Origin of the sequence: Spartinivicinus marinus, assembly GCF_026309355.1 — a bacterium.
Taxonomy (GTDB): domain Bacteria; phylum Pseudomonadota; class Gammaproteobacteria; order Pseudomonadales; family Zooshikellaceae; genus Spartinivicinus; species Spartinivicinus marinus.
In genome coordinates this window covers 2,978,170-3,035,840 of sequence record NZ_JAPJZK010000001.1, presented here as the reverse complement: position 1 = coordinate 3,035,840, position 57,671 = coordinate 2,978,170, and the positions used below count along the sequence as shown (strand labels likewise).

The following is a 57,671-nucleotide window of genomic DNA, read 5'->3' as shown; positions in this document are numbered from 1 at the left end:
GGATTTGCTGCTTTTTTAAATGCTAAACCCAATGAACGAGCCGAACTGTTAGAGGAACTTACAGGTACTGAGATTTATGGGCAAATATCTCAGCGTGTATATGAACACAGCCAACAAGAAAAAAATACTTTATCGTTATTATATGATAAAGCAAACGTTACCAAACTGCTTGATACTGAAACAAAAAACCAACTAACAACAAAACAGGAAACCCTAGCAAAAACTATAGATCAATTAGAAATTGATCTAAAAAAATATAACTCGCTAAAACAATGGTTAGAGCAAATATCTGAGTCTGAAGCTAAAATCCAACAAATTAAAGATAAGATTGACCAACACCAAAAGACTATAATCCAAGCAGCCGTTGATATTAAAAAGCTAGAATCACACCAGCTTGCCTTAGAAATCAAACCAATCTACAAGTCTTGGTTAGATATCAATCAACGATTTAGTAATAATCAGCAGGACTTAGATAGGTGTCTTAGAGAACAAACAACAGTTCAAGACTCAATTAAACAAGCTGAACAACAAGTAAAGTCACTAGCAGACCTTTATCAGCAACACCAAATAGAGCAAAGCAGCCTGGAAAAAATAGCTGATCAGGTGACTCCTCTAGACTATAAAATAGCAGAGCTTACCAGTCAGCAGAAAAAATCTGAAAGTGATTTACAGAGTCTAAAACAGCAGCTAATGACACAACAAGACGCTCTTAAAAAAGCTAGTAACCAACAAGCAGAGACTGAATCAAACTATATTAGCGCAAAAAACTATCTAGACGCACATTCGCAATACAAATACTTAGCAGAAAAACTCCCATTATGGAAAGAACAATTCAAGCAACGTCATAATCTTTACCAACAAGAGAAAGAACACACTAATCAAGTAGCATACACCAAAAAATTAACTGAAGAGAAAAATAGTCAAATCGATGAAGCTAAAATTGCTATTAATGAATCCAGACTATTATTACAGGAACAACAAAGCCAACAGCAAGCATTATCTGACCAAGTTAAGCAAATTTTGGGTGTACACGATAATGAAACTCTGGAAAAAAATTATCATCAAGTAATAGAGCAGCATCCATTACTCAATGAGCTTGAAAAGCTAGCCAGACATTACCGTGAATATATTATCAACCAAGAAAGTCTAACAAATAACAAAAGCAATACTGAACAAAAGCTTTCAGCGCTCAATAGCAAACGGTTAGAAAAAAACCAAATAAAAAAAGTAACACAAGAGCATATAACCACTATTGAGAAAAACCTAAGTTTAGAGCTTAATATTCAAAGCCTATCAGCACATCGGGCAAAGTTACAAAAAGATGACCCTTGTCCTTTATGTGGTTCAGAAGAACATCCAGCAATAGCTGAATATCAGCAAGTAGACCCCTCTAAAACAGAGCAGCAACTCTTAATAAAACGTGAAGAGTTAGCTGAATTAGAGCAATACTTGCAAAGCATCAATGATGAAGTCATTACTATTACTCAACAACAAAAGTATAACCAACAGGAAATTGATGCTTTAGTAAACAAAGTCAAACAGTGTACAAATGAGTGGACTAATATCGTTAATACATTAGACATTCGAATAGCTATCGATAATGATTCAGCTATAACCAAATTTTTACAAACAAGTAAAACACAATATGAGCAACTAACCAGCCAGTGGAAACAGTTTAAAGCAATCGAGAAGCAACTCGCAGATCTACAACAGCAAATACAAAAACTTGAGTCCAAGCAATTACAGCATGAAAGTGATTTAAAGCTGCTAAATCAAGCGGTAGAAAATCTACAGGGGCAACACCAGACTGAAACAAAAGAGCTACTAAACACCCAACAACAGCTGTCCGAATTAGAAGCAGCTCTTAACCAAGAGTTAGCCATTTTTAATGACTCTCTGCCCAATTTAGTTAATCAACATGACTGGCTCAGCAAACAAGGTTTATTAAGTAAAACATACCAACAAACTCAACAACAGCATAATGAACTACTACAGACATTAGCTGATAATAAGTTAGCCATTAATAGTTTAGAAAAAGATACCAAACAAACATTCAGCTTAATAGAAAACCTAACTACGTCATTAAGTGCCGTTAATGATCAATTAATAATACGCCAGTCAGAACGTTATGCACTTTTTGGTGATAAAAAAATTGATACTGAGCGCCGTCAATTAAAAGAGCAATTAAGTGTTCAAGAGCAGCAATTGCAACAAGCTAAGGACCAGCTGAACCACCAGAACCAAAATCACAACCAGCTTAAAGGACAAGCAACTACACTACAACAAAACAAGCAACTATTAACCAAACAACTACAAAAACTCACCCAGCAATGGCAACAAGCTTTAACTGACAGTCCTTTTTCTAGTCAGGAATCATTTGAGCAGGCGATCTTGTCAACAGCAGAATATGAGCAGCTAAAAAAGTTAAAGCAAAAACTTGATAATGAGCAGCAACGTAATCAGGGATTATTGCAAGGAGCAGAACAAACACTAAGTGATTTGCAGGGAAAGCAACTCACAGAACTAACAATTTCTGAAATCAATAACCAACTAACCGAACTTGTTAAACAACAAAAACAAACACAAGAAGACATGGCTGAACTGAAAGCTACCCTAAAAGCAGATGAAGCAGCACAGCAAAAGCAGCAATCATTATTAGCAGAAATTCAGCAACAACAGTCTATTACTGATACCTGGGTAAAGTTAGACAGCCTGATCGGATCAGCCAAAGGCGACAAGTTTCGTCGTTTTGCCCAAGGTGTTACATTAGACCACTTAGTATATCTGGCTAATCAACATATACAAAGACTACATGGCCGCTACCAACTTAAGCGTAAACTTACTGAAGAGCTAGAATTAGTAGTAGTTGACACCTGGCAAGCAGATGTAGAAAGAGATACCAGAACCTTATCAGGCGGAGAGAGCTTTTTAATTAGCCTTGCTTTAGCCTTAGCTCTCTCTGACTTGGTAAGTCATAAAACATCAATTGACTCTTTATTTTTAGATGAAGGATTCGGCACCCTTGATGCAGAAACATTAGATACAGCTCTTGATGCCTTAGATGCACTCAACGCCAGCGGTAAGATGGTAGGAATCATTTCTCATGTTGAAGCACTAAAAGAAAGAATTCCCACTCAAATTCAAGTAAAAAAGACTAATGGTTTGGGTTATAGTCGGTTAGATAAGAAGTTTTCTGTATAAAAACACTATGTAAGCGCAAGCTTTGCCCCTAGCCTCATCAATACCCCAATGATCTAGTTCAAGGAGAAATATTATACTTTTTTATAATTTTATTTTTAAGGTTATCATCGTAAATATCTTCAAATGCATTATTTAAATTACTATAGACCTCATCAGAAGTATTATTACTAACAGCCATGTAATAGTTGTACTTAAAAGTCATTATAGCTGATTCAACATCTTCAAATTTGTAGCCTAGCTTTTTCAGCCTAATTGGCAAAGAAATATTATTTCCAGAAATCAAGTCTACTTTTAGTGCATATAGCTTCTTAATATTTTCTTCCTCTGAAACAGAAATTCTCAGCGCTTTATTTTCTTCAAACCCTTCTGAACTTAAAAACTGATGACTAACATCGCCACGCATAACACCAATAAGATATTTTTTTGCATCATCTATAGTAGCAAGAGTAATGTCTTTACGACTACTTAGCTTATATAAATAAAATTGCTTACCTGAAAATAATGGCCCTATCCACTGAAATAGGGATTCTCTTTCCGGAGTACGTAAAATGGTATAAATGATTACATTAGGTTTGTATAGAGCAATTTGGTATGATCGAGCCCAAGGATATAAGTGAATGCTATATTTATAGTTTGCTTTTCCTAATACTTTTTTAACTATTTCTGTTGAGGCTCCAACAACTTGGCCTTTTTCGCGATAATTATATGGAGGCCAATTTTCTGTCACCACTAATAACTCATTAGCGCTAAGCTGTAACATGCTAGCAGCAACAATCATCAAGCTTAAGCATTTTACTATCATTTGGTTATATAACCTACAAACAAACTAAGCTTAATTATAGCTTCAGCTATTGTGCTTCCAAATATTTACTATGCAAGAGATAAGGGAACACCTTTGCAATAAATGCATGAATTATGTACAATTCATATCCTTTATTTTCAGTTTTATCCTGACTCAAGAAGATGTAGGAGTAGCCAACCGATGCTAAGGACAACAGCTTTTAACACTGTACTTCTGTTTATCACCGTTTTGTTGGCCAACATCGCCAGTGCTGAAATTTATCGATGGGTAGATCAAAATGGCAAAGCTCACTTCAGCGACAAGAAGCCTCAACACAAGCAAGTAAACACTGTTAATGTCAATCAAACCAACACTTACCAAAATGTTGAATTAAAACCTTTAGGGCCTTCTTCCGTTAGTACTAGCAGAAAACGTAATAAAGGGGTTGTAATGTATAGTGCTGAGTGGTGCGGTTACTGCAAAGTTGCACGCAATTATTTCCAGTCAAAAGATATTCCATTTAAAGAGTATGATATTGAAAAAAGCCAAAAAGGCCGTGATGATTTTAATAAACTGGGCGGCGGCGGTGTACCACTTATTTTGGTTGGCAAAAAAAGAATGTCAGGCTTTAGTCAGCAACGATTTGACAACTTATACTACCGAAAAAAGTAATCTACTGCTTCACCATTGTCTTATGCAAGGCTTTTGGCCAGTCTGCCTTAGGATTAAGCTTAATATAAGCTTTGCCCTCCATAACAGGCTCTAGCTTATCCAAGTGGTTAGCTAAATAATCTCCAGTAATCTTTAGCCTTAACGGATAAAACAAATCATTACTCTGTGCAGTCCCTTCAATAACAATATGATCTTTTTTTGCAGTTGGAGAAATGAAGGTTATTGTTGCAGGGATAATGATATCATCTAAATTGAACAACGTAATCCTTGCCTCAGAGTTAAGCTCAGCTAAATTTGCTTGTTCTTTTTCAAGAAAAATCAACATTTCAGCACCTGTTGCATTCATCATTTCTAACAAAACTGTATCAGGTTTAATTCGCTGATTTTTTTTCACCTTTATTTGCAAAATTTTTCCAGAAACAGGCGCTTTTATCATTGTATAAGCTAACTGTTGTTTCAAGACCATTATTTGCTGCTGCAAATGAGAGACTGCTTCTTGGTTAATAGTTTCCATTTCTTTTGCTAACTGACAACCAAGTTGAGCTAATTCGAGTGCTTTATTTTTTTTTGACTCAACTGGGGGACAGTTACTCACTGACTTACTGTTTTGCTTCCCTAACAAAGCTAAACGGTCCTCAACTTTGGTTATTTGGTTTTTAATTGGCGTTTTACTTAACTCCAGAAGTAATTGTCCTTGTTTGACAATGGCTCCCCCCTGAACTCTGACTCGCTTTATTTTGCCAGATATGACGCTGGTTAAATTAATAATAGGTAGTTTCAACTCACTCTTAGCAATAGCAATTCCAGGATATACATGAATATATATAAACCAACTGATAATACCGGCAAAGACAATAAAGAGTATGACAGCAGATGAATATTGCCAAGGTTTTAGATAATAAAACTCTTTCATACTCTTTATGTATCCTTAATGCCCTCTTACTTAAAGAACAGAAGTGGATTTCATCTACTCGTCATTCACCTCTTATACACCTAAACCCTAAAAGTCATTCAACAAGGGTATAAACTCTTGCCCTTTAAATATCCGCTTAGGATTACCACGCTCTAATTGCGTGTGTTGCTGCCAGCGTTTAACACTTTCAGCCGCTATAGCCATTTGCTCTAACTCATTTAGCTTTTCTTGCAATCTAAGTAAAGCAAGTTTCTTATTACTATGCTGGCTCCGTTGGCTTTGCACAATACACTGTATACCTGTGGGTATATGAGTAACCTGCACCGCTGAGTCAGTGGTATTAACATGCTGTCCACCTGCCCCTTGAGAGCGGCAAGTGGTGATTTTGACTTGCTCCCTTGGGATCGAAAAATCTTTTACAGGCCAATAGCGGCCAGAAAAAAACCAGTTTTTACGCTTATGCCCACGTCGAAACTGACTTTCACTCTGCCACAATAAAGAACCCTGCCAACGTTGAGCAAATACTTCTGCCTCAGCCCCTGTTACTGTATAAAGCACCGAATAACAACAGCCTTTATCATTGGCCGCTATTCTTTCAACCTCGTTCAGTTCAATATCAAACTGCTTTGCTTCCTCTTCTAGGTAGCGCGCAGATAGAGTAACAGCACGAGTGCACTCCACTGGTCCACGTCCAGCGCTTAATTGTAACCAAAACATCAACATCCCCCACTCTTCGAGGTTTTGTAGGTGAGAATGGGTTTAAGGCTGGCAATCAGCTCAATCAGTCCTGCGTCTTTTAAGTCTTGAATAACTTGATCTATCGACTTATAAGCCTGTGGGGCCTCTTCATAAAGCAGCGCCTTATTTTTACAAACCACATGACTGCCCAATGACGTTTTCTGTAAGTCTTGTACCCGATATTTATTAGATAACCGCGCTTTAGCTTCAGAACGCTGCCATTTTCTTCCTGCTCCATGGGCTAATGAAAATAATCCAGTAGCACTTTTAATTGGTTTTACTAGATAAGTATGTGCTCCTCTGGAACCCGGTATTGCAACAACACCTTGGTCGCTAGGTGTTGCTCCTTTACGATGTAACCAGCCTATCCCATTCTGTTTAGACACCAGATTATGGGTAACATCCAGCAACGACTCAGCATCTATATTTAGTGTAGCCATTATCTGGCTGGCAATTAGTGCTCGATTAGCGCAAGCCCAGCGAACTGCATCGTCATGTTTGTTTAAATACGCAACTCCTGCATCAGAGTCCGCTACAATACCTGCAGAATTAAACTGCGCAATATGTTGGTTTAGAATTTCATGTCCGTAGCCACGAGACCCACTATGCACTAACAGCTGTACATGTTTTTTTGATAAATGAATAGCCTCAGCCAGGGTTTGATCAAAAATAGTGTCAACTATTTGCAACTCAGCAAAATGATTGCCTCCACCAATACTGCCTAATGCTTGGTCAAAGTCTCTGCTGATAACACCAAACTGTTGTTTGGTTTGCTCAATCTCGTCTAACCAATCTAGATCAAGCGGATCATCCAAAATTGAGAGTTTGTCTATCCAGCGAGATATTTTGACCTTGTTGATCGGTTTATCAGTTTGCCATAGTCCCATGCCACATCCTATGTCGCTACCCACTAGGTAGGGATATAAGGTGTTTTTACTTAAAAACGCAGCACCTATGGGATAGCTTTTTCCAGGGTGTAGATCAGGCATACCTGCTACTTTCAGCATATCTGGCAATTTGGCTGAAAATTTTAATTGCTCAATTGCTTTTCCTTCAATCCAGGTTTTGTCAGAAGCAATTAGCTCAATATTTTTTTCAATTTGTTTAATGGCGTTAAACGTGCCCATTACTTTTGTCCATATTAATAACGATTAATAAGACAGGGCAACCAAGGAAGGAAGAGATAGATAGGAAACTTCTACTAGGTAGGGAATATAATCGAAAATAATACCTAACTACCAAGCCACCTTGTTGCCTTGCCCAGTATTTTGTTGTTGATTAGTTATGTAATACAGCATTTTTACCTCCGTTTATTTTATTTATACTCTTCACAAATAATTTCTAGGTTTTGTCATCTTCACCTAAAAACCATCCATATTAGATATATCATAGTTAAATTGGGTTTCGCCTAAAATTCACTTCGCTAAATAACAGGCGGCTAAAAATTTGAGCGAACTTTAAGCGATCTAATGTTGAAAATCAACTAAGAAAGAACCACCTTAGCCAAAAGCTTTTCATCTATGTTTGTTTATTATTTCTTGGTAACCCGCTTGGTAATCTGGGTATTTAAACTGGTACCCTAGCTCTATCAGTCGCTGATTACTGCATCGTTTGCTACTAGTAGATGCTCGGCTTAGTGGCAAGGTCGGCTTTGTATTTAGCTGAGTAGCTAACCAACTGACGACCTCACTTAATCGCGCTGGATGATTATCTACCCCGTTATAACACGAGGCCAATTGCACCCCCAGGTTATCTTGCTCAATTAAATAAGCCAAAATACCTGCACAATCATCTTGATGAATTCGATTAGTATATGGATCATTTGCGCCAACAACGCCATACCCTGCCCGTACTTGCTTAAACAAATACTCTCTGCCTGGACCATAAATACCAGAAAAGCGCACGGCTGTGGTAGGGATATCACTTTTCTCCAGCAACTGTTCTGCTTCTAACAAGCGCAACCCTATGCCTGTAGGTAATGTTTCACTGGTTTCGGTGACCCACTCATCATGCTGCTGGTGATATACGCGACTACTTGAAACATACAGCAAACGGCGAGTATTTTGTTTCGTTCTCTCGAGCCAGCCAAGTAAATTGCTAAGGCCTTTCACATAGGCTTGACGATACCCTTCATCTGAACGTTCACTAGCTGCCACACAATAAACCACGTAGTCACAGGTTGGCCAGTCTGAAAAGGTTCTTTCAATTGTAATATCTGAAGCAACAGGTTTTATCTCACTTGGTAATAAATCAGGGTTTCTTCTTACACCCCAGACATTAAACCCTTTTGAAAACATCAACTTAGATAGACGCGTACCTATATCTCCACAACCAACAATTAGGCAACTTTTTTGATCTTCCATTGCATGATTCTTCTAAAAAATGTCTACTATAAATAGAAAACTGATTGATTTTTTTAATAGTATGATAATCGGTACTTAAGCCATGCTACGACCGACAAACTAAACATTAACGAACTTCACAAAAGCAGTTGTAGTTTTTGCTTAGGGAAAATAGCATAGTACTGACTATATATACAGTATACAATTACGCAAAATACCATACTGTGTTAAGTTGACATATACGATATGTTAGTAAGTATTAGATAGCTTAAACAAGCAAATAGCGCTAAATAAGCTAAACAAATAGCGCACACCAAAAACTAAAAGTAGCCTGTCATGACTCTGACTGAACTTAAATATATTGTTACGCTTGCTCAGGAGCAGCACTTTGGCCGTGCAGCTGAGCGATGTTTTGTTAGCCAGCCCACCTTAAGCGTAGGCGTTAAAAAGCTGGAAGATGAACTGGGTGTCGCCATTTTTGAACGCACCAAAAATGCCGTGCATGTAACCCCTCTAGGACAAAAGATAGTGGAGCAAGCCCAAAAAGTGCTTGAAGAGGCCACCACCATCAAGCATATCTCTTCTGCCGGCAAGAACCAGCTCAGCAGCCCTCTACGGGTAGGCGCCATATTTACCATTGGTCCTTATTTATTCCCTCATTTAGTGCCTCAGCTGCATAAAGTAGCACCTGAAATGCCACTGTATATTGAAGAAAACTTTACTGCGGTATTAAGACAAAAGCTACGTAAAGGGGAATTAGACGCCATTATCATTTCACTCCCTTTCACCGAGCCTGATGTTGTTACCAAACCATTATACGACGAGCCATTTACAGTCTTAATGCCCGCGAACCACCGCTATACCCGGCTTAAAGTCGTTAATCCGGAGCACTTGGCTGAAACGGACTTATTGCTATTAAGTGAAGGGCATTGTTTCCGCGACCAAGTGCTGGAGCTATGCCCTGCATTAGCTCAAACAGCAGATAAAGCCACTAAAACTCAAACCAGTGTTGAAGCCAGCTCTCTCGAAACAATTCGTCATATGGTTGCTTCAGGAATGGGTATTACTGTGTTACCTGACTCTGCAGTGCATGATGGCCACTATGCCAAAGGGATGCTAGCCACCCGTCCCTTTAAATCTCCACCCCCATATCGAACTGTAGCGTTAGCTTGGCGGGTCAGTTTTCCCAGGCCTAAGGCAATTGATGTATTAGCTGATGCTTTACGGCTGTGTTCTGTAAGCGACTAGCTGCTTTGTAACCAACTAACTGTTTTGCGACTGGTTTATAATGGCAAATGACTTACATCAAGTCCCCATTACACAACTCAAAGGTGTGGGTGCAAGCTTGGCTGAAAAGCTGGCCAAGCTAAACATTTATACAATTCAAGATTTACTATTTCACTTGCCTTTGCGTTATCAGGACCGCACAAAAATTACACCAATAGGAGCACTACAGTTTGGTCACGAAGTCGTTATCCAGGGCACAATTCAAAAAACACAAATAGCTTTTGGCAAACGTAAAAGTTTGATGTGCCAAGTTCAAGATAGCTCTGGCATTTTAACATTGCGCTTTTTCCACTTCACTGCCAGTCAAAAAAATAATTTAACAACAGGCTCAGACATTCGTTGCTTTGGTGAAGTTCGCCATGGCAGTAGTGGCTATGAACTTTATCACCCAGAATATCAACTGCTGAATGGTGATCAGCCGTTACCTGTTGAAGAGTACTTAACCCCTATTTATCCAACCACTGAAGGTTTAGGCCAAAAACGTATTCGAGGTCTTTGCTCTCTGGCTTTAGATATGTTGAGCAACCAACATGGATTAACGGAGTTATTACCCAATAATATTCATCGTAAATTTAAAATTGCCTCACTGGTTGATGCAATTATGTTGCTTCATCAACCACCTCCAGAAACACCTCAGCACCTTATCACTGAAGGAAAGCACCCTGCTCAACAAAGGTTAAAATACGAAGAGCTGCTAGCCCATCAGCTTAGTTTGCTACGGTTACGTCAAAAAGCCCAGAAAATACCAGGCTACCCACTGTCTACAGGGAAAGACCTACAACAAATGTTGAGCAATAACCTTCCCTTTAAGCTAACAGGTGCCCAACAACGAGTGGTTAACGAAATTAATGCCGATTTAGCAAAACCAGCGCCCATGTTACGACTGGTACAAGGTGACGTAGGCTCAGGTAAAACCATGGTTGCAGTAATGGCCGCCTTAAAAGCCGTGGCCAATGGTTATCAAGCTGCGGTTATGGCGCCAACAGAAATTTTAGCGGAACAACACCTGAATAACTTCACTACTTGGCTAACGCCTTTAGGCTTGAAAGTGTCCTGGTTAGCCGGCAAGTTGAAAGGAAAAAAACGCACTGAGCAACTGACGAGTATTGCTTCAGGTGAAGCCCATATAGTGGTGGGTACTCATGCCATTTTTCAAGATGATGTACAATTTAAGCAGCTAGCCTTAGTGATAGTGGATGAACAACATCGGTTTGGTGTCCATCAACGCTTGTCATTAATGAGTAAAGGCGAAAATGGCCAGACTAAGCCACACCAGCTTATTATGACCGCTACCCCTATCCCCCGCACCTTAGCTATGTGTGCCTATGCTGATTTAGACTGCTCTGTTATTGATGAACTGCCTCCAGGGCGAACACCTGTGACTACGGTAGCTATCGAAGACTCTCGTCGTCCTCATGTTATCCAACGGGTACAGTATGCCTGCCAAAACGGCCGTCAGGCTTATTGGGTGTGCACGTTAATTGAAGAGTCTGAAGCACTACAGTGCCAGGCTGCTGAAGCCACTGCCGAGCAATTACGCGCAGAATTACCAGACCTTAGCATTGGCCTTATCCACGGCCGGATGAAAGCCAGCGAAAAAGCCGCCATTATGGCCGAATTTAAAACCAATAACTTAAATTTATTGGTAGCAACCACTGTGATTGAAGTGGGTGTTGATGTACCCAATGCCAGCTTAATGATTATTGAAAACCCCGAGCGGCTTGGTCTGGCTCAGCTCCACCAATTGCGCGGCCGAGTAGGCCGGGGATCAACCGACAGTTATTGTGTATTACTCTATCATCGACCTTTGTCAAAGCACGGCCGAGCCCGCTTGGAAATAATGCGCGAAACCAATGACGGCTTTGCTATTGCCGAAAAAGACTTGGAATTACGAGGCCCAGGGGAAGTATTAGGCACCCGTCAAACGGGACTGATGCAATTTAAAATAGCAAGTCTTGAACAAGATGCCCACCTGCTACCGCTGGTAAAAAATACCGCTGAGCAACTTATTTCCACTCATCCAGAAGCTGTCGAGCCACTAGTTACCCGCTGGTTAGGACAGAATGAACAATACGCTAATGTTTAAATAGCCTGTCATTATCTGTTTGTTACACAGGCCCTTACCCCCCTTAAACACCTTTGATAGTATAAAACAGCAAAATAAGCCGAAGCCATGTAACCAAGAATGACTACAACAAACGATGCATGTACAAGAGATGCATACAAAAGCAGCAAGCCAACCAAACTAACAAAGCTATTATTAAGTTTTGTTTTTGCTTCTCTAGCAAGCTCAATCTGGGCAGAACAAATAGCCCCAGCACCCGATCAAACAATACCAGACCTATTGTGTAGAGATATCGCAAAGTGTCAGAAGATAGCCAAGCCCACAGAGTGGCCTGCCCCCGTTGAAGCGAAAGGGCTGATTTATGGGAACCTATTGTTTACATTTATCTTACCACCACCAGATAAAGCGGTTCGCTCTTTTGATTCCGACTCTGGACTAGCAGCATTACTGGAAGATGGCTCAGCCTTTTCATTCTATGTAACTGAAAAAATGGAAGGCACAACCAGTGCTTTTGAGTATGTATTCGATACCTCCATTAGTGAACTACCAAAGCAACTACCAGTAGACTATGCCGCAGCAGTGGTTATGTATGGCATAAAAGATCAACCTGCCAAGGACACAGAGTTTAGAAAATATAAAAGAGAGAGCTGGACTGTTATAGCTGGTTTTAGTGACACAGAAGGGGTAAAAATTATGGTTGCTCACAAACAATTTACAGACAGACTCTTTATAGTGAAGTTAAACCCAAAGGCAAAGCAATATTTTGGCCAGGTAATGTCTTCTATATCGCTAGGGGAAAGGTAAATAACACTTAACTACAAAAATGCTTTTAATATCGCATATTGTTACAATAACAGCGTGAACCACATCACCCGCCTATAGCTTATAAACAATTAATTCTGCCTATAATTTCTTCAGGAAGATAAATAGTTACCAGCCTATCACCCCAAGCTAGCAAGCTGAATATCATGTAGCTAGTTTTACCGTGATTTTTTAACTGTAAAACGCTTTCTTATATCATGGAGGATATATGAAAATATTGCGTCACCTTTTAACACCATTTCTAGTGTTAGTTTCACCATCCATTAATGCCCAGGCAGTCGATCTTATCCAAGAACAAAATGGAAACTATAATCATATCTTTCAAAACCCAAACCCTAATATCATTCAAGAAAAATTAATTATAATAAGTACGGATTTTCTAGCTTCAGACGTAGAAAATTTAACGCAAATAAAAATTATGCTTTTTGATAATATGTCAATTACTGCTAATCGGAGAAAAATAATTAATGATATATTGCTCAGTGATTTATGGGTAGGCTCTGTTGAAGGTATCGCAAACAGCTCTGTCATTCTTGCTATTTCTGCCACAAGTATTTCAGGGAAAGTTAAAGTTTTTGGAAGAACTTTTTTTATCCGTTACCTTAATGGCCAACAGCTTCTACGTGAAGTAATAGAACCCAGTTTTACTGAAAACTGGTCAAATCAAATCGACGAAACCAAAGAACAACGGGTCTTTGAAATCGTTAATTCAGAGCGCTCAACCAGCAATCTCTATTCCTACAATTATGATACTAAATTAGCAAGATCATCACGGCTTCACTCTGAAGATATGGCACAAAATAATTATTTCAGCCATACCAGCCGCGATGGAAGATCCCCTTTCGATAGAATTAAAGCCCAAGGCTACCAATACAGTCGAGCAGGAGAAAATATAGCAGCAGGCGCTTCAACAGCAGAGCAAGCAATGGAGCTATGGATGAACAGCTCAGGACACAGAGCAGCAATACTAAGCAACCAATTTTGTGATATCGGGGTGGGTTACGGTTATAGCTCATCTAATCGCTACAAACATTTATGGACCCAAAACTTCGGTAGAAAACAGGAAACACAATCTTGTAAAGATAATCCAGATCCAGGGGACGATGGCGATTTAACCAATGGTAAGCCTAAAACCAACCTTTCAGGATCAAGAGGACAATGGTTGCATTATAAATTGACTGTACCCAATAATGCACAAAACTTATCAGTCACAATTAAAGGAGGCAGTGGTGATGCAGATTTATATATGAAATTTGCCAAACGCCCCACTTCATCTGATTATGACTGTAGACCCTATCTATACGGCAACAACGAAAGCTGTACAGTCAATGCCCCCAAGACAGGCATGTACTATATTAGTGTTATGGCTTATAGCTCATATACGGGTTTAACTTTAACCGCTAAGTTTGATCAATAATAAAAGCTTGGATAATTAAAAGGCTGCCTGTTGATAAATCAACAGGCAAAGGTTTACTAGATTCTTACATACATTTAAGCAGCTTTGCTCTCTCTTCTCTTTTTGAACCAAACAATACTCAGACCCAATGCGATACAATAAAATATTCCTAACATTAAAAAAACACCATACCCATTTGAATAAATCATTCGTTGGATATTTGAAGGTATTAAAAAGTGCACAATGGATTGCATTGAAGTAACTGCATAAAAAATGCCTAGTACAGCAAGGTAGTTGGTCATCTTATTGGTTCGTCCCATTAAAAATAAGCCAACAATAAATGGAAGAAATGCCAACAATGCAATAAAAACCGCGCCAAATGAAAAAAAACCACCCATTACTACTATCCATATTAATATTTAAAAATTTGATACTATTAGTTTTTAACAACTTTGGTTCCAGCAAGCAATTCATGAACACAGCGTTTTTCACCACCAAATATAAATAGAATATTCACCAAACCAGCCTCATGAATATCTTTACTTTCCAACTCCACTGTAGGCGTTTTATACGCATCATGATTAGAGGTCCTTAGCCTTGGCTTTCTCGGCTATTTAGCTACAAGACAAGGACAGCCGCTATTCCAATTAAATAAAGTGAGCGGGAAATACGGCAAGAGCATTACTCAGTGGTTTACCCGATTTGGCTTTGGTCCCGCTAAAATCTTCCACAGCTTCCGTCATACCTTCAGGGATTTAGCAGTTGAGTCAGACATTCCTAATGAGCACCTAAAGGCTCTCTTAGGCCACGCACAGGGAGACATGACATATGGTATCTACGGCTCTGGCTTTAGTTTGAGGGTGCTTAATGCGAGCTTACAGAAAATAGAGGTAAGAAACTGCTGTGTGAACTTGTGAGATAAGCATTTATTGATATATACAAAAAGAGCGCTTTGTTTAGCGCCCTTAATGTTTATACAAGACTTGAATTAGAACTTGTATTGAGCTGATAAAGTGTATAAATCAATATCAGTTTCGCCAAACCTTAGCGTATCATTTTTATTTTCATCATACTTCTCACCAACGTCATTGATACGCTCCCACTGAAGACCAAAAGCAATGTTATCAGTTAGGTTATAGTTAGCACCAAGACCAACTGTTAGGCTAGAGCCTTTCTTAGACTCTGATGATTTAACGTTGAATTCAGGAAAAACAGTACTAGTTTCAGAGTAATCTTCCTCTACTTTCCATTTCATAACCCCTACGCTAGCTTTAAGCTCAAAGCTGTTATTTATTGGGTAGAAGCCAACTGCTTTTATACCGTATCCTTTAATTTCATTTTCAACTTTTTCTTTTTCGCTTCCACGAGGACTCTTCCATTCAGCGTCGGGCCTGCCAAGGTCAGAATAGTTTACTTCTAATCCAAAGTACTTATTTACACGATACCCAGCGAAAAGGTTTACTGTCAGGTCTCTATATGTGTACTCAGATTTTCCAAAGCCGTATCCGTCTACATCATCTTCATAATCTGAATAAGAGTTCTTGTAATCTGCAGCCCCTGCTCCAAGACCCAAGTAAAAACCGCTTTTCTCGTCTTCAAAAGGATTTAAATTATTTTCTGCAAAGGCAGGTACAGCAATGGATGAAACTACAGCAATGGCTAAAACAGACTTTCTCATATCTCCCCCTAGGAGTACTTCTTGATACGACTATTGTTGATTAATTATTCAGACAGAATAAAATATAGTCGGTATTGTTATGTGAAGTACGACAGGTAAACAATGAGTATTTTCCGTACTACTCGCCGTGAAGTTAGTATGGTATGGGGTTTCATTAATTTATATTTAAGAAGACGAAAGCAAGGTATTTTCTCGTAAGGTTTAACTTTATACTCGATTCCGAAGTTTTTTTAGGTTGACATAACTGCTAATTTATTTATGCAGCCGCTCTGTATTTTAATGAGTCAGTGGGCTCTTGTTTGCCCAAATCTAAACCCGCTAAATGCTTTTTCGAGCGGCGCTCAGGAAGCACACTGATTATTGCAGCGGTAAAGGCTTTCAGTTGCTGTTTTGGTTCATCAGCCGTGACAACTGCTTCTACAGTTTTTATTAGGGCTTCTGTTTTGATTCGCTCAGTCAAACAGCCAACAGGAAGCCCGGGCTGCTTATTTTCAAGGCGGACGGATTGCTCTGGATGTAGCAGTAACATATGGTCGTACAGCAGGCTCATGATCACGCCTCGCGTTGATCCTTCTTCGCCTTGTTGTTTGGCCAATCGGTTCCAGCCAGCATGTTGCTTCCAGTCCTCAATGAAAACCTCAACTAACCATCTCAATGTATAAACCCTAGCAATATCACCATGCCGCCAGGACATGTCGGATGCCACTAGATATCGATAATTTTTTTCTCCCTCATATTTCAAAGCAACCACAAACCGCTTTTTACCATGGGCTTTCACATAAACCCGAGCCGCCAGCATGGTGATTGACTGTGTTTTTTGGCCTCGGATAATTAACTTGGTATCGACGCCTGTTTGGCGTGCAAAGTAATGTGTAAGTCGTACTTTTTTTCCTTGGGAAAGGATTAGTTGATTGGAGCGTAATTGACTCACCACTTGAGCACCACCCGTCGCAATGGAAGCCTTATCCATGAATTCTGCTGTGCTATACAGTGCATCAGCAATGACCGCATTAATCTTTATATCAGAAAATGACAATGAAAATGCTTCAACCATCTCAAGTGCTAAAGCTTGTTTGGTCGGATAATCTGGGTTGGGCTTAGGTTTTTTGGGTCTTTCTTTTCCAGGAATACCCAGCCTCTTTAGGGCTTTATTTTTCTGACGCCAAGCACTTAACGCTGGATCAGGTGTATAAAAGCGAAAAGCAATCGGTAAGGTAGCTACAGGTGTCACCAGTAGCATAAACACTAGCTCTTGCCCTTGAACATAGCCGCCGGATTTTTTATGTTTTATTTTATGCACACCTTTAATACGTCGTGTTCTCTTGGAGCGGACTTTATCACTATCGTCAAAAATGAGTACTCCTCTCGTAATATGATAGTGATTGAGTACTTGTCGGACACTGGCTTGCAACAACAATGACCAGGCAATTTTACTATGGTAAAACATCCAACGTAATTGGTCCTGCTTGAATGCTCCTAAGCTACACCGCTCAAAAACAGCCCAGCAAAATACACCAGTGACACCAATTCCCATCAGCATAATAGTTAACCAGCGACACTGGATACGACTTAATCCAGAAGATTGAAAAGAAACAGTCAAGGTGTCGTTTAGAGTTTGAACAAACTTTATCACATCGGGAATAGGGGTAATCAACACAAGTCGTCATCAAGTCGCTATTGAAATACAAGCGCGATATACTACACCATCACTGGTCTGCAGGTGTCGTGTTGATCGTTCTTTGCTAGGCGAAGAAATGGAGCAATACCTGTAGTCCAGTCTTCTGAATCTCTCTCATCGTGCTAGTCAAGCATTAAAAACTTCGGAATCGAGTTATAGTAATGTGGACCCCTTAAGCGAGACAGCAAATCTGTATTTTTAGATATTATACTGCTATTTTATTTAGCCGCTCACCATTATATACCTCTACAGGTGTTTGCCCATTAAGTGACAGATGTGGCCTTTCATAATTATAAAACTGAAAGTAACGCTTTAAAATTAAAGTATTTTGTACAGATGACTGGGGAGCATATAGCTGACATATTCCAGGTGAATAACATATTATAGGAAAAAGAAACACTTAAAAAATAGAGCGAAAACACCTAACGTTAAGGGCTCGTATTAAACGCCTTACCAGAAAAACCATTTGCTTTTCAAAGACCAATCAAATGCATGGTATTGTGATTGGTCTTTTTATTAATCGCCATGAGTTTGGCCTTCAAATATAAGTAGGCACAGTTTTGAGTCACTAATTTGGCAACAGTTTTTCGGACATTTTTTTACGCAGCTCCGACAAGTTTTTGCTCGTACTTGAACGGCGCTAAGTAACCATTAGTTGAATGTTTTCTCTGACGATTATAAAACACTTCAATATACTCAAATATATCCTGCTGGGCATCTTCCCGAGACAGGTAATTTTCATGGTGAACTAACTCTGTTTTCAGCGTATGAAAAAAACTTTCTGAAGGGCTATTGTCCCAACAGTTGCCCTTACGACTCATGCTACAAATGAACTTATTTTCTTTCAATAAGCGTTGATAATCATCTGACACATATTGGCTACCACGATCAGTATGAACCAGTAGCCCTTCACCCGGTTTACGGCTTTTTATCGCCATTTGTAAGGCATCAGTCACCAATGAAGCTGTCATCCTGTGACTCATTGACCAGCCAACCACGGCTCTTGAACAAAGATCAATAAACACAGCCAGATACAACCAGCCTTCATGTGTCGGTATATAGGTGATATCACCAACATAGGCTTGATCTGGTTGACTCCAGGAAAACTGACGATTGAGCAGATTCTCAGCTACAGGCTTATTATGTTTAGAGTCAGTTGTTGCTTTAAATTTACGCTTCGTTTTGCAGGATAAACCCTCTTCTTTCATCAGCCGGCCAATACGTCTACGACTGATTTGTTCATCTTGATCAGCAAGATCATCCTTAATACGACGAGTTCCATAGTTTCTATGGCTTGCTTCATGTGATTTCTTGATTTTTGCCTTCAATACCTCATCCTTTTGAGCCCGCTTTGAAACAGGACGAGAGCGCCAGTCATAGTAACCACTAGGGGATACTGACATACACCGACACAGAGCTTTAATGCTAAATTGCCCCCGGTGCTGATGAATAAATTCAAATCTTAGTGATGCTCTTTGGCAAAGAAGGCGGCCGCCTTTTTTAATATAGCTCGCTCTTCTTTCAGTCGTGCATTCTCTTTACGCAGCCTTTTTAACTCATCATATAAATGTTCTTCGTTTTTAGCGGTTTTGTTACCCTGCTTAGAGTGATGATATTTATCAATCCAGGTATATAGGGTATTAACGTTGACTTCTAATTCTCTGGCTGTTTGAACAACTGGCTGATCTGATTCAACTGCTAGCTTGACAGCTGACTCTTTAAACTCAGCTGTATAGTTTTTAGACTTCTTTTCAGACATTTGGACACACCTCTAGTTGGGCCTAATATTACCCATGTTTGTGTGTCCGGAAAACTATAGCCACATTACACTACCACTACTTAAGGAAACATGTAGCAGTGGCAGATTTGGCAAAGGTTGGGGATAAACATAGTTATCCTCTATGGGGTGGTAATACAGTTGTAGAAGGTTCCTCAAGCACTCTTGTAGATGAGCTCCCAGTTGCCCGAGTTGGCGATAAGACAGCTTTCTTTAATTCTTACTTCGAGCTGTTTGACTTCGTTGTTACGGTCCAAAGCCTCCGCTCACCACAAGCATTGACACTCTAGCTAAGTCTTAGCTAAGCTTATTATATCTCTAACAATACAGGAGGCCTTGTTTACTTATGGACGTCATATCAATGCATCAAGCCAAAAGCTCCTTATCCCAGCTTGTAGCACGTGCTGAACAAGGGGAAACCATTCTGATAGGTGCTTATGGCAAAGCTCAGGCTAAAATTGTTCCCACTAATTTTGAAAGCAAGCCTAAAAAGAAAATAGGTATACTCGCTGGCAAGCTTCATATTCCTGAAGACTTCGATGAGCCGTTAGAAGATGATGTGCTAGCAGAATTTGAGGGCAAATAGTGCGCATTTTATTAGATACCCATATTGCCCTTTGGGTCTTTGCTGGCGATAAGCGGATAGAGCCTGTTAGTAATGAAATTTTGTCCAGTGAAACGAAAATCTACATCAGCGCTGCTTCATGGTGGGAGCTAGCTATTAAAATTGGCCAGGGGAAGCTAGAAGCTGATTTAAAAGAGCTAAGGTGGGCAGCTAAAGAGAGTGGGTTTATTGAGTTATCGGTAAAAGGCGAGCACACAGAAGCACTACTACAACTGCCACCTATACATAAAGACCCTTTCGACAGGCTTTTAGTAGCTCAAGCAATCACAGAGCCTATGAAGTTACTAACAGCAGATAATAAGTTAAGTGATTACAGCGAGCTTATTTGGAAAATTTAATCTGTGGTCCTGCATTATTTATCCTACATGAAGTAATAATATTGAACATTATTCTTTTATATGTATATCGCGCATTCTTAAATTTAGCCTTTAAAAAACAGGCTACTAATGTCGTCTTTAAAACGGATTGATACATCCTCGTAACACACAGGTTTCACAGTGAGTAGTACGGAAAGCACTCATTGTTTGTTAGCCCTTCTTCACATAGCAATACCGACTACGTTTTATTCTACTCGAACAATCAATTAAGAATAGTTTTCAACAAACAGTACTCCTAGGGGGAGATATGAAAAGAGCTGTATTAGCCGTTGCTGTTGTTTCTACTTTTGCCATACCTAGCTTTGCAGAAAATAATCTTAATCCTTTTGAGGACGAGAAAAGCGGTTTTTACTTAGGCTTGGGCTTGGGTGCTGCCGATTATGATAAGTCATACGACGAATGGAAAGATGGGAATTTTGGCTACACTAAATACCAAGTACGTGATGGTGCAGCGAATATTTTTGCTGGATATCGTGTCAATAAATACTTTGCATTAGAAGTAAATTATGCTTACTTAGGTAACCCTGACGCTAAAAATACACATCTTGACCATGCATATGAAGTAGAGAACAAGATTAGAGGATATGGAATTAAAGCTGTCGGAATTTACCCAATTAATAATAGCTTTGAATTAAAAGCCAGCGCCGGCGTAATGAAGTGGAAAGTTGAGGAAGACTACTCTACTCCAGGATTAGGTAATGGCCAATATGACGAGTCTTCTTCTGAGAGAGGCTCAAGTTTAACCGTTGGTTTTGGTGCTAATTACAATCTAACTGAAAATGTTGCTTTTGGTCTTCAGTGGGAGCGTATCAATGACGTTGGCGATAAAGAGTTAAGATTTGGAGAAACAGATATTGATGTTTACTCCGCTTCTGTTCAGTACAAGTTCTAATTTAAATCTTGTATAAATATTAAGGGCGTTACAATTAGCGCTCTTTTTGTATATATAAAATCTCCGGAAGCTATGGAAGACTTCTGAGGGACCGAAGCCAAGACGCTGTTTAAACGTAGTGAACCACTTAGTAACGCTCTTGCCGTATTTGCCACTCATTTTATTTAATTGGAAAAGCTGCTGTCCTTGCCTCTTAGCTGAATGATCGAGAAAACCAAGGCTTAGGACCTCACAGTGAAGGGGTATTTTTGTACCTTGAAGCGAATTAAGATGATGTGTAAGGAAAAAACTCTAAGAAAAACAATAAGATAAGAAAAACTGGTGCCGAAGGGGAGATTCGAACTCCCACACCCGAAGGCACTGCCACCTGAAGACAGCGTGTCTACCAAGGGCGGCTTGTTCACGGTTAGTAAATACTATGCGTTATTCCCAGATATGAAACTGTTTACCCCTTTTGTACCAAAACTGAGAGTCGAGATGGTACAAAACCGAGGTGAGATGTGGACTACCTACGCACTCGAAATGGTACATTTTACTTCCGAAAGGTCATACCAATGGAACTAAGATACTTATTTTGCAAGGGAGAATTACAGCTATCGCTAGGGACCAAGATAAAGACTGAAGCCCGTACTAGAGCGGCTACGTTGCGTGGGGCAATCAATGAAGCCATAGATGAGATAAAGTCAGAAAAGAAACTAGAACGAAAATTAGCCATCTTAGAGCAGCTTGATATCTTTCTTAAATCCTTCATAAATAAGAAACACAAAGCCTATGAAAGCTTGGGAACAAGGCACTTTACGCCCAAGCAAGGAGAAGTAAGCCAGGAAAAAACCAAACCGAAAATAACTACCCTGTCAGTGTTGTATATCCAATTTGAAACTGAAAAAGTAGCTACTGAATGGGGACACAAAGCCAAGGAAGATTATTACACAGCATTTAAAGCCTTAATTGACTTGGTTGGTGATGTGGTCCCAGCAAAGGTGAATAACGCCTTAGCCAATAAATACAGCCAAGGGTTGCTTACATATCCCCAGCGGAGAGCTGTAGGCCCTAACGCTAAGCTCAGCCTGAAAGAGTTAACTAAGCGCAACTCCCCTACTATCTCTGCTAGAACCGCTAAGAACCATTTCACACGAATGAATGTCTTTTTTAATTGGCTTGCCCAGCGTAAATATATCAAGGCTAATCCACTATCTGGCCTATCACCTAAAGGCAAGAAGACCTCAACGAAAAAGCAGCCATTTAATCAGGATGATTTAAAGCTTATCTTTAGCCAGCCTCTATTTAAAGAAAAAAAATATAAGTGTGAATGGCAATATTGGTTGCCTATTTTAGCTTTATATACTGGGGCACGCCTGGAAGAACTGGCACAGCTTAGCGCGAGTGATGTTAAGCAGGAAGATACCATTTATTACCTCCATATTCACAGCGAGGAAAATAATCAATTAAAAAATGAAAACTCAGCTAGAAAAATACCCCTTCATTGTGAGGTCATAAGCCTTGGCTTTCTCGACTATTTAGCTACAAGACAAGGACAGCAGCTCTTCCAATTAAATAAAGTGAGTGGGAAATACGGCAAGAATGTCACTAAATGGTTTACCCAATTTAAACAACGTCTTGGCTTTGGTCCTTCTAAAGTCTTCCACAGCTTCAGGCACACATTCAGGGACTTAGCCGTCGAATCAGGGATACCAAGCGAGCATATCAAGGCCCTATTAGGACACACGCAAGGTGATGTGACACATGGCATTTATGGCTCTGGGTTTAGTTTGAGGGTGCTTAATGCGAGCTTACAGAAAATAGAGGTAAGAAATTTTTGTATGAATTTGTGAGAGAAGTATTTATTGATATATACAAAAAGAGCGCTATGTTTAGCGCCCTTAATGTTTATACAAGACTTGAATTAGAACTTGTATTGAGCTGATAAAGTGTAGGTATCGATGTCAGTTTCACCAAAAAATAGTTCTTTGTCACCTACATCATTGATACGCTCCCACTGAAGACCAAAAGCGATATTTTTAGTTAGGTTATAATTAGCTCCTAGACCAACCGTTAAGCTCGTGCCTTTCTCTGACTTGGAGTCAATTTTATTAGAGCTAGCTCCAACTGCTACTTTAGTGTCTTCCTCAGCTTTCCACTTTAAAGCACCCACACTTGCTTGTAATTCAAAGCTGTTATTAATTGGATAATAGCCTATGGCTTTAACCCCATAACCTTTTATTTCTGCTTCAGTTTCTACAACAGCGTTACTACCGCTAGGATAAAAGTCTGCTTCAGGATTTCCTAAACTGTTATAACTAGCTTCTACACCAAAATATTTATTAACACGATATCCGGTAAATGCTTTCCAAGCACCATCGCGTGTTGTGTATTTTAAAGTACCACCAACGTTGCTAGCTCTGTCTTTGGCTGTACTGAAAGAGTCATCGTAATCAGCAGCACCCAGACCTAGTCCTAGGTAAAAACCGCTTTTACTATCTTCAAAAGGATTTAAATTATTTTCTGCAAAGGCAGGTATAGCAAAGGTTGACGCTACAGCAACAACTAATACAGCTTTTTTCATATCTCCCCCTAGGAGTACTTCTTGTTGAAAATTATTCTTAATTGACTGTTCGAGTAGGGTAAAACGTCATCGACATTGTTATACGAAAAGGCATTTACAAAAAAGAGTAATTCCCGTACTTCCATCTTTGAAATTGGTGTGATAAATGGTTTGTAAATGCAAACAAAAAGAAGACAAATGTAAATAATGTAAGCTTAGAAACAAGGTCAAATATTATGTTTATGAGATAAATAATTCAGGCTCCTCATTTCATTTTGAGGGGCCTAAAGTAGAGCTAACAGCTATTGGAAAGGATTCTGCAATGAGTCAATTGACTTTGCTTGTCCTGCTGCTGGTTGAATTGTTACTTCAATATTTTTTGTGTCCCGAAAAATATTATAGGTAACTGAGTAAATACCATTTGGTATTGATGTTGTGTATGCAAGCTCTATTGGCTCATCTGCACAAAAAGTTTCAATTGCTCTACCAGCTTCAAGAAAACCAATCTCACCAGAACTAACTCTTATATTATGGGTTATTTGGACATCGCCTTGACTTGCTCCACTATTGGTAATAAATAAGTTAAAGTCATCAGGAGGCAATAATACTAGTGAATACTCTCCTTTATTTATGCTATCAACTAACTTCTTAGTTTCCTGTTGCCACACAGTGGACCAAGGTTTATTTGTGTCAAAGTCATAAATAATTTCACTTTTACCCCTTTTATCCAAGGCTACTGTTAGGTCGTATGTGAAACCGTCTCTATCAAAATCAGTAAAAAATTGCATATCGGCAATTAACAGACCTGACCAATCATCACATTCAAGCAAAATACTCATAAACTATTTAATCCCACTTCAGTTTATTCCCAGGTTCAGCTTTTATGCTGCCTTTTTGAATTAATCCTCTGCCAGCTTCCCATACCCAGGTCTCACCATTCTCACGCCATTTATACAATATTTTCACACCTGGGTTTGCTTTTGCATACTTATTTAACGAACCTCTACAAGGTTTACAAGGGTCTCTTTGCCCAGAAATTACCATAGTATCACCGGGCTTAAAATTCACTCTAGCTAATGCTTTAGTTTCTGTGTGTGATGATTTCTCTCCATTTCTTTTTGGTAAAGTAATCTGGCTATAGTTTTCCGGACACACAAACACAGGTAATATTAGTCCCAACTAGAGGTGTGTCCAAATGTCTGAAAAGAAGTCTAAAAACTATACAGCTGAGTTTAAAGAATCAGCTGTCAAGCTAGCAGTTGAATCGGATCAGCCAGTTGCTAAAACAGCCAGAGAGTTAGAAGTCAACGTTAATACTCTCCATACCTGGATTGATAAATATCATCGCTCTAAGCAGGGTAACAAAGCCGCTAAAAACGAAGAGCATTTATATGATGAGGTAAAAAGGCTGCGTAAAGAGAATGCTCGACTGAAAGAAGAGCGAGCTATATTAAAAAAGGCAGCCGCCTTCTTTGCCAAAGAGCATCACTAAGATTTGAATTTATTCATCAGCACCGGGAGCAGTTTAGCATCAAAGCTCTGTGTCGGTGTATGTCAGTATCCTCTAGTGGCTACTATGACTGGCGCTCTCGTCCTGTTTCAAAACGAGCTCAAGAGGATGAGGCATTGAAGGCAAAAATCAAAAAATCACATGAAGCAAGTCACCGAAACTACGGCACTCGTAGTATTAAGGACGATCTTACCGATCAAGGCGAACAAATCAGTCGTAGACGTATTGGCCGATTGATGAAAGAAGAGGGTTTATCCTGCAAAACAAAGCGTAAATTTAAAGCGACAACTGACTCTACACATAATAAACCTGTAGCGGATAATCGGCTCAATCGTCAGTTTTCCTGGAGTCAGCCAGACCAAGCTTATGTTGGTGACATCACCTATATACCGACACATGAAGGCTGGTTGTATCTGGCCGTGTTTATTGATCTTTGCTCAAGAGCCGTGGTTGGCTGGTCAATGAGTAATCGGATGACAGCTACATTAGTGATTGATGCCTTACAAATGGCGATAAAAAGCCGTAAACCCGATGAAGGTCTACTGGTTCATACTGATCGTGGTAGCCAATATGTGTCAGATGATTATCAACGCTTATTGAAAGAAAATAAGTTCATTTGTAGCATGAGTCGTAAGGGCAACTGTTGGGATAATAGCCCTTCAGAAAGTTTTTTTCATACGCTGAAAACAGAGTTAGTTCACCATGAAAACTACCTGTCTCGGGAAGAGGCTCAGCAAGATATATTTGAGTATATTGAAGTGTTTTATAACCGTCAGAGAAAACACTCAACTAATGGTTACTTAGCACCGTTCAAGTACGAGCAAAAACTTGTCGGAGCTGCGTAAAAAAATGTCCGGAAAACTGTTGCCAGATTACTTGGGCACAACTCCATTACTGGGACAGCACAATTGCCTTTAACGTGATGCGAGCTTTTCAGGAGACAGATATACCTATCATTGGGGTGCATGACTCCTTTGTGGTCCCAAAAAAAGAAGAAGACAGGCTTTACATGGTGATGACCAGTAGATACCGAGAGCTTGCTCAGTTTGAGCCTGTCATTAGCAAGGAGTGAAAGAGGTTGCTAGGGGGGGGGTAACGAAACGTGACCTCCCTATAGTTATAGGGCTTGTAGCGTAAGGACGTGTTTCACTCTCCACCTCAAGCCCCCTACACTTTGTTTACTTGTCCGTGTGTGTATACCTGTTTTTACGCCTTTAGCTCTCCTTGCGCTACCAAGCAATTAGCCACAGAAAACCACTGGCAATTAAGCGAGATAGCAAATAGATTTATTGATTAAAATACAGACAAGAGAGGCAACAGAAGTACACCAAACAGTGTTGACTTTTTAGCCAGCAGCATGGTACAAAATCAGCGAAATGGGTGGTACAAAATGGAGCTAAACAAACGTTTGAATCTGGGGAAAACTTGAGTATTTACAAAGACTTAGAAAAACTGGTGCCGAAGGGGAGATTCGAACTCCCACACCCGAAGGCACTGCCACCTGAAGACAGCGTGTCTACCAGTTCCACCACTTCGGCTTGGATATTTTTTGATGAAAAGGCATGTATGGTGCCCAGAGGCGGAATCGAACCACCGACACGGGGATTTTCAATCCCCTGCTCTACCGACTGAGCTATCTGGGCGCTGACAGGGCCGCTATTAAACCGTTAGTTTGCTTTTGAGTCAAGGCCTTCCAGAAAAAAAAGCAAAAAAGCTGCTGTATAATTTTTGCGCAAGCCTAATAACAACCCAAATCATAGGGCTTTCCAGCGAATTACTCACTCGTTTTCAGAGGGTGGTACATAGCCTTCTGCTTGTTCGTAGTCTTCGCCTGCAAAGTACTTATCCATTTGTTCGGTTAAGTATTTACGGGTTTCTGGGTCCATCAAGTTCAGTCGTTTTTCATTAATCAACATGGTTTGATGCTGTTGCCAAGCCGCCCAAGCTTCTTTAGACACATTATCATAAAGCCACTTACCCTTTTCACCTGGGTAGGGTGGTACGGCTAACCCTTCTGCTTCTTTCTTTAATTTGACGCAATATACGGTTCTTGTCATTGATAACACCTACTAAGGAACGTACACGAAACAAATACTGTACAAATTATTTATAAACTGACGGCTAATTTTTGAATAAGCTTTTTGACTGGTGCTGCTAACCCTACTGTAGCCGGCTGATCAAGGTTATACCAAAGCCACTGTTCTGGCTCCAATAACGGTTGGGTTGATTGACGTAAAAATAGCTTAACAGGAGTTATATCTAAATGATAATGGCTAAATGTGTGGCGTAATGGGTTCCAAACTTCTGGCTTCGCTAATTTCAACTGTAGGGTATTTTCTAGAGACGTTAACCACTTAGTGTGTGCTGTATCAACTTCAGTTTCAGGAAAGCTCCAGAGTCCACCCCAAATACCGGCAGCTGGGCGCTTATTCAGTAACACCTCACCATGTTGATTAACAATCATCACTAAGTTGGTTTGCTTTACTGGCAGTTGCTTTTTCGGTTTTGGCTCGGGGTATAAATGGGTTTCGCTCTGCAAATTGGCCTCACACTTTTTGGCCACGGGGCACAAGCTGCAAACAGGCTTACTGCGTGTACAAATTGTAGCCCCTAAGTCCATCATTGCCTGGGTATAATCCCCAAACCGCTGTTTAGGGGTATAGTGTTCGGCTATTTCCCACAACACTTGTTGTGTTTTTGTTTGCCCAGTCCAGCCAGAAACACGATGAAACCGGGCCAGCACCCGCTTTACATTACCATCTAATATGGCTGCTCGTTTATTAACAGCAATAGACAAAATGGCCCCTGCCGTGGAGCGACCAATACCTGGCAACTCTGCAAGCCCCTCAACGGTTTCAGGAAACTGCCCCTTGTATTCATCCGCCACTATTTTAGCTGCTTTATGTAAATTTCTGGCACGAGCGTAATACCCCAACCCTGTCCACAAATGCAGCACTTCATCAACGTCTGCTTTTGCCAGCGTTTTTACTGTGGAAAAGCGCTTCATAAAGCGCTCATAATAAGGAATAACCGTGGCCACCTGGGTTTGCTGCAACATAATTTCAGACACCCACACCCGATAAGGGGTTTTATTTTGCTGCCACGGCAACTGTTTGCGACCATGCTTATCAAACCAGGTTAATACTGGCTGGTTGAACTGCCTTGCTGGAATCATTAATTAAACAAACCTTTCAGTAACTCTTTTGCCCGCTCGCCACCTTCTTCACCGAGCTTTTCTTTCAATTTGTCACCTAGCTTATCATCAAGTTTTTTATCGACCTTGCGTTTAAGCTCGTCTTTAATCAGTGCCTTGGCAACATCTTTCATTCGCTCACTGTCAACACCGCACAAACCTTCTTTTTGGCTAAATTTACCTTTACAACGAACAGGCCAACGAACATTGGCATAACGCTCATTAATTCGGCAAGCTTGATCACCCAAGTCACTGGTTTGACCTAAAATCGTTAAACCTAAGTGGTAGTCCAACGCCTGCTGCACTAGGTCAACTTCACCATCACCATCCAGCTTCATCTGATCAAGCGATGCAATTAAGTCATCATTTTTAGCGACACCTTGCCGAATATTAAACTGTCCATGCAGTGACTTAAACTGCGTATTGTTATCCCAGGCTTGGTCACCCATTTTTTCTTTACGGACTTTTGCAACTGTTTTACAAACAATCCGATTAATATTGACCTCAGCAAACTGACCATCATTAATTGCAAACTTCACCACACCGTTTAATTGTTTGGTTAATTCACTAGCCGTTAATCCTTTCGTGGTTATCTGGCTGGAAATATTACCCACCCCCGACACTTGATTAACATCCGCTAAATTGGTTAATAGTGGGTTAACCTGTACTCCAGCTAATTGGTTACTGGCTTTAATGGTTGGCTGTTTACCTTGGACATCAACTGTCAATTGCTGCGTAAACTCGCCTCCATACAATTTGGCGGATAAGTTTTTCACTTTAACCAAACCACCCTTAGCAGATACATCCAACTTAACATCAGACAGTTCGGCTTTTTTGACAATGAGTTTTTTCAAAGTCATTTGACCAGCTAAGTTCAACCCTTTTAATGCATCAACGGGTATGACTGGCTGCTCGGCAGCTGGCGACGCGGCTACTGGCGTATCACCTGATGAAGGAGCGGGAGTGGGAGCAGGCGCTCCAGCACTTTTTGTTGTCTCAACTGGCGCTGGTGGTAAATAATCGTCAACATTAAATTGGTTAATGTGTAAATTAAACTGTAGTGCTTGCGAAGCGATATCAATAATCGATAAATTACCGGTTAACTGGCTATCATCCAAGGTGATATTCAACGGGCTTAATGACAGCTGTTTATTAGTGCCTTTAAATTGTGTGTTTAACGCAAACTGACTAAAGGCTTTATCAGACGCTGTTTCTGGCATCTCAACGCCCACCCCTGACAACCATTGTTTGATATTCAATGGTTTTACACTCAGCTTTCCACTCATGGCTGGGGCAGTAACAAACTGTTTGGTTTCACTGGTAAAGGTTAAATCCAAGTCGCCAAACTGAGCATGCCAATCATTTAACGATAACAGTTGCTGCTTTAAATCAACGGATAAATTACCCTTTATCGTACCTTTAACACTTTTATTATTGGTCGGCTCACCTACTGCAGCCAAGTCCCAATCCAACTCTTTCATTTGGTAGTGCTGCCCCATAAAGTCCAACATTAACGTCGCACTTAATCGGCTATCTAACGATAAACGAGGCTGGCTGCTGTTATAGCTAAATGACAAGTTAATGGGGAAAGGCTTAGCACTGGCAACGGCTCCCGTTGTAAAATTGATATTGCGAATTTGCTGACTGGTACCGGCCTGCTCATCTTTGTAATCCAGGATCATATTTTTAACCTGAACACTTTCAACCGCTAATACAACAGGTTTACTGTCTTTACTCTGAGACTTGTCAGAAGACGATGGCTCTTGTTCTTGGGGTTCTTGCTCTTGCGGTTTTTGCTGATCAGCAGTCTCTGGTTGTTTGGGTATTTCCCAGTTGCCTTTACCTGTTTTATCTTTAACTAACTTTAGATTTAAACCTGTTAATACAACATCATTCATTTCTACCCGACTGCTGAGTAACGGCCATAATTCTAAGCCAAGCTTTGCCTCCTCCAATGCAAGCAATGGCTGCTGTTTACGGTCTAACATCGACACATCATTTATTGCAAAGCTCAGTTGAGGAAAAAGTGTTAGCCCAATATCACCATTAATCCGCATTTGAAACCCAGTTTTATCCAGCACGGCTTTTTCCAGCTGAGGTTTATAGTCATTTGGGTTAATAATCGAGTTAATAAATACCAATGCCAATACAACCAGCAGCAACAATACTGCAATTGTACCTAGGGTAATTTTCAGTAGCGTCTTCATTCAGTAGCCCTTATACGTGTATTTATACCCTGAGATATAAACGGGTATAGGTGTCAGCATTTCGCTATTTGCACATTTTACTCTATTCCGAGGTGTCTTGATATAAACGACAAGATTTGCTTTGCTCTATATAATCGCCTACCCACTGCTCCACTTTTTCAGCAATAGCTAACGCAGCAGTAAGCCCTGGGCTTTCAATGCCAAATAAATTGATCAAACCAGTAATTTTGTGTTCTAAATGAGTTTGAATGATAAAGTCTCTAATGGGCTCACCAGGCCCCTGTAGCTTAGGTCTGATACCTGCATAAGCAGGCATTAAATCTTGTCGGTTGATTGTAGGATAATAACGCTTGATAGCCTGATAAAATGAGTCGGCTTTGGACTCTGGCACATCATAATTCACATCGTTAACATAAGCCGTATCAGGCCCAAACCGCACACGCCCTGATAAGTCTAATGTCGCATGAATACCTAGCCCAGTGGTATTCACTTCAGGTGTAGGATAGATAAGGTGCTTAAAAGGTGCCTGTCCCTTCAAGCTAAAATAATGCCCTTTACAATAATACAGTGGCGGTATGTCTTTATCAGTGAGTCCCTCTATCCCTTTAGCGACTTGCTGCGCTCCTAAACCTGCTGCATTAATCAGCCAACGCGTTTTAAACGAATAGCTTTCCTGATGACCTGCCCCCGACAGGATAGTCACATGCACAATAAAACCATCTGTCACTGGCTCTACTCTGTTTACTTGGGTACCAAATAATGAAATAGCCTGCTGTTGTTCTGCCTCCGTTAACAGCCTTAACATCAACTGATGGCTATCGACAATGCCACTCGAAGGTGACCATAAAGCAACAGAGCAATTAATCGCTGGCTCTAACCCTGCCACCGCCGACTTGTCGAGCCATTGCAAATCATTCAGGCCATTAGCTTCAGCCTGTTGATAAATACGCTGTAACTGTTGTTCGTCTTCCTGTTTGCAAGCCACAATCAGCTTGCCACACTGCTGATAAGGAATCTGATATCGCTGGCAGTAGTCGTATAGTAATTCTTTACCACGCACACAAAGCTCAGCTTTTAACGACTGACTAGGATAATAGATGCCCGCATGAATCACTTCGCTGTTGCGACTACTCACCTCCTCTCCAAAGTGAGGGTGCTTCTCTACAATGACTGTCGTACAATTATCTCCCGCTAATCGAGCCGCTATTGCCAAACCCACTACCCCTGCACCAACAATGGTGAAATCCACTTGCTCCATAATATTCCGCTCATCATCTCATGGTAAAAGTACGTTATAATAAACAGGCAGGCAGTTAGAAACGCAATTTGCGCTTCTAACATCAACAAAAGAAAGGTAGAAAAAAGCTACTTCGCGGTGCTTAGTAGGGGTTGGAGGTTAGCCATGGTTCTAACCCATGGTTTAAGAAACTGGATCTGCTTTAGTGGTAATCGGCTTAACTCTTTTTGGGCCTGCACTCTATTCTCATAAACCCCATAAAGCAGTAAATGTAAAGGTTGCCCATTCGATTGAACCACTACATGTGTGCTGGAATATAAAAAGGGGTATTTAAGCTGCAAGTTACTTATGGTCTTTAGCTCAGAAGCAGCAATTAATTGAATAGTTACATAATGTCGTGGTACTTGCCTCAAGCGGGCAATGGTTTCTAAATGGTCGGTTTTATTGGCAAGATTTAATGCCATCAGCCGTAACCGATCATTTTTTGCTGTTTCTTCTAAACTCGTCCGTTTTCCTGGTACATTAAGGTCATCACACTGCCATTGGTTTTCCACCTCTATGCCTGACTCACACTGCCAGGGTGATACGAGGGCAACTCCCTTCCCCTTCGTTTGCTCTGGCTGCTCAACTGCATAAAGTGTTGCTTCATCTGGATTTTCATTCGCCCACGGCAGCCATTGGCACCCAGACAGGCAGACTACTAAAAGCCCGCTACCAACAGCTACCCTCTGTTTAACCCATGATCGCATTTGCTTCATACCTAAAGGTTTATTCTGTATAAACTGCTAATGAGGTATTTTTAGTGTAGCTATTAATTGAATTTTTACTGCATTTTTATTAATTAGCTACCTAAACTTTTTTAAAGCAAGGCAGGCGAGGTAGTTCAACCTAATCCAAACCATTTATGAAACTCTTAACTTAGGGATACTGAACATTGTATGGCAACGACCACAAGATAACTGTTGCCCAGGAATGTCAGGCGCTTTATCGTAGCGATCATCTTTCGCCACATCTGTCACCTTATACTTATGATTACAAGAAGGACAAAAACAAAAGAGTTGGTCACCAGAAAGCGCTATTTCTGCCAACACTGGAGTAGGTTTCACCTGCTGTGTAACACCTTTTATCTCTCCAGTCGCTTGCAACATTCCCTGTGTTAATTCATAAGGGATAGGGACAACAACCGTTGATTTGTCACTGCTTATATCACTTAAAGTCTGTAATACCCTTAATGTCATCGCACCAGGTGAAGATGCTAAAGTTTTAGCTGCTTCAGAAAATATCTTTGCTGTCACTTGATCAGCCTCAGCTCTAATTTTCTGTGCGCTGGCTTCTTTACTCGCTTCGGTCTCTCGCATCATGGCTCGCAATAAATTATGGTCCATACTGGCATCAGTTAAACGAATATCTACATCAGCAATTCCCCATCTGGAAGAAGTCTTCCGGATTACTTGCTCAATTTCTTCCGCAATCGCTGATTTATTCCCCCTTACTTCTTCAATGGTTTTCGTTCCCAATACATCAGATATCGTCGTTAATGCTAATTGTCGAATACTATGGTTATAATCTGAAACCTCTAATAATGCTTGCTGACAATCAACCACTCGGTAATGCAAAGTACCTGAAATGGTGACAGAAATATTACCATTCAACACCACTTGTTGACTGGGTAAATCCACCGTTTGAATACTACTCTTTGTCGTTACCACTTGTTGTAGTATTGGAATACAAAACCCAAGACCTGGCTCTACTAAACCTGTATATTTACCTAGAGTAAGTTTAACGCCTACTTCATCTTGATTAATAACATAAAACCCAAAGAAAGTGATTACCGATTTCTTGCTCATCAATCTATCCTTAATTACAGGGAGAAAATCCTTTCATTTAAAAGTAGAGTAGTCGATGATTTGAAGTTAAAGAATGAAAAGCAACCTTATTACATTGGATTTTCACCAACAATACAGGTCTCATCTTTGGCTATACGAAGAGATGGTGTAGAGGTATCAAGCAATAATCGCTTAAAACTTTCGATTTTCACCTTTTCACCTAATTTTCTAGCTATTATGGTTTCCTTAAAATTCACTCGAATTTTATCACCTTCACGCATTTCAGTGAGATCAGTTCGAATAATATCTAAAATCTCTGTTAAAGCCGAGGAAACTTTCAGCTCGTCAGTGAGTTGCGGTCTACGCTTTTGCTGCAATACAGTACAAGTAGGATCAGAGTAAATTAAAATGTCGGCATCGTCTTTATAGAGTTGCATTAACTTATTTAGTGCTTTTTGCTGGGTGAACTCCGTTACTTTTTCTAAAAAGCTACCCACATGATGCGCTGCTTCTTTTTTCTCAGACTTTAAGTGTATTTGCTTACCCTCTCCTTTTACACAAGGCTTGTCCTGAAAAGTAAGTTTACCATTCACTTTGCATTGATAAACTGCGGCACTCAGGTTACTGACAGCTATAATCATGAGCATAAAAAATAATAGGTTATAGCAGTACTTCATAATAAACCCCTCAACAAAGGAGTACAGCATAATTAACAGTACAATATAGCGTTAATGCTTTGGGTTAACCAATGCCGTTAAAATATGGTCCTGCCATTGACCGTTTATTTTCAGGTAAGACTTAGCATAACCTTCTTTTTGGAACCCTAGCTTTTTCAATAATGCCTCGCTGCGAAGATTGTTAGGTAGGTAATTAGCCATGATTCGATGCAAATCTAACTGTTCAAATAGATAGCTAATTGAACAGCTCAATGCTTCATGCATTAGCCCCATACCTTGATAGCGAATATCGACTGAATAGCCAAGATGACAAGCTTGGAAAACACCTCTCACAATATTAGAGAAGTTACAGCAGGCTATCATTTCACTCTTTTGCTGATTTAATACAACTAAAGGAAGCATTATGCCTTGTTGAAATAGTTCAAACGAATTAGTCAGCCGTTCCTGCCAACCCGACAAAGAGTGAAATGCCACATCTCGCTTTGGTTCCCATGGTGCTAAATGGTCTCGATTAGCTAAATAATATTGATAAACCAAGCTTGCCTGATCAGGTGTTAATACTGTTATCACCCCACGAGAAATATTAATTGTTGGCATCGTATCCATACTGCTTACACCCTTAAATTACAAATTTAACCAAACCTTAAGTAACACCTTCGTTATAAGAATACAACTGTTGTTTATCAAAAGCATCCTATATTAGTCGCTCAATAGCTGCAATTAATAAAAACAACTATGCTTGTAAATATGAAAGTGCAAGCCTGAGTACCTGTTCAGATAGTAAAGACCCTGGACATTCGGGCTAACCAAAGGAGTTTGGATATGCCTATCACCTCGATCAAACAGCAAATCAGTACCACCACTCGTCAAATTAACCATCTTGTCAGTCAACTAGAACAGCTGTTACTGGAAGCACCTGATCACCAAGAAGCTATCAGCATCCTAGAAGATCTGCAAACCTATGCCAGTGCCCTCATCGATAAAACAGAAGCGACTTTAAAAAAAGCAGGTGCGCACCACCGCTCACTTGAACAATGCTATGAACAGGATTTAGCAGCAGTCATGGAGAAATGGTAATCAGGAACAAGGAACAAGCAAAAATTAATGTTAACTATTTTATGAGTATTATAATGAGGATGGCCAGGCTATCTACAGCATCCTCTTTTTGCCCTACCCGTCCAATGAAATAGTTAAGAATGGATTGAAGAGAGATTAGGCTATGAGGACAAAGCGTGACTTCAGTACTAGACTTTTGCCGTATCATATTTTAGCGTAGCTGATCTATAAGGTATCCCTAATTATTGATACTTAATTAACTACACTACTATGGTCGACTTGCTAAAGATATGATCAGTTTGTTAAAGATCACTGTATTAAAACACTGCTTTATTACATAGAGATTGTTATATTATTCAATTTTTACCAGGCAGTTAAATAAAGTCAGTTGACGAATTTCTAATAAGGTAATGGTTATGTTTAAACGTATTGCTTCGGACGCACTCGGCTTTAGTGATATCGGTGAAATCATCGATCCTAAGGATTATGATAAAGTTGATTCTGATGATTACATCATGCACGAAGATAATGAAAAGATATTCTTCCTAATCAAATCGAAGTCTGACGAATACTGCTTCACAAACGTGGCGCTTATTCACTTAGATGGTGCCAGCGCTATCAGCAAGAAACGTTTACTTAAGCGCTATAGCTATCATGACCATAACATCAGTGATGTCATGTTAGAAACAGCAGGCACTATTGATTTGGATGCTGAAATAAAATTTCAGTTGGGTAAGCACGCTTATTCCATTGATGTCAAAAAAGACCAAATTGAACACTTGAAAGACTTATATAAAGCACTCTATGCAATTGGCTCTTTACAAAGAGACAACAGCCATTACTACCGATTTGCTGAGCGTAGTATAGAGCTAGCCTCTAGCACCGTTCATCGCTCTACTAGCTCCACTACACTTGAAACCCAGTTTAAAGAAATCAATCAACATGTCTTCGACTGGCTACACCTAGCCCGAGATGCCTACTGCAGAAAAGATTTCGGTGAAATATTTGAGAAATATATAAACAACTAACTTATACCGTTTATTATTTCAAACAGGTATTACAGATCCTTTAGGAGCTTATTTTAATAAGCTCCTAAAACAATCAATACCCTTTTACATAGCCTATCCAAAATCTTCGACAGATTACATTCACTAGTACAATAATTCATATCCACTTTCATTGATTAGTTCTTACAAAATACGATGTTCAAGGTAGTATTGTTTATCTAAACGTTTATAATTTCATCATCATAAATAGGCTATTTGGATCATCAGTATAATTTGCAAAAGGCCCACAAAGCGTAAAGCCAAATTTGTAGTAAAGCTGATGTGCTGGCTTGAAATAGTCCATTGAACCGGTTTCTAAACTCAACTGCTGATAATTACGCCGCCTTGCCTCATCAATAAGATGCTGAAGCATTGTTGCCCCAACGCCTTTACGTAAATGTGATGAAGCTGTTCGCATAGATTTAATCTCACCATGCCCACAATCCAGCTCTTTTAGTGCACCACAGCCAGCTAACTCATTACCCTCCCAAATGCTCCAAAATGTCACATCGGTCTGACGCAAACCATCTAGATTCAACGCATGGACACTTTCAGGTGGCGAGTATTCAAACATATGCTGTAAGTGTTCAAGTAACAACGCTGTAACTTCCGACCCATTAAGATCATCTACCTTAATTTCCATATACTTCCCTACTACATTTTCAACAAATTAATTTACTATATCATCTAATGCTCTAAATAAATTAAGTGGATATTCTGCAATTCTATTACATAGATATAAATACCACTCTTTACCATAAACAAAATACAGCTTAGTTGGGTAACCTTCATTTTTTAAAGCCAGTAGCTGTTCTGTTTGAATACCATATAAGCTTTCAAATTCAAAAGTGCTTTTTTCGGGCTTATATAAATCAACTAGTTTCTTAGCTTCTTGCTGAATAAATTCATGGTGAGTTGCAATTGAGCACTTGTGGTTGATTGCCAACAGTTGATCAACATAACTCAAGTATACTTCATTTAACGTATCCCCTCTTGGTAAGGCAGTATTATCAGGTACATCGAAGGCACCCTTTACAACTCTTATGCGACCACTTTCTTTTATTAAATCAGCAAAGTCATCTTTAGTTCGGTGTAAGTAGGCTTGTAAGGTTATAGATAGGTTATCGAATTTTTTTATCCCCCATTGGTACACGTCAATGACATGATCAGTCCTATCAATGCCCTCTGCACTAATAATAACTTCAATATTGGCTTGTCTGGCTTTATCACAAAGCAACGAAAAATTCTCTATACATAGCGCTTTGGATATTGCTAAGCCAATATGGGATAAATCCAGTGATATGGTTGAATTGAGTTCAAGTGATTGAATAGTACTGGCAATACGAAGAAACTCATTGGTTGCTTCATTAGCCTCGTGTTTAGTACTGGTGCTTTCTCCCATAAATTCCAGTGAACACTTGAGCCCTTTGTTATTTTCAGCTTTAACTTTTTCAACAGCATCGTCAAGTGTTTCTCCGCCAATGTATCGATCAGCTGCTTTTTTCAATAATGGGTAAAGTACCTTATTATTTAATAAGTACTCTTTGGCATCTTCATTAAGGGCTGCTTTTTTTAATGCAGCGGAACCTACACTGAGTAAATCATTCATAATAATTAGTCATTCCTTGACAATATACTCTTCACAAATGATTGATAGCTGTTACAGAGGGTATGTTAACGATCCTCTGGCTGAATAATCTTAACAGAATCAGCGGGTAGATCTTTATCACAACACTCACAGTTTGGTCTAATCTCTAACATCACACTCTATACCGTTGATTTATTTTTTAAATTAAAACCCTTTCTTCATAATATTCTTAATTCTAGCCTTAACTGATGCAGCCTCATCCTTCATAGCCATTTCAAAAAACTGCTTTACTTCCTCTGCATAAGCTGGATATTGTTTAGCCAGCACATAGAAACCATTATACGACCAGGCTCTTACAAACTTATTTTTATCAGTCAATGTCACTCTTAGAAATCGCTCCAACTTTTTACACTCAGTTTTCGCAATAGGCATATAGGGAATTGATTGAAGAATGTGTAGCTTAGACTCCCAATCATCAAGCTGATGTAGTGAGTCATAAACAGATTTAATTTGTTTTTTATCTATCTTATTATTTGATTCCAAAAAAGCTTTCAGTAACCAGGTTGCTCCTTTTTGGCAGCTTGGATTATTCATTAGTTTAATAATCGTTGCTGCAAACTCTGCTTTAGTGTGGTAGGTTTCGTAAATTTTTGTGGTATCATCTTTTGATTTGCCATCCCACCTAGTTAGCTCATGCTCAATTTTCATTCACTTTTTAGCCTTTAAAAGCTATTCAAAGCTCTCATTTAGTAAGCACTATTAAAATAATTAACGTAGTTGATCAACTAGCTCTTTAACTCTATCTATAGAGTAAGACCAATCTATATTCCTTTGTGGCGTTCTATTGATTTGCATCATTATTTCTGCCAGATTACAGCTCTCTAGCCCACCATCTGAATAAATTATATGTTTATAAAGACTAGTGATATCATTCATATTCCCTAGCATTTTTTTGCTGTCTGTTTTTGTAAACTTAGTTTGAGCATAATCACTTAACAGCTTATTGATCTTATCCTTTTCTATACTTTCATAGGCTAATGCTTGCTCAAGCCCATGTCTAAAGATCAATTCTATTTTCTTTATACCATCTTTTTTAACACCATAAAGCATGAATGAAAACAATGTTTTTTCGTTCATAAAAATCAATGATTTTCTTCTATCAATGTAAAATATATTTACAAACCAATCACCCAGCTTTGTGTTTGTATCTTCTATGTCATTCAAGTCTTTTGGTTTCAAACCAAGTTCTTTTTGGACTTTCTGCGTTAACTTTAATTGCAACATAATTATTTTAGTTTAATTTTAACTCATTCTGTAAATATATAAACTTGGTTATCAACATTAAGCACCTGATTATTACCTATCTCTATCAAAGGTTTATTCCAGTGATAATGGCCAAAAATAATAATACTTGAACCATTGTTTTCTAGATGCTCTCTTATAAAAGACTCTCCTTTTTGATTATTAATAGGATCATCAGGCCCTTGATGCAAAACAACTAAGTCAGTTTTATCTGAAGTGATATTTTCAAGTGACTTCTTAAATTGCTCTTCAGTTTTACGCTGGTTGCGCTCAACTCGACCGATTATGCCACACACACCGCCAATAGCGATACTGTTAATATTTGTTGTATTTCCATCTAATACAATAGTATTAGCAGCCATATCCACTTCAGTTATCGCATCATGATTACCATGAACACCAACCACCGAATCAAATGACTGGGCAAAAGCATTCCATACTGATGTTACATCCCCCGTTCCACCTAACTTATGGCAATCAGGATAGTCATATAAGTCGCCCGCTAGCACTACAAAGTTCACTGTTGGAATCTCTTCTAGCTGCTGCAGCAATAATAGCTCTGCAGCAATAATAGCTCTTCAGCAACGGCTTCTCCTACTAACCGGTTTGATCGCTTATCCCTTTCTCGACCTTGTAAGTCAGATGTGGCAACAAATGCAGTAATACCCTCTGGCAAAGAATCCACTTTTACTTTATAGAACGGCAAAATAACGCTTCTTACTACTCCCCTTCTTCCTGATGATCGATACATCATCTGATGAAAAGGGTCATTTTCTACTGCTAATATTCGCATTAGTTAAATCTTTTATTAAATGTAATACTGAGTAGTATGTTAACTGGATTTATATTCACTGGAAACACTGACTCGTTTAATCCGTTTAAGCTTAGTCATCCCTTGAGAAAACAAGGCACCAGGCTTAACACACTTCACTTGAATGGGAGGACGAAATTTTGCTAGTCGGACTATTGTCTTATATTCCATTGACAGCGACGCAAGTTGATTATTAATTTTATTAGCAATAATATCTTGTTGTTCTGGACCTTCATACTCCAACTGCATAACAAGTTCAGCAGCTATTTCATCGGGTTTATCTATAATTTTTAATACATATTTATCACTATAACCTGCTCTGGTAACTGCCTGGTTTATTTGATCAGGGTACAAGTTAGCCGCGCCATAGCAAAATGTATCATCTTGACGTCCTTTAATTCTACTCACCAAAGGTAAGCTACTACCACATTCACATTGTTTAGTCGTTTTACAAATAATGTCACCCATCGCATACCGTATAATTGGTGTGCTTTTACGCCAGAGGTTTGTCACCACCATCGTACCTACTTCACCATCCTCAACAGGCTTCATGGTTTCTGGGTCTACTACTTCTAGCAGTAGTTCTGGTGCACACCAATGGGTGTACCCCGTGGCTCGACTATGTGAACACTCAATGGAAGCCACACCAATTTCACCACAGCCATATATATCATAAATCTTACAATGAAATGCTGCCTCCATTTTTTCACGAAAAGCCTCTGTAAAAGGTTCACCACCAATTACTATTCGCTGAATACCTAATTCAGAAAATTCCAGCTCATTTTTTAACTGATCATAAAAATAAGATAGAAACGATGGATAAGTAATTACATCAGCCGGTCTTAGTAACGCTAACTTATCTTTATGCCAATGAATCGGCATCCGCACATCCGCTCTCACCGTTGGTCCAAGTTGCTCGCAGCCATTCTGAATAAAAAAACTGGATGGCCAAGGTCCAGTGGGAAACATACAATATATTGATCTATTAGCGCGACCGTTATCAGTATAAGGTGAACCTACACCAGCAACACTTAACATCTGAGCAACATGCTTATAAATATGAGAGGCTTCATTGTTAGCCACAGGAATTAGCTTAGGTTTGCCAGTAGAACCAGACGTTTCTATAAAAGTAGTAATTTCACTTAAAGGCAACGAGCAAAAACTGGGAAACTTATCTTGTTTAAGCTGCTGAGGATCAATAATGGGTAATAAACTCAGCTGATCGAGTGAAGTTAATTGAGAGGGATTAACACCACTATCATCCAATAACCGACGGTAAATGCTGTTATTGCTATAATGAAACTCAACAATATTTTTTAATTTATTTAACTGTAGACCAGGTATATCCTGAGCTGTTAGTCCCCAATACAGGTTAGAAGAATTATTCATCACTATTGTTAACTCCCTATTACATTTATACATGATTTACTACCGTATATAACATCAATTTAATGCTATATCTTTTGTATTACAGTATAAATCTTAGCAAGACACTAACGATTTACTTTACTCGAAAACAAAATCCAAAAAACACGTACTGACTGTGCTTTTTGGAAAGCGGTTACTATGTTTTTTGAACTACCTTTACTTATTTATACTAATCACGATTTATTTTTAGGTATTATTAACAGAATTACCCTTGATGAAAAGTATAGTCAAAGCGAACGACTTTTAGGGGCGGCCACCGAACGATGAGTCCCAGTAGCACTTTTATGTCAATTAAAGTAGCTACCGCAAGTCATACAGTAGCAGACTTGCCCCCAGGAGTTTAGATAAACTAAATGACTGGGGTGAAGAGAGAAGGTAACAAAGCCTAAAAATCATTCGCGAAGAGTATATATTAAAAGTCAGACGGACTAGGTATAACCGGATTCACTACACTAAACTTACGAGCACCGACCTCTTCTAACGAAAACCTAATTAGATAAGGACGAGAAGCTGCACGACAATAATCCGGCTTTAGACGTATAAATGTTACTTTAGGTGGTACTGACTTATCTGATACAACAATAAAGTCTTCTTTCTTAGTACATCCAGTACTGGTTACTACAATAGAAGCTAACTTTTCTGTCACTTGCAACCCATGCAAATCTTCAATGGCTGGTTGGTAATCATTCGTTAAGTCGTTGTTGACTTCTTCAACTGCTTTATTCATCGCCATCGCAGTAGATGTAAACAGCAATACAGATAAGCAAGCAGTTGCTTTTACTAGAGACCGGTTAAATACGCCGTTAAACTTATTTTTTGACATGTCTGTTGTGTCTCCTTGACAATTTAAACGTTTAATATTCAGCCTTTTGGATATATGTGTAGCAGGCTATAACAACTTAAAGCACAGAAAGTTTACAAGCAAGCTATAAAATTAAGTCTGTTTGACTAACCAACAAGCTTTCGTCTCTGTATAAATATCAGCAATTTTTTCTGGCTTGTAATGAGTATCTAATGTTGCAATTGCAATCGATACCCATTCTGAAAAGGCTTTGCTACCACTCCATTCAATACTTGAACCACAACAACTACAAAATTTTCTAGCAATCGATCCTGAAGAGTTATAAGAGACTAACTTATCGAGACCTGTTAAATAGACTAAATCAGATTTCAGCACACTTCCGTAAGTAGCGAACGCAGCTCCATGTTGCTTCTGACACATTTTACAGTGGCAATTAGTGACTTTTTTAGGCTCACTTTTTAACTGATAGGTTACTTCACCACAGAGACAACTGCCTTTGTACATATACTCCCCATACTCATAACATAAACACTATTGACCCATTATATACTGTACTAGTTTTTCTAAGTTCTGGTGATCCTTTGGATTAAGGTAAGTATGCCTAAACAAAGCGTAAGCCTCTGGATCATTACTCTCAAGATAACTAAAACTCTTTTTATGGCCTAAAAACCACAAGCCACGCGTTTTAAAATAGGTTTCTAGTAATTCAAACTGAAGCCATGTTCGACGATAATTGCCTTCCATATCATCAATAGCCGCACGGGTTAGCATTTTATTTAGCCATGCTTTTACATGAGCCAAATCAGAGTCACTAACTTTATCAACCCCTTTAGCTAGCTTTTTATTTACCTTATCAATATAGTTCTTTCCATAACCCTGTTTATCAACTACCGCAATACCATCAGCAAAACGCAAAGCAGTATCTGGAACCTCTTCCAATGCTGATGTTGGATAAATCCAAGCATCCAGATAAATGCCATGAAAAATTCGAGCGTCTTTTACTTCATCTTCTCTATCACAAAAGCAGGCGATATCAATATCGCTTGTGTCAGTAGCTTCATTTCTAGCCACTGAACCATATAAAATAACTGTATGGGGGTTGTACTTTGCTTGAAGCTCTTTTATTGCGAGTTGTACTACTTTTTCCATAATTAATTCTTTAAACAGATATTTTCAATTATTAAATAATTGCATATTGTCATTGACATACTCCATAATACGATCAGCAACCATTTCATCAAGCAACTCAGCAGCGACGTGGGAGTATATGTAAGACCATACGAAGTGAAACTTGTAACGACTTTTAGATCGTTCATCTAAGTCCCAATCACTTTTAACAGCATCCTCTATAAACTCCTTTATTTCAGAAATTATATCATCATTAGTGATTTCTCTTTCCTTAATAACTAAGTCAGGAGCCACCTGTATAAGTAGTGAATGTCAGTGACTTCTGTTTTGGCTTTTTCCTCAGCCGCTGATAATGCCTTTTGACACTCTTTTAGCCAGTGTTTATTTTGTTTGGGTATTTTCATATTTTTATTTACTTCTGTATATATGTTTTATAATAGTTCTATTTATAGTGCTGCAATTTGATAACAAATTCCATGTTGTCAAACTCTTTACCAAAAGCTGATTGAAGATCATGCTTCAATTTTTCCATCTCAGGATAAGAGCTACCACCAATAAATACGCCTCCTGGTTGACCAGTTACTTTGAAAAATATCCCTCTTTTACCGTTAAAATAATATTCTAAATTAATGTCATCATTTCTAAAGATACCATTTTCCTTACCAGCCAAACATTGATAACAGACTAGTTCATGCTTTTCAGCAATTCTTTTTAACAAGTTAAACGCTAAAACCATATCAATTTGTTCATTTTCACTACTTTTTCGTATCGTATACTCATGACGAGGTATCATCACTGATGTACCTGTAATTGCAAATATTGATAAAAGAACAATAGGTATCTTCAGCACGTTAGTTAGCCGAGTTTTGGTCTTATATTTATATGATTGTTTTGCAAAAGATGCTGCTAAAGGTATTATTGCCAGGGCAACTAGATCAGCATAATCCACTACTCGATCATAGTATATAAAGCCAATATTATTAAACACATCAATCAAAGACTGAGAATATTGACTTTTCCATAAAACAAACCCTGAACCAATAAGCACCGCACATAGCTTCTTATATTGAGGAAACATGTAAAAAACTATCATCGAAACCAAGCATAACCCTGAGAAGTCTGATAGTTTACCTGTTACCCAATTAGAGAAGGCCTCTTTGAGATATAAATCATTTACCAAAAGCACCCCTAATGAAACTAAGAATGGCCAACTATATAAAAAAGAAACTTTTTTCTCACTCATTATTTAATATTTAACATCTATCCTATGACTTTAAAACGTTTCTAATAAAATATCTTTTTTCATCATATTGGCTCTCTTCTATGAAAGTCAATATAAAGCTTTTTTAACTCATCAGGTAAAGCTAACCAATAAGGTTTGATTTTATCTTTAGGTACTTGCCAGAATAAGTTTTCGGTAAAGGCAACATCTATACAGTTTTTTACTTCTTTGTTTCCCTTTCTGAAATTACTGCTCATATAGTTGAATAACTCTATATATTTACCAGCATTCTCAGACATGGTCATTTCACGATTAAGCGCCTTAGCCAAGCTCTCAAACCAACTGTAAGCAAACTCCGGATCAATTTCATCCCACAGTCTAATATGCTCTTTATCTGCTTTTATAGTAATTTCAGGAAACGTTTGTCTAGTTTCATTGTAAAATTCTAGTAGGGTCATTTTTATTTAATTAAAGACTATTCAAAATCTATCGATACTAAAGTTGCTTTAACTTAGTCAAAATACCACGAAAACAACAGTTTACCTACTGAACTAGGCAACCATTGTTTCACTACTTTTAGCTCTTCCTGATTAAGTTCAGATAAATGAGCATTCGTCACTTGTTCATCTAATTCGCTAGCAGAAAGAATAATTAATTCATTACCTGCTGTAGCAATTGCATTGACTAACTCTTTTTTATCAAAATATTCTTCTGTATGTTCAGTTATTACTCCAAAGCCACCAACAGGAGCAAAACAGTTTTGATAAAAGTAAAATTTACCTGCTTTATCAGAGACTTCAGCCATATAATAGTTATTTGGATAATTATATCCATCTACTTTATGTACATGAATTAGCCCAAGCAGTTGAAGTGAATAACATAGTGCTTTGAACTTAGCAAATGATATTGGTTCAGCATTTATTCCTGTAAATTTACTTGGGAGTATGTACATTTTTTTACTCATACAGTGTTAATTGATTACTCTTCAAACCATCTTTGCTCTCTATTACAGAGGTTATCCCATTCAGCTCTGGATAAGATCTCCATATTCTCTAGACTTGTACCAGCTAACACATATACCCTTCTCGAATTATTTTTAAGGTTTGTTGTCCTCGCTCTTCACCCCAATCATTTATAAAAACATAAACTCATGGGGCTTCATCTCTTGACGGCCTCCCCTAAAAACCATTCGCTTTGGCTATAGTTATCATCCCATGATATGAGTTCTTCGGTATCAGCAGGCGCTGTTTCACCAAAACAAGGCAGTTGTTCTAAAATCAACAACCAAAACTTATTAGCAAGCAACCATTCAAGCTCTTTCACATTTTCAGGCACATCCTCAAATGGCACGCTTATTACAACGTTTTCAGCAATTTCATCAACTGAATAAAAATCATCATTTAAGCACCAACCATTACCTTCAGTCCATAAATAAGCATCATAGCGTGTATTAGTAATTTGAATCGCTTGTTCAGACATATCAGGTGAAGCTTCATAGAAAACACTGTATTGAATACTGGCTGTTTTTATCAGTTCAACCTTAAACGGGACGGCTGGTAGTAAAGTGCTATTGAAAAAGTCATATAGATACTTCAATACAGGGAAAAGTTTATCAACAGTTGTATAGTTATCTAACAACTGTATAAGCTTTGTTTTGAAGAGTTGCTTTTGTGGGTGTTGTTTCATTTATAAAACCAATCGGGGTGCGACCGAAAACTGAGCGTGCTTAAGTAAGAAGCTCTAGCCTGCCAATAACTGGCTTTTTCTTCATTTAGATATTGTGTATCAAATTCACCCATATAAATACTAGCTAGCATTTCAGCAGCCCACTGTGCATGAGGTACATTATGGTCTTTGCTAGCTGATTGTTCATACCAATAAATGGCTTGCTCTATATCAGCTTTACCACCTTCTCCAGAAAGCAGCATCAGCGCTAAGTCGTTTTGAGACTCAGCTAATCCTTGTTTTGCAGCCAATTCATCCCAATACATAACCTTATTGTTATCTAAAGGAACGACTTCACCATGTGCATAAGCACATGCAAGGCTTCTTTGTGCTTCAGCTGAACCCTTCCTTGCAGCCCATTCTAGTTGTTTAATCGCTTTTTGGGTACTAGGTACAGAAGACCAGCAACCTTTCTTATAATTGGTATTCGCAAGTAAAGCTACAGCTTCTGGATGTTTATTATTTGCACTTTTTTTAAGCCAATACTCAGATTCCTTGGCAGACATTTCCGGGTCACCACCATAATACAAATAACCTAGAATAAGTTGAGCTTCAGCGTTACCTTGTTTAGCCAAAGGAATTAATAACTTCTTTGCCTGCTTATACTTTTCAGCAAGGATTAGTCTTTTAGCGATACCTATTCGGTTGAATTTCATGATTACGTATCGTACTCACCACTATCCCATGGCTCAAAGAATGCCATATAGTTACCAGGTAATAACTCTACTGCCCATACATCCTCTTCGTATTCTGGCTCTCTTACAATAAGACCAATATTTACACTATTATATTTTACAGAAAATGGTTTAACTTCAATTCGACAATAATCTACTTCTCCAAGGCTGCTTAAAAGTGCTACATATTTTTTTGTTCTTTCTTCATCATCATACGATCCTCTTGGGCCTAAACAATCGATATAAGAGTCAACAAGATTTCCATTTAAGTCAAATTTAAAAAGAGCAATATATTCACAACCATCAGAGTCATTAGTTGCAGGCTCAAATGGAGTAGTTAAAAAGAACTGAAGTTCATCTGTAGTTCTTCCTATATGTTCAGCATGATAATTATCATGATTTATAGCTACTTTTGTAGGTCTACCTGATTTCATAGTTTTCTTAACCATCAACAAAAATCCTAGCAAAGCGTTCAGGTGACCAACCAACTATGTCAGAAACCTGCCCATCACCCACTTCAACTACTCTTTCTTTACCCTCTTTTGTTTCGGTGAGATCGATAGAAAAGAATCGTGATGCTATTCGGCTGGCACACTCTACCACTATTTCAGGTATAGACTGGCTTTTCTCTGAAGCAAATACCTTACCATCAAGGACAAAATATCTCTCTTCAGTATCTGGCAAAAAGTTTTCAACTTTTCGAATACAAAATCCACCTTCAATCTTACCACGGAATTTCTTCATTTCATCAGCAACCGTTACCGCTTGTGATGGTTCATTGATTATTGACCCGACTGATGTCTTCAATGACTTCACATAGTCTTTGATAAAGTAACTTTCCCAACCTATATTTTTCAACTCTAACTCAAGATTACAATCTTTAGGTAAGATGATCGTTTCTGGCGTTAGATCAGCTATCAATTCATACCAGTTTGGTAGGTGATGTAAAGCTAAATATGACTCAACGCTTATATAAGGTGTACCACCACTGCTTGCAATAGATACACACAAATTTTGGTACTCTTGTTCATTTAACATCCAACCACGGTAGATAACATCATTAGATACTGCTGGCGTTATTCTTGATAATGGGCTTAACTCGTCTAAGCTAATCGTTGAATACTGAATACCTTTATTATCGAATGCTTCAGCCTGAGCTTGATACATTTCATCGGGTTGAGATGGTTTGAAGTAGTCACTGGGGAATAGAATGTGCATTTATACTTCCTACTCAATTATTTTCATATGCATTCACCAGCCATTTATGAGTTAATATTTTTTATTTAAATTTTCAATTATTTTTATTCTCTCATATTCTAACAATCCAGGCTTTTCATATAATCTATTATTAAATATCTCTTTTAATACAAAGTCTTGATTTATACTTGGATTTATATATTTTGACATTTTATTAATCGCTGTTTTTGGAATACCATATTCAGATAAGATAGTTAAATTTTCACGTATAAAATCAGTTTCTATTGATGTAGCATAAAACACATAATTACCAGACCTTATCCCTCTTTCATTACACACAAATTTTTGAATTTCATTCACAACTAATAGCCACTTTGGAACTTTATATTGAAACCAATGCCTTAGTATCTGAAATGCTTCACATATTGCCTCATCAAAAACTTCTTTACTTGTCAAATTTGACTTTATTTTTCTCTTATATTCATAGTTATTTTTTATTAGCGTATTTATATTTTTATATACCCCATAATCAAATGTAACCTTTACAAGTTTCTTTCTTGTCATTGGTTTCACTGATTCATTAGGCTTGATAAGGAACTCCCATGCAAGACCTAAACAGTAATCTAGTTGCTCGTACTTAGGCAGTTTATCCCAACAGATCAAATTATAATTTTCATCTATTTCACTTCTTAATTTGTCAACAAGTCCATCCTGTCCTTTGATATACAACGAATTTTTTGAAAACATTTCCCTTTTTTCATTAGGCAAGCTTGATATATATTTATATTGCTCACTCTCTTTATTTACAATATTTTCTTCATTAATATTTATTAGTACTTCATCTGAGACAGGGCTTTGTTCATGAAAGGGTATATCTATGTATATTTGATCTTTTTTTGGTATTTCATTAAAATTATATATCCTTCCTATATAATGCTCCATCAACCTGCCAGCTCTTCCTTTAATATTTGAGTAATCAAAAAAATCAATTTTATTCCCACCTTTCTTATTATCAAAAAAAACAACATTTTTAGCTACTGTATTGACACCTTCGATTATTGTAGAGGTACAAAAAAGAATATTTACTATTCCTTTATTAAAGTAATCAATCAACGTTGATGTTATATGTTTTTGTAAAGCGCCATCATGTACACATACCCCATACTTTAAACAATCAATTAAGGACCATTCATTTGAAATATAGTTTTCAATCCATTCAATTATAGGCAAATCAAGATTTTTTATAGGGAATTTTTTATCACAAAGAAATTCATAATACTCTCTCGATAGGTACCTTGCTCTATTTGGTGAAGAGCAGTAAACTATCGTATTTTGCCCCTTTAACTGATACAGCAACTCAAATAGTATTTTTTCTTTATATATTTTCTTTTCATTTTTACTCCCAAACTTACCTTTATGTTTTTTATATATATCTATTTGCTCACAAGCAACCATATTATATTTTGTTTTATAAAATACTGCATTATATTTCTCAGCAAACCCTTCAGATATTCCATCAATGTTTGGCCCTAAAAGATAAAAATTTGGACTGTATTTTACAAGTATGTATTGAAATGCGTTATTAAGTGAGTCTGACCTTTCATCTTCTCTGTTTGAGCTAAGTTTATAGAATTCATCGATAACCAGAAAGTCAATATATGGAAAATTTTTATATTCATTAACTCTTTCAGAAGTCAATAGGAATAGGTTCTTTTTTTCAACTGATGGCTCCTGAGTAGTCCTAACAATCAACTTATACTTATCGTTATATTTGGTTAGTTTTTTTCTAGTCTCATCTAAGAGAGCCAATGTTGGCTGAATAACTACAATATTGCTATACATACAAGAAGCTACAATTTCTTCTATTAGTAGACTTTTTCCAAAACTTGTAGGTGCAGCACTTATAATTACATTTATTTTTGCCTTAATCAAATCTAATATATTTTTTTGTTCATCATGAAAATACCTTCCTTCAATATAATTTGAAATATTAGAGTTTAACCTTATATTTGCACTTGTGGATGAAAGTGTTAGCTTTTCCTTTAGAACATATGGATTAAATCCAATTGACTCTATTATATCTGCCAACATTTCATTCAACTTCGATGAAAATTTTCTTCTATAGTTTAATATATTTATTAATAAATAGATTCCTTTCTCTTCATCTTCAATTAGAAGTCGTGAGCATTCTTTATATATATAAAACGTCTTATCAAAGTCAAAAGTTTCTTTTGATACAATTTCTTTAACTATTCCATTCATTTCATTCATCACCTACTGACTGAAGTAGAGATAACTTCTTATGAAGCCTTTTTACTAATTCCTTTTTACACTTGACAGGCAACAACATCACGATTATTTTCAGCCTAGATCTTAACGGGTGGTTATTCCTATCATCAAAATATTTTTTTAATTTTCTGATTTTATCCTCATACTCATTAACAAACTCCTCTTTGTTTTCATCATCATATTTTTCAAATAAGTCACAACTATAAGTACAAAGCAAAGGAATATATATTTCATCTAACTTATCTTTAAGTTTAGTAGTATTTGACAACAACTTCTTCCAATGATCAGACCCAGGAATATTATTAAAGTGCTTTATTTTTTTCGCAATCAAACTAAACTCTGAGTCTAAATAATTAGTCTTAAAGTGCTCTTCTATATCTCTAATTAGTTCACTCAAACCTCTTTTTGGATCTATGTATAACTTTGATTCACCCAGCCACATAGTTTTACTTTCAGGCTCAACATGTACACAGTCAAACCCATGAACGGTATGCCCAAGTGAATCTTTAAAGTATATTTTAGATAGTAGAGGTATTGTATTTAAATGATCACGCAATATTAAGTGTAGTATCAACTCACCAAACTCCCCCCTCCTTAGATACTTATCATCTAGCTCGTCAGAAATATGGTCATTTTTACTATATATATCTCTAACTTTCTGGAATGAATCAATCTTATAAATTGAATTTGCAGCTTCTACTAATTTCTCAAGTGTTTGTGTATTATGTGTAGTAGTGCCTTCATGAAAACCAAATGAGAACTCATGAATTACATTAGTTATTTTTTGAACTAATTTCGACCATCTATACTGGCTTTCTCCTTGATCATTGAGATCAAAACCAACTAGAAAACTTCTTAACGTGTCTTCTGTAATTTTTTTTTCTATTATACTTCTAGAACCAAATGGGCCATTTTCCATATGATACCTTTACAATCTAAATTATCTACTCAATATGTATTTTTTAGGAATTATTTTTTAACGCTACCGCCCTTGGACCACCCCAATTAAATACAACCCAAACAACCTACCACCTACCTTTCAAATCCAACAAACAACACCATAAGCCAGATATATGGAGTAACAGGGTGTTCTGAAGCTAAGGCATGGATGCCTTTTTAACTCTTGATGGTCCAGGGATGGGCCTTCAAGGGGGGCGGAAGAATACCCTGTTACTCCATAGCCTTCGTGAATACCTTTTATGCTATGTCTCTATCTATCCTTTCATCCTCCCCTGCTAGCACTTTCTATAACAATTAGTGTTGCTATCGCTCATTATGCAGTAGCTAATGAGCCCTTCTCCCCACAGGGGAGAAGGGACTTGCTCTTGTGTTCTGGTAACACCTGTCTTGCTAAATTAGCTTTTGACTAATCTAAAGCGTTAATAAAGTCACATCAAGCAGCAACTGTAGAATAAATGAACATCTTCTGTCCTTAATTAACCGCAAGAAAAGTACACCTTTTGTAAATACGACTATTGTCGATATTGAAATACGACTGTTTATCACTTGCTGGTTTTTTAGATACCAATTATTCATTTTTTGGTTGCGACACTCATATCGCTTTGTTATAAAAAGATAACTGTTTCTAGTAAGCAGTTGCTGGAAGTACAGGTTTAGCTGAGTGCTCTGCACTGTGGTTAGCGTTGCGCTGACCGAGGGGAATAGTCCTCCAACTTTCAAGCACAATGACGACTGTTTCAGCCCCACTTCGACGGTAGTGCACCTACTTGTTGTTGCGGTCTGGAACAACCACGCCGATCGGGGTTCCGCACAACAAGTAGGTGCACTACCGTCGGTGGGATCAGTGAGTCGTCAATGTTCCAGGTTTAGTAGTAAACCCTTCCAGAATAGGGGTTGGGCTCTCTTAATTTTGAGGGAGCACTTTCCCAACTCTTCCTAATACTTTCTATACCCAATACAAATAAGCTAACAGGAAAGGGGACGATTTGTGTCACTACGATTGACGCTCGATCAACTACATCGGGCATTGCAGGTAAGCGACCCTCAGCTTGTAAGACTCATTATTCAACTTTCCCAACAAATAGAAATCCCTGAAAAACCCATTCGCCAAGGCGCCGATACATTTGATTCATTTATTGCTGAAATTTCCACCAGTGCCTTCCGCAAAAAACCGAAAGAAGAACAATGGGCTTTACGGGTAGAGCGAATTAAAGCTTTAGAAACGGCTGATGCTGAAGTCCCATTAACTGAATGCTTAAAACTTCACCAAATATTATTTGCCCTTTACGAAAAAAATGATGCTTTCAGTCGTTGGTGTTTGCTGGCCGTTTTTCCAGAAATTGAGCTAACTTACGGCCCCTGGCGGGCATTAAAAGCTATATTCAAACAAGCCGAAGCTGATAATGATACCATTATTTATGGTGCATTGGCCGCCCGTTTTGATCAAGCATTAGCCAGCGGTCATTTTAAAATCAATCGCAGTACCTTAGTGTACTTAACTCGTCGTGCTTGGCGTTATTTACGCCGAAAAGGCGAGCAACTTCCGGCTTGCTACCCAGATACAGCCTGTGATGTATTAGCCCATTATACTGATGACACCCACTGGTCACACACCTGGATTGCCAACCATATTTTTTATCATGAAAATGGTCAGTATAACCGCAACCGCTTTACCTTTCGTTCTCGTCCCAGCACTTTACTGAAATATCGTGCATTTGCCGACAGCTGGCGATTAACTCCCAGGCCATTATTTGCATTACTAGAGCAAGCACAAGCAGAACAAGTTCGCCGTTATGCCACTACTGCGTTAAAAACCGATTTCCGAGCCAGCCTGCGTGAAGTAGAGCCGCAATGGATTAGCCGCTTAGTCGGTAATCAAAGTGCCACAATAGACGACTTTGTTATTTGGGTGTTGGATAACGTCCCCCGCTTTGAACAAACAGCTTTTAAAACATTAGGCTTACACGACACCGTATTAGCATTATTTAACTCCCCTTCAGATAATGCACGGGTTTATGCTGCCAGCTATGCTCGCACCCATGCACGGGACCTCTCCATTCCAAGCTTAATTCGCTTAATTGATAACAGTAATGAAACAGTACGTCAGCTAGCGTTTGACTTAATTCAATCTCACGAGCCACGCAAAGGCATTGGCCTTGATAACTGGGGTGCTATTTTAGAAACCCACTATGGTTATCAATTTGCCGAAAGTGTCTTACTTAAACATTTCAGCAAACGAGAATTAACGCCAGACTGGTATCAACAACATTTGTTGCAACCTGCATCCAACGGGTTTGATTTTACGGTTAAACACCTTACTCAGCATCATTCAAATAAATCGTTAGGTGCTCTCTATTTTAGTCAGCTATTAGAAATGCTTGACTATCAACAACAGCGGGCACGTAAAACCATTCGTTTTGCTTGTGAAGCATTAACGGAATTTGATTTAAACAGTTTACCCACTGACTTTTTAAAAGCTACTTTAATTAACCCCAAAACCCAACGCTATATTGCGCACTGGGTAGATCAAGGGTTATTAAGCCCCAAATCACTAGAGTTAACTTTTTTAAAAGCCATTGCTTTCCACCTCAGTTGGGAACAGGATGCCTGGCTAACAGCCCTTAAGCAATCTAAGCCTTGGGCAAAAGAACTGACTTATTCACAAGAATTAGCCGAAACGATTTTTGCTTGGCTGGCCGATATACGTCATTTTACGCCAGAGCAATTAAGCTTTGATTGGTTAATGACTTTGGTTGAACGCAGCGAGCCGCTTTATCACGACTTTGCTGTGGATGTCATGAACCGGGCCTTTTTACCCGCAGATTTTGCCCCCGACACAGGCGAGCAACCACCATCAAAAACAGCCACAAGTGCTGAAACAGAAATTAATGTAGACTTTGGCGGCGACAGCTTTTTATTTACTGGCAAGCTAGCCAAGATGACTCGCTCTGAGGCGAAAAATAAAGTGACTACCGCTGGTGGCAGCAACGCCTCTGGTGTGACCAAAAAATTAAAATGGCTCGTCATTGGTGATGATGGCTCGCCACTATATGGAGAAGGACGCAAAGGCTCCAAACAAGTTAAAGCTGAATCATTAATTGAAGAAGGAGCTGAATTAAAAATTATATCCGAGACTGCTTTTTTACAAATGCTGACAGGTGAGCAACGAGAATTTTCCGATGATGCTATCGATGCAGGTTGTAACCGTCTGTGGAAAATGATGACTACGCCAGGCAAAGAAGATGCACCGCTCACTTTATTTGCCCTATCGTATATTCGTCATCACCACCCAGATATTTGTTTAAAAGAAACCGATCGGCCTGTAGACCCAGGTGCAGAAATCCCAGCTGATTTTCTGAGTTTTGAACGGGTACAACCATTATTTAATGATAATCGCATCAATATCCGCGCTTTCGCTTTAGAGCTGGCCCATTGGGAATTTGCTCGCTGGCAACCCCCCATCGAAAATATTGTGGCGTTATGTGAATCACCCTATAAACCGGTACGGGACTTTATTGCCAAAGCCCTTACGGCTGATGCTACTCCAGAACACAAGCGTTACCGACTGGACCCAGATATTCTTACGCCAGATGCCGTGTATAGCTTTTGCGAGGCAGCCGATCAATCAGCGCGCAAGCTGGGCATGGTGTTAATTGAAAAACACCCCCGATTACAATTGCCACAAGAATTATTCCGGCTTACCGAAAGCCCCGATCGGTCCGTTCGCGGTTTTGTCATTCAACGTTTCTGGCACTGGTATCGGGACCGAGGCATTACCCAAGGTTGGAAGCCACAATTGTCGTCTGTTGCTACGCTTGGGGCAAAAGCCAAACAACAAGCCGAAGCTGACCAGCAGAATTTAGGCGCTGGTGCACCTGTCAAACCAACAGCACTACCCGCTGACCATGACAGCTTGGAACAATTCTTACGCCGTATTCTGTTTGAAATTGCTCCTGGCCGACTAGCGAAAAACAGCTCTTCCAGTAAAACAGCTAAAACCAGCAAGAAAAAAGGCAACGGCGAAATGATTAATAAATTAAAACCATTGCCGACCCGCAAGGCTAAATTGAATGTAATTGAAACATTACGGGATATTGCCGTAGCAGATAACGATTTTGCCCGCTACGTTTTGCCCTTACTGCAAGAATTTAAAGGCTCTCGCGGTAAAAGCGAACATGCTGCCTGCTTAGTCGCTGTTACACGTATTACGGCAAAGCACCCTGAATTATCAGTATTGACTACTCCAAAAATGGGTGCTCAATTAAAGGGGAATGAACAATGAACGATATAATAGAAAAGTTTCTCCCCTATCGTGGTGATATTAAAGCGTTAGGGGCCAGTGAAAATACCGTTTATTTTATTACTGAGCACCCAGAAAAACAGCTTACGCCGTGTTATCAGCTTAATTTAGAAACTCAAGCCCTCAGCGAAATTCCACTTAACAACAGGGCCAGTGCACTATTAGTTTCCAAAAGCCCATCCAATAAAAAGGACCAAGTGTGGATAGGTGACATTGCTGGTGGTATTTACTGCAATGGTAAACGGTTAACTCAATTAGCCGACGACCAAAATACGTCAGTCAATGCCTTAGTTGCATTAAGTCAGCAGCGGTTAGGGGTGTTAATTGGTCGCAAAATTGAGATTATCGATCAAACCAAAGGCACTCAGTTACAAACTCTTGAACTATCTCCCAATCAACTGTCCCCAGAAAAATCAGAAACCGGAACGGCTATCGCAGCGGATGCCAGCGGCCAATGGCTGGTTGTTGGGACCAATAAAGGCACCGTTTTGGTTTTTGAAAATGAAGATGAAGACCAAACAGCATTTAAACTGAGTGAGTCAGACAAATTACATGAAGGGGCTGTTACAGCCTTAGCGTTTGACCCCACTGAATTACGATTTTTATCCGCCGGTAACGACAATAAACTGTTGCTGACCCACGCCCGCGGCAAGCTAGAGCCAGAAGACCGCGATCGAGGTGCGGGCCATGCCGCTCCCATCACAGCAATTGTGCACCCTTCTATCCAGGCAAACATCCAGACAACAGCCGAACGGTTTATCACTGGTGCTCAGGATAAAACTTGTAAAAGCTGGCTGCGCAGTGGAGCCACTCGCCCTTCTACTTTTAGTGAAGGGATTGGCTCGGTCACTGGGTTAGCCATTGCAGCGATTCATCACCGACCTCATTTGGTAGTCGCCAGCAATCAACGATTAGCAGTTGTTGCCCTTGATGCCGCCGGTAAGTTTGGCCAACTCACCCACCGTATTTACGACACCTATGCACTGGCTAAAAACGAATTAGCCAGCGCTCAAGTTACCCATCGTCAAGCCGCTATTGAACGGTTAGCCAGCTATGGGGATAAAGCGTCACTACAGTTGCTGGATAAACAAGTTCGTCAAGACCGAGATTTTGCTTTACGTCAACTGATTGCAGAGCGGATTGCTACCACTAACCACCCTGACACCCAACGGTTAGTCGAGTCGTACCTCAACCACAAAGATGAAGCCATTAGAACGGCCACCTTTGCTCGATTGCAGGAAAGGTTTGGATCAGACGAGCCCTTACGCCCAATGACCTTAGCCCTAAAAACCGGCCAGACGGATGTGGGCAAACTGGCAGTGAATGCGCTGGCCAATATAGCTGCTGAGGATGAACGGGCCATGATGCGCTTAACTGACGCACTGGATGCAAAGGCCTACCCCGTAAGAATGCTGGCATTGGCCCGCTTAGAATCAGTTAACTCAGAAGCCAACATCGTTGCCCTTGGGGCGAGCCATGCTGATGTTCGTCGAGCCTCGTTAATTCGCTTGTTTCAGCGAGCGTTACTGGAGCAACCCCGGGTGTTATCCACACTACGGCGTCGCCTGGATGACAGTAACACAGAGGTGCGGCAAACCGCGTTTTTAGTCAGTCTATTCAGCCGTCCGGCATTAGCTAAAGCTATTCGCGAACGAGATAAACATCTCCACCGATTGCTCTTTGATATTGAAGAGTTTGATATTGAAC

General features: G+C 39.1%; 59 protein-coding genes, 2 tRNA genes and 1 pseudogene (2 of these 62 only partly in view). 18 read left to right on the top strand and 44 right to left on the bottom strand.

Annotated elements, in window-relative coordinates; all coding sequences use genetic code 11:
• Nucleotides 1-3,201, top strand: partial view of an AAA family ATPase gene (locus tag OQE68_RS13685; RefSeq protein ID WP_180569994.1) — the 3' portion only. It extends 474 nt beyond the left edge of the window; the window shows 3,201 of its 3,675 coding nt (coding positions 475-3,675); its start codon lies off the left edge, out of view; it ends in the stop codon at nucleotides 3,199-3,201.
• 58 nt (nucleotides 3,202-3,259) lie between these two features.
• Here the strand turns inward: OQE68_RS13685 and OQE68_RS13680 are convergent, their stop codons facing one another.
• Nucleotides 3,260-4,003 (bottom strand): substrate-binding periplasmic protein, encoded by a 744-nt coding sequence (locus tag OQE68_RS13680; protein ID WP_180569995.1) that lies wholly within the window; start codon nucleotides 4,001-4,003, stop codon nucleotides 3,260-3,262.
• A 180-nt stretch (nucleotides 4,004-4,183) separates the two neighbouring features.
• Between OQE68_RS13680 and OQE68_RS13675 the strand changes: the two genes are divergently transcribed.
• Nucleotides 4,184-4,654 carry a DUF4124 domain-containing protein gene (locus tag OQE68_RS13675; protein ID WP_180569996.1) on the top strand — a complete coding sequence of 157 codons (471 nt, stop codon included), beginning with the start codon at nucleotides 4,184-4,186 and terminating at the stop codon, nucleotides 4,652-4,654.
• Between the two features lies 1 nt (nucleotide 4,655).
• On the opposite strand, the gene OQE68_RS13670 is transcribed toward OQE68_RS13675, so the two are convergent.
• From OQE68_RS13670 to OQE68_RS13655, 4 genes are all read right to left on the bottom strand, one after another.
• Nucleotides 4,656-5,567 carry an HlyD family secretion protein gene (locus tag OQE68_RS13670; RefSeq protein ID WP_180569997.1) on the bottom strand — a complete coding sequence of 304 codons (912 nt, stop codon included), beginning with the start codon at nucleotides 5,565-5,567 and terminating at the stop codon, nucleotides 4,656-4,658.
• Between the two features lie 87 nt (nucleotides 5,568-5,654).
• Nucleotides 5,655-6,284 carry a peptide chain release factor H gene (gene prfH / locus OQE68_RS13665; protein WP_180569998.1) on the bottom strand — a complete coding sequence of 210 codons (630 nt, stop codon included), beginning with the start codon at nucleotides 6,282-6,284 and terminating at the stop codon, nucleotides 5,655-5,657.
• Nucleotides 6,284-7,432: an RNA ligase RtcB family protein gene (locus OQE68_RS13660; protein WP_180569999.1), complete on the bottom strand. Its 1,149-nt coding sequence runs from the start codon at nucleotides 7,430-7,432 to the stop codon at nucleotides 6,284-6,286. Before OQE68_RS13660 ends, prfH begins: the two co-directional genes overlap by 1 nt.
• Nucleotides 7,433-7,819: 387 nt before the next feature.
• Nucleotides 7,820-8,668 (bottom strand): NAD-dependent epimerase/dehydratase family protein, encoded by an 849-nt coding sequence (locus OQE68_RS13655; RefSeq protein ID WP_180570000.1) that lies wholly within the window; start codon nucleotides 8,666-8,668, stop codon nucleotides 7,820-7,822.
• Nucleotides 8,669-8,983: 315 nt separating this feature from the next.
• Here OQE68_RS13655 and OQE68_RS13650 point away from each other — a divergent pair, with 315 nt between their 5' ends.
• From OQE68_RS13650 to OQE68_RS13635, 4 genes are all read left to right on the top strand, one after another.
• Nucleotides 8,984-9,895, top strand: coding sequence for a hydrogen peroxide-inducible genes activator (locus OQE68_RS13650; RefSeq protein WP_180570001.1), 912 nt, complete (start codon nucleotides 8,984-8,986; stop codon nucleotides 9,893-9,895).
• A gap of 40 nt (nucleotides 9,896-9,935) precedes the next feature.
• Nucleotides 9,936-12,020 (top strand): ATP-dependent DNA helicase RecG, encoded by a 2,085-nt coding sequence (recG, locus tag OQE68_RS13645; RefSeq protein ID WP_180570002.1) that lies wholly within the window; start codon nucleotides 9,936-9,938, stop codon nucleotides 12,018-12,020.
• 99 nt (nucleotides 12,021-12,119) lie between these two features.
• On the top strand, nucleotides 12,120-12,803 hold the full coding sequence (locus OQE68_RS13640) for a hypothetical protein (protein ID WP_180570003.1): 684 nt from the start codon (nucleotides 12,120-12,122) through the stop codon (nucleotides 12,801-12,803).
• Between the two features lie 226 nt (nucleotides 12,804-13,029).
• Nucleotides 13,030-14,238 carry a CAP domain-containing protein gene (locus tag OQE68_RS13635; RefSeq protein WP_219340130.1) on the top strand — a complete coding sequence of 403 codons (1,209 nt, stop codon included), beginning with the start codon at nucleotides 13,030-13,032 and terminating at the stop codon, nucleotides 14,236-14,238.
• 74 nt (nucleotides 14,239-14,312) lie between these two features.
• Here OQE68_RS13635 and OQE68_RS13630 read toward each other — a convergent pair whose 3' ends face one another.
• From OQE68_RS13630 to OQE68_RS13620, 3 genes are all read right to left on the bottom strand, one after another.
• Nucleotides 14,313-14,615: a hypothetical protein gene (locus OQE68_RS13630; protein ID WP_180570004.1), complete on the bottom strand. Its 303-nt coding sequence runs from the start codon at nucleotides 14,613-14,615 to the stop codon at nucleotides 14,313-14,315.
• A 590-nt stretch (nucleotides 14,616-15,205) separates the two neighbouring features.
• A complete protein-coding gene (locus OQE68_RS13625; RefSeq protein WP_180570005.1) occupies nucleotides 15,206-15,895 on the bottom strand; it encodes an outer membrane beta-barrel protein in 690 nt (229 codons plus the stop codon).
• A 256-nt stretch (nucleotides 15,896-16,151) separates the two neighbouring features.
• A complete protein-coding gene (locus tag OQE68_RS13620) occupies nucleotides 16,152-17,552 on the bottom strand; it encodes a transposase (protein WP_266195677.1) in 1,401 nt (466 codons plus the stop codon).
• 332 nt (nucleotides 17,553-17,884) lie between these two features.
• Here OQE68_RS13620 and OQE68_RS13615 point away from each other — a divergent pair.
• Nucleotides 17,885-18,121 (top strand): annotated as a pseudogene (locus OQE68_RS13615) (IS1 family transposase); the annotation flags it as partial.
• 51 nt (nucleotides 18,122-18,172) lie between these two features.
• Here OQE68_RS13615 and OQE68_RS13610 read toward each other — a convergent pair.
• Together OQE68_RS13610 and OQE68_RS13605 are read right to left on the bottom strand one after the other, a co-directional pair.
• A complete protein-coding gene (locus OQE68_RS13610) occupies nucleotides 18,173-19,078 on the bottom strand; it encodes an IS3 family transposase (RefSeq protein ID WP_266195864.1) in 906 nt (301 codons plus the stop codon).
• Nucleotides 19,036-19,332 carry a transposase gene (locus tag OQE68_RS13605; protein ID WP_180571350.1) on the bottom strand — a complete coding sequence of 99 codons (297 nt, stop codon included), beginning with the start codon at nucleotides 19,330-19,332 and terminating at the stop codon, nucleotides 19,036-19,038. The genes OQE68_RS13610 and OQE68_RS13605 overlap by 43 nt, the downstream gene beginning before the upstream one ends.
• Nucleotides 19,333-19,430: 98 nt before the next feature.
• On the opposite strand from OQE68_RS13605, the gene OQE68_RS30840 reads away from it, so the two are divergent.
• From OQE68_RS30840 to OQE68_RS13585, 5 genes are all read left to right on the top strand, one after another.
• Nucleotides 19,431-19,640, top strand: a complete 210-nt coding sequence (locus OQE68_RS30840; protein WP_353618597.1) for a PAAR domain-containing protein — start codon at nucleotides 19,431-19,433, stop codon at nucleotides 19,638-19,640.
• A gap of 56 nt (nucleotides 19,641-19,696) precedes the next feature.
• Complete coding sequence (locus OQE68_RS13600; protein WP_180571734.1) at nucleotides 19,697-19,936, top strand: type II toxin-antitoxin system Phd/YefM family antitoxin; 240 nt, start codon at nucleotides 19,697-19,699, stop codon at nucleotides 19,934-19,936.
• On the top strand, nucleotides 19,936-20,313 hold the full coding sequence (locus OQE68_RS13595; RefSeq protein ID WP_180571735.1) for a type II toxin-antitoxin system VapC family toxin: 378 nt from the start codon (nucleotides 19,936-19,938) through the stop codon (nucleotides 20,311-20,313). Before OQE68_RS13600 ends, OQE68_RS13595 begins: the two co-directional genes overlap by 1 nt.
• 286 nt (nucleotides 20,314-20,599) lie before the next feature.
• The gene (locus tag OQE68_RS13590) at nucleotides 20,600-21,244 is read left to right on the top strand and encodes an outer membrane beta-barrel protein (RefSeq protein WP_180571736.1); all 645 of its coding nucleotides are present in this window, start codon (nucleotides 20,600-20,602) and stop codon (nucleotides 21,242-21,244) included.
• Nucleotides 21,245-21,744: 500 nt separating this feature from the next.
• Entirely contained in the window at nucleotides 21,745-23,076 is a 1,332-nt protein-coding gene (locus tag OQE68_RS13585; RefSeq protein WP_353618598.1) for a DUF6538 domain-containing protein, read from the top strand.
• Between the two features lie 71 nt (nucleotides 23,077-23,147).
• Here OQE68_RS13585 and OQE68_RS13580 read toward each other — a convergent pair whose 3' ends face one another.
• The 3 genes from OQE68_RS13580 to OQE68_RS13570 form a co-directional block, all read right to left on the bottom strand.
• Nucleotides 23,148-23,807: an outer membrane beta-barrel protein gene (locus OQE68_RS13580; RefSeq protein ID WP_180571912.1), complete on the bottom strand. Its 660-nt coding sequence runs from the start codon at nucleotides 23,805-23,807 to the stop codon at nucleotides 23,148-23,150.
• Between the two features lie 281 nt (nucleotides 23,808-24,088).
• Nucleotides 24,089-24,625, bottom strand: coding sequence for a hypothetical protein (locus OQE68_RS13575; RefSeq protein ID WP_180571913.1), 537 nt, complete (start codon nucleotides 24,623-24,625; stop codon nucleotides 24,089-24,091).
• 7 nt (nucleotides 24,626-24,632) lie between these two features.
• Nucleotides 24,633-24,947 (bottom strand): hypothetical protein, encoded by a 315-nt coding sequence (locus OQE68_RS13570; protein WP_180571914.1) that lies wholly within the window; start codon nucleotides 24,945-24,947, stop codon nucleotides 24,633-24,635.
• Nucleotides 24,948-24,981: 34 nt separating this feature from the next.
• Between OQE68_RS13570 and OQE68_RS13565 the strand changes: the two genes are divergently transcribed.
• Together OQE68_RS13565 and OQE68_RS13560 are read left to right on the top strand one after the other, a co-directional pair.
• The gene (locus OQE68_RS13565) at nucleotides 24,982-25,278 is read left to right on the top strand and encodes a transposase (protein WP_180572110.1); all 297 of its coding nucleotides are present in this window, start codon (nucleotides 24,982-24,984) and stop codon (nucleotides 25,276-25,278) included.
• Entirely contained in the window at nucleotides 25,236-26,141 is a 906-nt protein-coding gene (locus OQE68_RS13560; protein ID WP_266195884.1) for an IS3 family transposase, read from the top strand. The genes OQE68_RS13565 and OQE68_RS13560 overlap by 43 nt, the downstream gene beginning before the upstream one ends.
• Nucleotides 26,142-26,749: 608 nt before the next feature.
• Here OQE68_RS13560 and OQE68_RS13555 read toward each other — a convergent pair.
• The 10 genes from OQE68_RS13555 to rimJ all read right to left on the bottom strand — a co-directional run bounded on the left by OQE68_RS13555 (nucleotide 26,750) and on the right by rimJ (nucleotide 35,042).
• Nucleotides 26,750-26,834 (bottom strand) — tRNA-Leu (locus OQE68_RS13555).
• A gap of 29 nt (nucleotides 26,835-26,863) precedes the next feature.
• Nucleotides 26,864-26,939, bottom strand: a tRNA-Phe gene (locus OQE68_RS13550).
• A 135-nt stretch (nucleotides 26,940-27,074) separates the two neighbouring features.
• Nucleotides 27,075-27,353: an oxidative damage protection protein gene (locus OQE68_RS13545; RefSeq protein ID WP_180568071.1), complete on the bottom strand. Its 279-nt coding sequence runs from the start codon at nucleotides 27,351-27,353 to the stop codon at nucleotides 27,075-27,077.
• A gap of 50 nt (nucleotides 27,354-27,403) precedes the next feature.
• Entirely contained in the window at nucleotides 27,404-28,471 is a 1,068-nt protein-coding gene (gene mutY / locus OQE68_RS13540) for an A/G-specific adenine glycosylase (RefSeq protein WP_180568072.1), read from the bottom strand.
• Nucleotides 28,471-30,696 carry an AsmA family protein gene (locus OQE68_RS13535; protein WP_180568073.1) on the bottom strand — a complete coding sequence of 742 codons (2,226 nt, stop codon included), beginning with the start codon at nucleotides 30,694-30,696 and terminating at the stop codon, nucleotides 28,471-28,473. The genes mutY and OQE68_RS13535 overlap by 1 nt, the downstream gene beginning before the upstream one ends.
• 82 nt (nucleotides 30,697-30,778) lie before the next feature.
• The gene (locus OQE68_RS13530) at nucleotides 30,779-31,954 is read right to left on the bottom strand and encodes an NAD(P)/FAD-dependent oxidoreductase (RefSeq protein WP_180568074.1); all 1,176 of its coding nucleotides are present in this window, start codon (nucleotides 31,952-31,954) and stop codon (nucleotides 30,779-30,781) included.
• Nucleotides 31,955-32,061: 107 nt separating this feature from the next.
• Complete coding sequence (locus OQE68_RS13525; RefSeq protein WP_180568075.1) at nucleotides 32,062-32,682, bottom strand: SPOR domain-containing protein; 621 nt, start codon at nucleotides 32,680-32,682, stop codon at nucleotides 32,062-32,064.
• Nucleotides 32,683-32,835: 153 nt separating this feature from the next.
• Nucleotides 32,836-33,780, bottom strand: a complete 945-nt coding sequence (locus tag OQE68_RS13520; protein ID WP_180568076.1) for an SPFH domain-containing protein — start codon at nucleotides 33,778-33,780, stop codon at nucleotides 32,836-32,838.
• 89 nt (nucleotides 33,781-33,869) lie between these two features.
• Entirely contained in the window at nucleotides 33,870-34,436 is a 567-nt protein-coding gene (locus OQE68_RS13515) for a DUF4124 domain-containing protein (RefSeq protein WP_180568077.1), read from the bottom strand.
• A 51-nt stretch (nucleotides 34,437-34,487) separates the two neighbouring features.
• Nucleotides 34,488-35,042: a ribosomal protein S5-alanine N-acetyltransferase gene (rimJ, locus tag OQE68_RS13510; protein ID WP_180568078.1), complete on the bottom strand. Its 555-nt coding sequence runs from the start codon at nucleotides 35,040-35,042 to the stop codon at nucleotides 34,488-34,490.
• 216 nt (nucleotides 35,043-35,258) lie between these two features.
• Between rimJ and OQE68_RS13505 the strand changes: the two genes are divergently transcribed.
• Both OQE68_RS13505 and OQE68_RS13500 read left to right on the top strand, forming a co-directional pair.
• Nucleotides 35,259-35,513 (top strand): hypothetical protein, encoded by a 255-nt coding sequence (locus tag OQE68_RS13505; RefSeq protein ID WP_180568079.1) that lies wholly within the window; start codon nucleotides 35,259-35,261, stop codon nucleotides 35,511-35,513.
• Nucleotides 35,514-35,908: 395 nt separating this feature from the next.
• Entirely contained in the window at nucleotides 35,909-36,520 is a 612-nt protein-coding gene (locus OQE68_RS13500; protein WP_180568080.1) for a PH domain-containing protein, read from the top strand.
• 205 nt (nucleotides 36,521-36,725) lie between these two features.
• Here OQE68_RS13500 and OQE68_RS13495 read toward each other — a convergent pair whose 3' ends face one another.
• From OQE68_RS13495 to OQE68_RS13400, 21 genes are all read right to left on the bottom strand, one after another.
• A complete protein-coding gene (locus OQE68_RS13495; protein WP_180568081.1) occupies nucleotides 36,726-37,181 on the bottom strand; it encodes a GNAT family N-acetyltransferase in 456 nt (151 codons plus the stop codon).
• Between the two features lie 27 nt (nucleotides 37,182-37,208).
• Nucleotides 37,209-38,147, bottom strand: coding sequence for a proline dehydrogenase family protein (locus OQE68_RS13490; protein WP_180568082.1), 939 nt, complete (start codon nucleotides 38,145-38,147; stop codon nucleotides 37,209-37,211).
• Nucleotides 38,148-38,212: 65 nt separating this feature from the next.
• Nucleotides 38,213-38,299, bottom strand: coding sequence for a DUF1272 domain-containing protein (locus tag OQE68_RS30835; protein ID WP_353618534.1), 87 nt, complete (start codon nucleotides 38,297-38,299; stop codon nucleotides 38,213-38,215).
• A gap of 31 nt (nucleotides 38,300-38,330) precedes the next feature.
• Nucleotides 38,331-38,834, bottom strand: a complete 504-nt coding sequence (locus OQE68_RS13485; RefSeq protein WP_180568084.1) for a hypothetical protein — start codon at nucleotides 38,832-38,834, stop codon at nucleotides 38,331-38,333.
• A gap of 60 nt (nucleotides 38,835-38,894) precedes the next feature.
• Nucleotides 38,895-39,410 carry a DUF6933 domain-containing protein gene (locus OQE68_RS13480; protein WP_180568085.1) on the bottom strand — a complete coding sequence of 172 codons (516 nt, stop codon included), beginning with the start codon at nucleotides 39,408-39,410 and terminating at the stop codon, nucleotides 38,895-38,897.
• A gap of 23 nt (nucleotides 39,411-39,433) precedes the next feature.
• The gene (locus tag OQE68_RS13475) at nucleotides 39,434-39,949 is read right to left on the bottom strand and encodes a metallophosphoesterase family protein (RefSeq protein ID WP_180568086.1); all 516 of its coding nucleotides are present in this window, start codon (nucleotides 39,947-39,949) and stop codon (nucleotides 39,434-39,436) included.
• 14 nt (nucleotides 39,950-39,963) lie between these two features.
• Nucleotides 39,964-40,221: a hypothetical protein gene (locus tag OQE68_RS13470; protein ID WP_180568087.1), complete on the bottom strand. Its 258-nt coding sequence runs from the start codon at nucleotides 40,219-40,221 to the stop codon at nucleotides 39,964-39,966.
• 39 nt (nucleotides 40,222-40,260) lie between these two features.
• On the bottom strand, nucleotides 40,261-41,628 hold the full coding sequence (locus OQE68_RS13465; RefSeq protein WP_180568088.1) for a phenylacetate--CoA ligase family protein: 1,368 nt from the start codon (nucleotides 41,626-41,628) through the stop codon (nucleotides 40,261-40,263).
• Between the two features lie 451 nt (nucleotides 41,629-42,079).
• The gene (locus tag OQE68_RS13460) at nucleotides 42,080-42,490 is read right to left on the bottom strand and encodes a hypothetical protein (protein ID WP_180568089.1); all 411 of its coding nucleotides are present in this window, start codon (nucleotides 42,488-42,490) and stop codon (nucleotides 42,080-42,082) included.
• Between the two features lie 111 nt (nucleotides 42,491-42,601).
• On the bottom strand, nucleotides 42,602-42,973 hold the full coding sequence (locus tag OQE68_RS13455; RefSeq protein WP_180568090.1) for a GFA family protein: 372 nt from the start codon (nucleotides 42,971-42,973) through the stop codon (nucleotides 42,602-42,604).
• Between the two features lie 27 nt (nucleotides 42,974-43,000).
• Nucleotides 43,001-43,618: a nucleotidyltransferase family protein gene (locus tag OQE68_RS13450; protein ID WP_180568091.1), complete on the bottom strand. Its 618-nt coding sequence runs from the start codon at nucleotides 43,616-43,618 to the stop codon at nucleotides 43,001-43,003.
• Nucleotides 43,619-43,642: 24 nt separating this feature from the next.
• A complete protein-coding gene (locus OQE68_RS13445) occupies nucleotides 43,643-43,891 on the bottom strand; it encodes a hypothetical protein (protein WP_180568092.1) in 249 nt (82 codons plus the stop codon).
• Nucleotides 43,892-44,039: 148 nt separating this feature from the next.
• Nucleotides 44,040-44,840: a hypothetical protein gene (locus OQE68_RS13440; protein WP_180568093.1), complete on the bottom strand. Its 801-nt coding sequence runs from the start codon at nucleotides 44,838-44,840 to the stop codon at nucleotides 44,040-44,042.
• Nucleotides 44,841-44,902: 62 nt separating this feature from the next.
• On the bottom strand, nucleotides 44,903-45,277 hold the full coding sequence (locus OQE68_RS13435) for a DUF7674 family protein (protein WP_180568094.1): 375 nt from the start codon (nucleotides 45,275-45,277) through the stop codon (nucleotides 44,903-44,905).
• Between the two features lie 53 nt (nucleotides 45,278-45,330).
• Nucleotides 45,331-45,783: a hypothetical protein gene (locus tag OQE68_RS13430; RefSeq protein ID WP_180568095.1), complete on the bottom strand. Its 453-nt coding sequence runs from the start codon at nucleotides 45,781-45,783 to the stop codon at nucleotides 45,331-45,333.
• Between the two features lie 194 nt (nucleotides 45,784-45,977).
• Nucleotides 45,978-46,505 (bottom strand): hypothetical protein, encoded by a 528-nt coding sequence (locus OQE68_RS13425; protein WP_180568096.1) that lies wholly within the window; start codon nucleotides 46,503-46,505, stop codon nucleotides 45,978-45,980.
• The gene (locus OQE68_RS13420) at nucleotides 46,502-47,200 is read right to left on the bottom strand and encodes a tetratricopeptide repeat protein (RefSeq protein WP_180568097.1); all 699 of its coding nucleotides are present in this window, start codon (nucleotides 47,198-47,200) and stop codon (nucleotides 46,502-46,504) included. Before OQE68_RS13420 ends, OQE68_RS13425 begins: the two co-directional genes overlap by 4 nt.
• A gap of 2 nt (nucleotides 47,201-47,202) precedes the next feature.
• Nucleotides 47,203-47,667 carry a hypothetical protein gene (locus OQE68_RS13415; protein ID WP_219339992.1) on the bottom strand — a complete coding sequence of 155 codons (465 nt, stop codon included), beginning with the start codon at nucleotides 47,665-47,667 and terminating at the stop codon, nucleotides 47,203-47,205.
• The gene (locus OQE68_RS13410; protein ID WP_180568098.1) at nucleotides 47,660-48,436 is read right to left on the bottom strand and encodes an ATP-grasp domain-containing protein; all 777 of its coding nucleotides are present in this window, start codon (nucleotides 48,434-48,436) and stop codon (nucleotides 47,660-47,662) included. The genes OQE68_RS13415 and OQE68_RS13410 overlap by 8 nt, the downstream gene beginning before the upstream one ends.
• Nucleotides 48,437-48,487: 51 nt before the next feature.
• Nucleotides 48,488-50,677: a helicase-related protein gene (locus OQE68_RS13405; protein ID WP_180568099.1), complete on the bottom strand. Its 2,190-nt coding sequence runs from the start codon at nucleotides 50,675-50,677 to the stop codon at nucleotides 48,488-48,490.
• A gap of 1 nt (nucleotide 50,678) precedes the next feature.
• Nucleotides 50,679-51,623, bottom strand: coding sequence for a HamA C-terminal domain-containing protein (locus OQE68_RS13400; protein ID WP_180568100.1), 945 nt, complete (start codon nucleotides 51,621-51,623; stop codon nucleotides 50,679-50,681).
• Nucleotides 51,624-52,652: 1,029 nt separating this feature from the next.
• Between OQE68_RS13400 and OQE68_RS13395 the strand changes: the two genes are divergently transcribed.
• Together OQE68_RS13395 and OQE68_RS13390 are read left to right on the top strand one after the other, a co-directional pair.
• Complete coding sequence (locus OQE68_RS13395) at nucleotides 52,653-55,946, top strand: BRCT domain-containing protein (RefSeq protein ID WP_180568101.1); 3,294 nt, start codon at nucleotides 52,653-52,655, stop codon at nucleotides 55,944-55,946.
• On the top strand, nucleotides 55,943-57,671 hold the start of the coding sequence (locus OQE68_RS13390; protein WP_180568102.1) for a HEAT repeat domain-containing protein. It continues 4,808 nt past the right edge of the window; only the first 1,729 of its 6,537 coding nucleotides appear in the window; its start codon is at nucleotides 55,943-55,945; its stop codon lies off the right edge, out of view. The genes OQE68_RS13395 and OQE68_RS13390 overlap by 4 nt, the downstream gene beginning before the upstream one ends.

Excerpts from the sequence above, each read along its gene's own strand:
- OQE68_RS13670 (WP_180569997.1), bottom strand. The coding sequence starts at position 5,567 with ATGAAAGAGTTTTATTATCTAAAACCTTGGCAATATTCATCTGCTGTC.
- OQE68_RS13515 (WP_180568077.1), bottom strand. The coding sequence starts at position 34,436 with ATGAAGTACTGCTATAACCTATTATTTTTTATGCTCATGATTATAGCT.
- OQE68_RS13625 (WP_180570005.1), bottom strand. The coding sequence starts at position 15,895 with ATGAGAAAGTCTGTTTTAGCCATTGCTGTAGTTTCATCCATTGCTGTA.
- OQE68_RS13505 (WP_180568079.1), top strand. The coding sequence starts at position 35,259 with ATGCCTATCACCTCGATCAAACAGCAAATCAGTACCACCACTCGTCAA.
- OQE68_RS13400 (WP_180568100.1), bottom strand. The coding sequence starts at position 51,623 with ATGGAAAATGGCCCATTTGGTTCTAGAAGTATAATAGAAAAAAAAATT.
- OQE68_RS13480 (WP_180568085.1), bottom strand. The coding sequence starts at position 39,410 with ATGTTGCAATTAAAGTTAACGCAGAAAGTCCAAAAAGAACTTGGTTTG.
- OQE68_RS13605 (WP_180571350.1), bottom strand. The coding sequence starts at position 19,332 with ATGTCTGAAAAGAAGTCTAAAAACTATACAGCTGAGTTTAAAGAGTCA.
- OQE68_RS13535 (WP_180568073.1), bottom strand. The coding sequence starts at position 30,696 with ATGAAGACGCTACTGAAAATTACCCTAGGTACAATTGCAGTATTGTTG.
- OQE68_RS13655 (WP_180570000.1), bottom strand. The coding sequence starts at position 8,668 with ATGGAAGATCAAAAAAGTTGCCTAATTGTTGGTTGTGGAGATATAGGT.
- OQE68_RS13440 (WP_180568093.1), bottom strand. The coding sequence starts at position 44,840 with ATGAGTGAGAAAAAAGTTTCTTTTTTATATAGTTGGCCATTCTTAGTT.
- OQE68_RS13450 (WP_180568091.1), bottom strand. The coding sequence starts at position 43,618 with ATGGAAAAAGTAGTACAACTCGCAATAAAAGAGCTTCAAGCAAAGTAC.
- OQE68_RS13415 (WP_219339992.1), bottom strand. The coding sequence starts at position 47,667 with ATGGTTAAGAAAACTATGAAATCAGGTAGACCTACAAAAGTAGCTATA.
- OQE68_RS13590 (WP_180571736.1), top strand. The coding sequence starts at position 20,600 with ATGAAAAGAGCTGTATTAGCCGTTGCTGTTGTTTCTACTTTTGCCATA.
- OQE68_RS13530 (WP_180568074.1), bottom strand. The coding sequence starts at position 31,954 with ATGGAGCAAGTGGATTTCACCATTGTTGGTGCAGGGGTAGTGGGTTTG.
- OQE68_RS13650 (WP_180570001.1), top strand. The coding sequence starts at position 8,984 with ATGACTCTGACTGAACTTAAATATATTGTTACGCTTGCTCAGGAGCAG.
- OQE68_RS13520 (WP_180568076.1), bottom strand. The coding sequence starts at position 33,780 with ATGAGCAAGAAATCGGTAATCACTTTCTTTGGGTTTTATGTTATTAAT.
- OQE68_RS13485 (WP_180568084.1), bottom strand. The coding sequence starts at position 38,834 with ATGAAAATTGAGCATGAGCTAACTAGGTGGGATGGCAAATCAAAAGAT.
- OQE68_RS13500 (WP_180568080.1), top strand. The coding sequence starts at position 35,909 with ATGTTTAAACGTATTGCTTCGGACGCACTCGGCTTTAGTGATATCGGT.
- OQE68_RS13630 (WP_180570004.1), bottom strand. The coding sequence starts at position 14,615 with ATGGGTGGTTTTTTTTCATTTGGCGCGGTTTTTATTGCATTGTTGGCA.
- OQE68_RS13565 (WP_180572110.1), top strand. The coding sequence starts at position 24,982 with ATGTCTGAAAAGAAGTCTAAAAACTATACAGCTGAGTTTAAAGAATCA.
- recG (WP_180570002.1), top strand. The coding sequence starts at position 9,936 with ATGGCAAATGACTTACATCAAGTCCCCATTACACAACTCAAAGGTGTG.
- OQE68_RS13600 (WP_180571734.1), top strand. The coding sequence starts at position 19,697 with ATGGACGTCATATCAATGCATCAAGCCAAAAGCTCCTTATCCCAGCTT.
- prfH (WP_180569998.1), bottom strand. The coding sequence starts at position 6,284 with ATGTTTTGGTTACAATTAAGCGCTGGACGTGGACCAGTGGAGTGCACT.
- OQE68_RS13580 (WP_180571912.1), bottom strand. The coding sequence starts at position 23,807 with ATGAAAAAAGCTGTATTAGTTGTTGCTGTAGCGTCAACCTTTGCTATA.
- OQE68_RS13545 (WP_180568071.1), bottom strand. The coding sequence starts at position 27,353 with ATGACAAGAACCGTATATTGCGTCAAATTAAAGAAAGAAGCAGAAGGG.
- rimJ (WP_180568078.1), bottom strand. The coding sequence starts at position 35,042 with ATGGATACGATGCCAACAATTAATATTTCTCGTGGGGTGATAACAGTA.
- OQE68_RS13490 (WP_180568082.1), bottom strand. The coding sequence starts at position 38,147 with ATGAATGATTTACTCAGTGTAGGTTCCGCTGCATTAAAAAAAGCAGCC.
- OQE68_RS13420 (WP_180568097.1), bottom strand. The coding sequence starts at position 47,200 with ATGAAATTCAACCGAATAGGTATCGCTAAAAGACTAATCCTTGCTGAA.
- OQE68_RS13425 (WP_180568096.1), bottom strand. The coding sequence starts at position 46,505 with ATGAAACAACACCCACAAAAGCAACTCTTCAAAACAAAGCTTATACAG.
- OQE68_RS13640 (WP_180570003.1), top strand. The coding sequence starts at position 12,120 with ATGACTACAACAAACGATGCATGTACAAGAGATGCATACAAAAGCAGC.
- OQE68_RS13455 (WP_180568090.1), bottom strand. The coding sequence starts at position 42,973 with ATGTACAAAGGCAGTTGTCTCTGTGGTGAAGTAACCTATCAGTTAAAA.
- OQE68_RS13460 (WP_180568089.1), bottom strand. The coding sequence starts at position 42,490 with ATGTCAAAAAATAAGTTTAACGGCGTATTTAACCGGTCTCTAGTAAAA.
- OQE68_RS13635 (WP_219340130.1), top strand. The coding sequence starts at position 13,030 with ATGAAAATATTGCGTCACCTTTTAACACCATTTCTAGTGTTAGTTTCA.
- OQE68_RS13495 (WP_180568081.1), bottom strand. The coding sequence starts at position 37,181 with ATGGAAATTAAGGTAGATGATCTTAATGGGTCGGAAGTTACAGCGTTG.
- OQE68_RS13405 (WP_180568099.1), bottom strand. The coding sequence starts at position 50,677 with ATGAATGGAATAGTTAAAGAAATTGTATCAAAAGAAACTTTTGACTTT.
- mutY (WP_180568072.1), bottom strand. The coding sequence starts at position 28,471 with ATGATTCCAGCAAGGCAGTTCAACCAGCCAGTATTAACCTGGTTTGAT.
- OQE68_RS13430 (WP_180568095.1), bottom strand. The coding sequence starts at position 45,783 with ATGAGTAAAAAAATGTACATACTCCCAAGTAAATTTACAGGAATAAAT.
- OQE68_RS13680 (WP_180569995.1), bottom strand. The coding sequence starts at position 4,003 with ATGATAGTAAAATGCTTAAGCTTGATGATTGTTGCTGCTAGCATGTTA.
- OQE68_RS13525 (WP_180568075.1), bottom strand. The coding sequence starts at position 32,682 with ATGCGATCATGGGTTAAACAGAGGGTAGCTGTTGGTAGCGGGCTTTTA.
- OQE68_RS13660 (WP_180569999.1), bottom strand. The coding sequence starts at position 7,432 with ATGGGCACGTTTAACGCCATTAAACAAATTGAAAAAAATATTGAGCTA.
- OQE68_RS30835 (WP_353618534.1), bottom strand. The coding sequence starts at position 38,299 with ATGTTAGAGATTAGACCAAACTGTGAGTGTTGTGATAAAGATCTACCC.
- OQE68_RS13675 (WP_180569996.1), top strand. The coding sequence starts at position 4,184 with ATGCTAAGGACAACAGCTTTTAACACTGTACTTCTGTTTATCACCGTT.
- OQE68_RS13575 (WP_180571913.1), bottom strand. The coding sequence starts at position 24,625 with ATGAGTATTTTGCTTGAATGTGATGATTGGTCAGGTCTGTTAATTGCC.
- OQE68_RS13470 (WP_180568087.1), bottom strand. The coding sequence starts at position 40,221 with ATGCGAATATTAGCAGTAGAAAATGACCCTTTTCATCAGATGATGTAT.
- OQE68_RS13435 (WP_180568094.1), bottom strand. The coding sequence starts at position 45,277 with ATGACCCTACTAGAATTTTACAATGAAACTAGACAAACGTTTCCTGAA.
- OQE68_RS13410 (WP_180568098.1), bottom strand. The coding sequence starts at position 48,436 with ATGCACATTCTATTCCCCAGTGACTACTTCAAACCATCTCAACCCGAT.
- OQE68_RS13465 (WP_180568088.1), bottom strand. The coding sequence starts at position 41,628 with ATGAATAATTCTTCTAACCTGTATTGGGGACTAACAGCTCAGGATATA.